The organism is Plantactinospora sp. WMMB334, assembly GCF_049179095.1.
Taxonomy (GTDB): Bacteria; Actinomycetota; Actinomycetes; order Mycobacteriales; family Micromonosporaceae; genus Plantactinospora.
On sequence record NZ_JBMHME010000002.1, the window covers coordinates 2,067,714 to 2,125,384 of the forward strand.

34 protein-coding genes and 1 pseudogene (2 of these 35 cut by a window edge) are annotated in these 57,671 nt (G+C 73.1%); 30 read left to right on the forward strand and 5 right to left on the reverse strand.

Going from position 1 to position 57,671, the window contains the following annotated elements:
• The 21 genes and pseudogenes from ACN27G_RS08870 to ACN27G_RS08970 all read left to right on the forward strand — a co-directional run.
• Positions 1-790, forward strand: partial view of an acyl-CoA dehydrogenase gene (locus ACN27G_RS08870; RefSeq protein WP_421492290.1) — the end only. The gene continues 932 nt to the left of window position 1, outside the view; 790 of the gene's 1,722 nt are visible here — the last part of the coding sequence; its start codon lies beyond the left edge, outside the window; it ends in the stop codon at positions 788-790.
• A gap of 30 nt (positions 791-820) precedes the next feature.
• Positions 821-1,090, forward strand: coding sequence for an acyl carrier protein (locus ACN27G_RS08875; RefSeq protein ID WP_421492291.1), 270 nt, complete (start codon positions 821-823; stop codon positions 1,088-1,090).
• Complete coding sequence (locus ACN27G_RS08880; protein WP_421492292.1) at positions 1,087-2,682, forward strand: condensation domain-containing protein; 1,596 nt, start codon at positions 1,087-1,089, stop codon at positions 2,680-2,682. Before ACN27G_RS08875 ends, ACN27G_RS08880 begins: the two co-directional genes overlap by 4 nt.
• 131 nt (positions 2,683-2,813) lie before the next feature.
• Positions 2,814-3,548, forward strand: coding sequence for an ABC transporter ATP-binding protein (locus tag ACN27G_RS08885; protein ID WP_421492293.1), 735 nt, complete (start codon positions 2,814-2,816; stop codon positions 3,546-3,548).
• Entirely contained in the window at positions 3,542-6,034 is a 2,493-nt protein-coding gene (locus ACN27G_RS08890; protein ID WP_421492294.1) for an FtsX-like permease family protein, read from the forward strand. Before ACN27G_RS08885 ends, ACN27G_RS08890 begins: the two co-directional genes overlap by 7 nt.
• A 140-nt stretch (positions 6,035-6,174) precedes the next feature.
• Entirely contained in the window at positions 6,175-6,765 is a 591-nt protein-coding gene (locus tag ACN27G_RS08895; RefSeq protein ID WP_421492295.1) for an RNA polymerase sigma factor, read from the forward strand.
• 32 nt (positions 6,766-6,797) lie between these two features.
• A complete protein-coding gene (locus tag ACN27G_RS08900; RefSeq protein WP_421492296.1) occupies positions 6,798-8,135 on the forward strand; it encodes a CU044_5270 family protein in 1,338 nt (445 codons plus the stop codon).
• Entirely contained in the window at positions 8,129-8,824 is a 696-nt protein-coding gene (locus ACN27G_RS08905; protein WP_421492297.1) for a hypothetical protein, read from the forward strand. Before ACN27G_RS08900 ends, ACN27G_RS08905 begins: the two co-directional genes overlap by 7 nt.
• Before the next feature lie 281 nt (positions 8,825-9,105).
• Complete coding sequence (gene sbnA, locus ACN27G_RS08910; RefSeq protein ID WP_421497280.1) at positions 9,106-10,089, forward strand: 2,3-diaminopropionate biosynthesis protein SbnA; 984 nt, start codon at positions 9,106-9,108, stop codon at positions 10,087-10,089.
• Positions 10,089-11,114, forward strand: a complete 1,026-nt coding sequence (gene sbnB, locus ACN27G_RS08915) for a 2,3-diaminopropionate biosynthesis protein SbnB (protein ID WP_421492298.1) — start codon at positions 10,089-10,091, stop codon at positions 11,112-11,114. The genes sbnA and sbnB overlap by 1 nt, the downstream gene beginning before the upstream one ends.
• A gap of 21 nt (positions 11,115-11,135) precedes the next feature.
• A complete protein-coding gene (locus ACN27G_RS08920) occupies positions 11,136-11,351 on the forward strand; it encodes an MbtH family protein (RefSeq protein ID WP_421492299.1) in 216 nt (71 codons plus the stop codon).
• Between the two features lie 36 nt (positions 11,352-11,387).
• Positions 11,388-16,592 (forward strand): amino acid adenylation domain-containing protein, encoded by a 5,205-nt coding sequence (locus ACN27G_RS08925; protein ID WP_421492300.1) that lies wholly within the window; start codon positions 11,388-11,390, stop codon positions 16,590-16,592.
• Positions 16,589-27,631: an amino acid adenylation domain-containing protein gene (locus tag ACN27G_RS08930; protein WP_421492301.1), complete on the forward strand. Its 11,043-nt coding sequence runs from the start codon at positions 16,589-16,591 to the stop codon at positions 27,629-27,631. Before ACN27G_RS08925 ends, ACN27G_RS08930 begins: the two co-directional genes overlap by 4 nt.
• Positions 27,631-30,360 (forward strand): annotated as a pseudogene (locus tag ACN27G_RS08935) (non-ribosomal peptide synthetase); the annotation flags it as partial. The gene ACN27G_RS08930 and the pseudogene ACN27G_RS08935, both read left to right, overlap by 1 nt.
• Positions 30,361-30,558: 198 nt before the next feature.
• Positions 30,559-31,509 carry an ornithine carbamoyltransferase gene (locus ACN27G_RS08940; protein WP_421497281.1) on the forward strand — a complete coding sequence of 317 codons (951 nt, stop codon included), beginning with the start codon at positions 30,559-30,561 and terminating at the stop codon, positions 31,507-31,509.
• Positions 31,506-32,915: an MFS transporter gene (locus ACN27G_RS08945; protein WP_421492302.1), complete on the forward strand. Its 1,410-nt coding sequence runs from the start codon at positions 31,506-31,508 to the stop codon at positions 32,913-32,915. Before ACN27G_RS08940 ends, ACN27G_RS08945 begins: the two co-directional genes overlap by 4 nt.
• 110 nt (positions 32,916-33,025) lie before the next feature.
• Positions 33,026-33,967 (forward strand): TauD/TfdA family dioxygenase, encoded by a 942-nt coding sequence (locus ACN27G_RS08950; protein ID WP_421492303.1) that lies wholly within the window; start codon positions 33,026-33,028, stop codon positions 33,965-33,967.
• Between the two features lie 22 nt (positions 33,968-33,989).
• Entirely contained in the window at positions 33,990-34,958 is a 969-nt protein-coding gene (locus ACN27G_RS08955) for a TauD/TfdA family dioxygenase (RefSeq protein WP_421492304.1), read from the forward strand.
• Between the two features lie 330 nt (positions 34,959-35,288).
• Positions 35,289-37,304, forward strand: coding sequence for a fatty acyl-AMP ligase (locus ACN27G_RS08960; RefSeq protein WP_421492305.1), 2,016 nt, complete (start codon positions 35,289-35,291; stop codon positions 37,302-37,304).
• Complete coding sequence (locus tag ACN27G_RS08965) at positions 37,304-39,181, forward strand: BTAD domain-containing putative transcriptional regulator (RefSeq protein WP_421492306.1); 1,878 nt, start codon at positions 37,304-37,306, stop codon at positions 39,179-39,181. The genes ACN27G_RS08960 and ACN27G_RS08965 overlap by 1 nt, the downstream gene beginning before the upstream one ends.
• 49 nt (positions 39,182-39,230) lie before the next feature.
• Positions 39,231-39,986 carry a thioesterase II family protein gene (locus ACN27G_RS08970; RefSeq protein WP_421492307.1) on the forward strand — a complete coding sequence of 252 codons (756 nt, stop codon included), beginning with the start codon at positions 39,231-39,233 and terminating at the stop codon, positions 39,984-39,986.
• A 3-nt stretch (positions 39,987-39,989) separates the two neighbouring features.
• Here the strand turns inward: ACN27G_RS08970 and ACN27G_RS08975 are convergent, their stop codons facing one another.
• Entirely contained in the window at positions 39,990-40,316 is a 327-nt protein-coding gene (locus ACN27G_RS08975; protein ID WP_421492308.1) for a hypothetical protein, read from the reverse strand.
• Between the two features lie 197 nt (positions 40,317-40,513).
• On the opposite strand from ACN27G_RS08975, the gene ACN27G_RS08980 reads away from it, so the two are divergent.
• Positions 40,514-41,530, forward strand: coding sequence for an NAD(P)/FAD-dependent oxidoreductase (locus ACN27G_RS08980; RefSeq protein ID WP_421492309.1), 1,017 nt, complete (start codon positions 40,514-40,516; stop codon positions 41,528-41,530).
• Here the strand turns inward: ACN27G_RS08980 and ACN27G_RS08985 are convergent.
• The 3 genes from ACN27G_RS08985 to ACN27G_RS08995 form a co-directional block, all read right to left on the reverse strand.
• Positions 41,527-43,596 carry a putative bifunctional diguanylate cyclase/phosphodiesterase gene (locus tag ACN27G_RS08985; RefSeq protein WP_421492310.1) on the reverse strand — a complete coding sequence of 690 codons (2,070 nt, stop codon included), beginning with the start codon at positions 43,594-43,596 and terminating at the stop codon, positions 41,527-41,529. The genes ACN27G_RS08980 and ACN27G_RS08985 overlap by 4 nt on opposite strands.
• Positions 43,597-43,767: 171 nt before the next feature.
• The gene (locus ACN27G_RS08990; RefSeq protein ID WP_421492311.1) at positions 43,768-44,052 is read right to left on the reverse strand and encodes a hypothetical protein; all 285 of its coding nucleotides are present in this window, start codon (positions 44,050-44,052) and stop codon (positions 43,768-43,770) included.
• Between the two features lie 189 nt (positions 44,053-44,241).
• Positions 44,242-44,673 carry a hypothetical protein gene (locus tag ACN27G_RS08995; protein WP_421492312.1) on the reverse strand — a complete coding sequence of 144 codons (432 nt, stop codon included), beginning with the start codon at positions 44,671-44,673 and terminating at the stop codon, positions 44,242-44,244.
• A gap of 598 nt (positions 44,674-45,271) precedes the next feature.
• Here ACN27G_RS08995 and ACN27G_RS09000 point away from each other — a divergent pair.
• The 5 genes from ACN27G_RS09000 (at position 45,272) to ACN27G_RS09020 (ending at position 50,852) form a co-directional block, all read left to right on the forward strand.
• Positions 45,272-46,552 carry an ABC transporter substrate-binding protein gene (locus ACN27G_RS09000; RefSeq protein ID WP_421492313.1) on the forward strand — a complete coding sequence of 427 codons (1,281 nt, stop codon included), beginning with the start codon at positions 45,272-45,274 and terminating at the stop codon, positions 46,550-46,552.
• Positions 46,549-47,541, forward strand: coding sequence for a carbohydrate ABC transporter permease (locus tag ACN27G_RS09005; RefSeq protein WP_421492314.1), 993 nt, complete (start codon positions 46,549-46,551; stop codon positions 47,539-47,541). The genes ACN27G_RS09000 and ACN27G_RS09005 overlap by 4 nt, the downstream gene beginning before the upstream one ends.
• 169 nt (positions 47,542-47,710) lie before the next feature.
• Positions 47,711-48,550 carry a carbohydrate ABC transporter permease gene (locus ACN27G_RS09010; protein ID WP_421492315.1) on the forward strand — a complete coding sequence of 280 codons (840 nt, stop codon included), beginning with the start codon at positions 47,711-47,713 and terminating at the stop codon, positions 48,548-48,550.
• A 7-nt stretch (positions 48,551-48,557) separates the two neighbouring features.
• A complete protein-coding gene (locus ACN27G_RS09015; RefSeq protein ID WP_421492316.1) occupies positions 48,558-49,766 on the forward strand; it encodes an ABC transporter ATP-binding protein in 1,209 nt (402 codons plus the stop codon).
• A 222-nt stretch (positions 49,767-49,988) separates the two neighbouring features.
• Positions 49,989-50,852: a DMT family transporter gene (locus ACN27G_RS09020; RefSeq protein ID WP_421492317.1), complete on the forward strand. Its 864-nt coding sequence runs from the start codon at positions 49,989-49,991 to the stop codon at positions 50,850-50,852.
• Positions 50,853-50,942: 90 nt separating this feature from the next.
• Here ACN27G_RS09020 and ACN27G_RS09025 read toward each other — a convergent pair whose 3' ends face one another.
• Positions 50,943-53,003: an anthranilate synthase family protein gene (locus tag ACN27G_RS09025; RefSeq protein ID WP_421492318.1), complete on the reverse strand. Its 2,061-nt coding sequence runs from the start codon at positions 53,001-53,003 to the stop codon at positions 50,943-50,945.
• A gap of 313 nt (positions 53,004-53,316) precedes the next feature.
• Between ACN27G_RS09025 and ACN27G_RS09030 the strand changes: the two genes are divergently transcribed.
• From ACN27G_RS09030 to ACN27G_RS09040, 3 genes are all read left to right on the forward strand, one after another.
• Positions 53,317-54,729: an FGGY family carbohydrate kinase gene (locus ACN27G_RS09030; protein ID WP_421492319.1), complete on the forward strand. Its 1,413-nt coding sequence runs from the start codon at positions 53,317-53,319 to the stop codon at positions 54,727-54,729.
• A 216-nt stretch (positions 54,730-54,945) separates the two neighbouring features.
• Complete coding sequence (locus ACN27G_RS09035) at positions 54,946-57,405, forward strand: nitrate- and nitrite sensing domain-containing protein (RefSeq protein WP_421492320.1); 2,460 nt, start codon at positions 54,946-54,948, stop codon at positions 57,403-57,405.
• Positions 57,402-57,671, forward strand: the 5' portion of a protein-coding gene (locus ACN27G_RS09040; protein ID WP_421492321.1) for a roadblock/LC7 domain-containing protein. Its footprint extends 153 nt past the window's final position; 270 of the gene's 423 nt are visible here — the first part of the coding sequence; it begins with the start codon at positions 57,402-57,404; its stop codon lies beyond the right edge, outside the window. The genes ACN27G_RS09035 and ACN27G_RS09040 overlap by 4 nt, the downstream gene beginning before the upstream one ends.

Sequence of the window (57,671 nt, forward strand, 5' to 3'; positions counted from 1 at the left end):
CCTGGCCACCGTCGCCGCCCGGGCCCTGCACGTGCTCCCCGACCAGACCAGTGTGTACAGCGCTGCGGCCAAATACCTGGTGCCGAAGCTGTTGCAGGAGGCGGCGCACCGGCTGGCGGTCGTCCTCGGTGCCCGTTCCTATCTGCGGGACGGGCCGTACGGGATCTTCCAGAAGAACCTTCGCGACCTGCTCGCCGCGACGCTCACCCACGCCAGCGCGGCGGTCTGCCAGGCGACGATCATCCCGCAGCTGCCCCGGCTGGCCCGGCAGGGCTGGCGCTGCTCACCCCCCGCTCCACCGGCGCTCTTCCGGCTCTCCGACCCACTGCCGCCGCTGGACTTCGGCGGCCTCGGGCTCTCCGCCCGGGGCGTGGACAACCTCGCCGGCACGCTGCGGGAGTACGGCACCCGGCCGGGGGCCGACCCGGCGGTCGCCGGGCTCTGCGGGCTGCTCGCCGCGGAGCTGGGCCGGCTCGCCGAGGTCTGCGCCGACCTGCCGCCCCGGGACCGCACGGTGGTCGCCGGCCGACGCAGCTTCGACCTGACCGACCGGTACGCGACCGTGCTGGCCGCCGCCGCCTGCCTCGGGGTGTGGCACCACCACCGGGACGACCCGTTCCTGGGGGACGCCCGGTGGCTCCTCGCCGCGCTCGCCCGGCTGGCCGGGCGGCTGGGGCTGCACCCGGGTACGGCACCGGACGGGGCGCGCGACCACCTCTTCACCGAGCTGCTGACCCGGCACGAGCAGCGCCGGAGCTTCGATCTCGTCGACCGGCGTCTCGCCGGCTGACGACACCGTCCGTCCTTGAAGGAGTGCACCATGTCCGGGATCATCCACGACACCTCCGTCGACGCGATCCGCAGCTGGCTGGGCGGCCGGATCGCCTTCTACCTGCAGCGGCCCGCCGAGGAGATCGACCACGACGCGCCGCTTGTCGAGATCGGCCTCGACTCCGTGTACGCGATGACCCTGAGCGGGGACGTGGAGGAGCGCTTCGACATCGAGGTGGAGCCGACGATGGCCTGGGACCACCCGACCGTCAACGCCCTCGCCGGCTACCTGCACGGCGTGCTGGGATCCCGGGGATGACCGGCCGGACCGCCGCTACCCCGGTGGAGTCGCCGTCCCCGCCGGGAGAGCCGCTGTCGGCGGGGAAGCCGCTGTCGGCGGGGGAGCCGCTGTCGGTAGGAGAGCCGCTGTCGGTGGGGCAGCAGGCGCTCTGGTTCCTCTACCGGCTCGCGCCGGAGAGCCCGGCGTACAACATCACCCTCGCGGTCCGGGTCCGGGGCGGGCTGGACGACGCGGCGCTCGGCCGGGCCGTCGCCGCGCTGGTGGCCCGACATCCGGTGCTGGCCGCCGCCTTCGCCGAGGTCGACGGGGTACCCCGGCAGTTCCTCCCGACGCCTGCTCCGCAGCCCGCTGCGGGCGCGAGCCGGGCGGGCGCCGGGCCCGACCCGGCGGACGGTTCCGGGGCGCCGGACGGCACGGGTCCGGGAGGCGTGCCGTGGCTGGAGATCCGGGACGTGCCGGAGTGCACCGACGAGGGGCTGCTCGGGCTGGCCCGGGCGGTCGGCGCGGTGCCGTTCCGGCTCGGCGCCGGGGACGTCTTCCGGGTGGTGCTGCTCCGCCGTGCCGCCGACGACGCCGCCCTGGTGCTGGTCACCCACCACATCGTCAGCGACGCCACCTCGCAGTGGCTGCTCCTGCGCGACCTGCTGGCCGGATACCGGGGGATCGCGGCCGGCGGCCCGCCGGACTGGGCGCCGCTGACCGCGAGCTACTGCGACCACGTCGAGGCGGAACGGGCACTGCTCGACTCGCCCCGGCGGGAGCGGCTGGAACGGTACTGGCGGGACCGCTGCACCGGGGTGCCGGCCGGGGTGATCCCCGTCGACCGCCCCCGACCGGAGCGGCAGACCTTCGCCGGGGCAACCCACGAGCTGCGGCTCTCCGCCGAGCTGGCCGCCCGGGTACGGTCGGCGGCCACGGCGGCCCGGGTCACCCCGTTCGCGTTCCTGCTCGGGGTCTTCCAGGCCACGCTCTACCGGTACGGCGGCCAGGACGACTTCGCGCTCGGCTGCCCGGTGGCGACCCGGCACGGCCGAGGACTGCGGGACGTGGTCGGCTACCTGGTCAACACGCTGGTGCTGCGCTCGTCGTTCGCGCCCGGCGCCTCCTTCGCCGACGCGGTCGCGGCGGCGCACCGCGAGCTCCTCGCCGGACTCGCCCACGTCGGCTACCCGTTCCCCCTGCTGGACCGGATGCTCGGCGCGGGCCGGGGTGCCAGCCGGGCGCCGCTGTTCCGGATCGCCTTCACGATGGTGGCGGCGGACCGGTTCGACCCGCCGTTGCCGCTGGTGCCGGAGGGCGCCGTCGTCGGCCCGGAGATCCCGTACGCCGGGCTGCGGCTGGCGGTGTTCGACGTGCCGCAGCTGGAGGGGCAGTTCGACCTCAACGTGGAGCTGCGCCAGGCCGGCGGTTCACTCACCGGTGCCTTCCGGTACAACACGGATCTGTTCGATGCCGCGACCATGGAACGGCTCACCGGGCACTACTGCCGGCTGCTGGAGGCGGCCACCGCCGACCCGACGCGCCGGATCGACCGGGTCTCCCTCGTCGACAGCGCCCAACTCGAACAGTTGCTCGCGTTGGGCACCGGTGGAGTCCGCCCGGGACAGTGAACCCAGGTCACCACGGCTCGGTGGCGCCGCCGGACGGCCCGAAACCCGGGACAGCTCAGGGTCGCCGCTCCGGGGGTTCTCAGGGTGGTTTCTTCTGTGTCGATCTGACGATCAGTGATTGGATGCTCGCTATGGAGCAGGCTGTGCGACTGGAGTCGCTGAGTAAGACCTATGGTTCGGGCCAGAACGCGGTCACCGCGCTGAGAGACGTGTCGCTCAGCCTCGCGGCCGGCAGCTTCACCGCGATCATGGGACCCTCCGGCTCCGGCAAGTCGACCCTGTTGCAGTGCGCGGCGGGCCTGGACCGGCCGACCGGTGGCCGGGTCGTGATCGCCGGCACCGACCTGACCGGACTCAGCGAGACGGCCCTGACCCTGCTCCGGCGAGACAAGATCGGCTTCGTCTTCCAGGCCTTCAACCTGCTGCCGTCGCTGACCGCCGAGCAGAACGTGGCGCTGCCGCTGCGGCTGGCCGGCCGCCGGCCGGACCGGTCGGAGGTGGCGGCCGTGCTCGCCGAGGTCGGGCTCGGCAACCGGGGTCGGCACCGGCCGGCCGAGCTCTCCGGCGGCCAGCAGCAGCGGGTCGCGATCGCCCGCGCCCTGGTGACCAGGCCGGCGGTGCTCTTCGCCGACGAGCCGACCGGCGCGCTGGACACCAGCACCAGCCGGGAGGTGCTGGCGCTGCTCCGCGGCCTGGTCGACCGGCACCAGCAGACCATCGTGATGGTGACCCACGATCCGGTGACCGCCGCCATGGCGGACCGGGTGGTCTTCCTCGCCGACGGAGTCCTCGCCGGCGAGCTGGTCAACCCGACGGCGGAGACGATCGCCGCCCGGATGACCCGGATGGAGGTCGGCGCGTGCTGAGCATCGCCTGGCAGACCCTGCGGGTCCGCTGGGCCGCCTTCGTCGGCACCTTCGTCGCGCTGACCCTCGGCGCCGGCATGATCGCCGCGATGGGGCTGGAGATCGGCGCCACCCTCGGGCTCCCCGAGCGGGCACCGCAGCGGTTCGCCGCCGCCCCGGTGGTGGTCGCCGCGCTCGACCCGGAGTGGGACCCGGCCCGGCACGACCCGGGCAGCCGTTCGCTGATCCAGGCCCGGGGCATCTCCGAGGCGCTGGCCGCCGAGGTCGGCGCGCTGGGCCGCACCGTACCGGTCCGCTCCTTCTACGCGCAGCTCGACGGCGGCCCCGACGACCAGGTCGGGCACGGCTGGTCGAGCGCGGAGTTCGCCCCGTACGCGCTCGCCGCCGGCCGGGCGCCGCAGGCCGACACCGAGGTGGTGGTGCCGGACGGCGCCGCCGTACCGGGCGACCGGGTCACCGTCTTCACCGCCGGCGGGCCGCGCGACTACACCGTCGCCGGGGTCACCGCGCCGGTCGACTTCGAGTCCGCCGTCTTCTTCACCGAGGCCGAGTCGGCCCGGCTCTCCCCCCGGGTCGAGGCGCTGGTCAGTTACGGCGCGCCGGAGGCGGTCCGGCGGGCCGTCGGCGGCGACGCCGAGGTGCTCACCGGCGACCGGCGCGGCGTGCTGGACCCGAGCTACAACGCCGACCGGGAGGCGATCGACAACACCCAGACGCTGCTGCCGATCACCGCCGTGGTCGCCGGCTTCGTCTCGATCTTCCTGGTCGCCTCGACCTTCGCCTTCGCGGTCGCCCAGCGGCGGCGGGAGATCGCCCTGCTCCGCACCGTCGGCGCCACGCCCCGGCAGGTACGCCGGATGGTGCTCGCCGAGGCGGCGGTGGTCGGGCTCGCCTCCGCCGTCGCCGGCTGCGCCCTCGGGCTGGCCACCGCGCCGCTGCTGGCGAGCTGGATGGTGGACCTGGGACTGGCGCCGCCGTGGTTCACCGTCGAGGTCTCGACCGGGCCGGCCGTCTGGGTGCCGCTGCTGATCGCCTTCGTCACCGGCCTCGGCGTGGCGCTGGCCGGGGTCTGGGCGGCGTCCCGCCGGGCCGGCGACGTCCGCCCGATCGAGGCGCTGCGGGACGCGGCCGTCGACTCCCGCACCATGACCTCCGGCCGGTGGCTCTACGGCCTGCTGGCGCTCGCCTTCGGCCTGGTCACCATCGGCTGGGTGGCGGTGGTGAACCCGGGCATGGTGATGGTGCCGACCCGCTACATCGGGGTGCTGATGTTCCCGATCCTCGCCTTCGCGCTGCTCGCCCCGGTGGTGGTCAAGCCGATCGCCCGGCTGATCACCTGGCCGCTCGGCCGGCTCGGCGGGGCCGCCGGGATGCTGGTCCGGGAGAGTGCGCTGACCGCGGTGCGGCGTACCGCGGCCACCGCCGCGCCGGTGCTGCTGACCGTCGGGCTCTCCATCTCGCTGCTCGGCGCCGCCGCCACCATCGACCGGGCCAAGGACAGCGGCCGGCGCAACCAGGTGGTCGCCGACTTCGTCGTCACCCCGGACGGCACGCCCGGGGTCAACGAGGCGGTCACCGAACGGCTCCGGGCGATCCCCGGCGTCGACGTGGTCGCCGCACTGCCCACCACGGTCTACGCCCGGGACGACGACCGGCTCGCCGACTACGAAGCGCTCGCCGTCGACCCGGCCGCGCTGGCCAGCACCCTCACCCTGCCGGTCGACGAGGGCGATCCGGCCGAGCTGCGCGACGACACCATCGTCGTCAACGACGACTGGGGCGTCGGGGTCGGCGAGACAGTCGAGGTGCACATGGCCGACGGCGGCATCGTGCCGCTGCGGGTCGTGGCGGTGCTCGACACCACCTCGGGCAGCAACGACGTCGCCTACCTCAGCACCAGGTACGCCGGCACCGCCCGGTACGCCTTCACCGGCCTGGCCCGCCGGGTCTACGTCTCGGTCCGCGACGGCACCGACCCGGCGAGCGTCCGGACGGCGCTGGACGGCGCCACCGCCGGACTGGGGGCCCGGGCGGTCTCGGCGGAGAACTGGCTCGGCGAGGAGAGCAGCGAGAACAGCCAGGCGAGCACCCTGGGCATGCTGCTGGTGCTCGGCATCGCGATCGTCTTCTGCTTCATCGCCATCGTCAACACGCTGGTGATGTCGACCTCGGACCGACTCCGCGACCTGGCGATCCTGCGGCTGGCCGGGGCCACCCCGCCACAGGTGCTGCGGATCTTCGCCGCCGAGTCGCTGCTGGTGGCCGGCGTCGGCATCCTGCTCGCGGTCGGGGCGTCGGCGGTGAACCTGGCCGGGTTGCGGCTCGCCCTCGGGCAGCTCGTCGGGGCGACCCCGGTCAGCGTGCCGTGGGGGACCGTCGCGGTGATCGCGCTGATCAGTGCCGGGCTGGCCGTACTCGGTGCGGTGCTGCCGGTCCGGCTCGCCTTCCGGTCCCGCGCGGTCGAGCTGGCCGGCGTACGCGAGTAGCCGGCAACAGCGCCCCGCACCGGCTCCGCTCCGGTGCCACCACCCGTCGCCGCCGCGCTCGACCGGCTCGACCCCGTGAAGATCCACTCAGGCATCGGTCAACCAGCCTTGAAGGCAGTTGACCGATGAAAGGGAACCGGGTGGGTCTGAAACCGGTATTTGACACGGGCAGCGCGGCAGTCGACGGAGACTCCGACGCGGTGCTGCGGTCGCGGAGCGATCCGGAGTGCTTCGCGGCCATCTTCGATCGGTACTTCACCGCACTGCACAACTACGCGGCACGTCGCCTCGGCCGGGCCGGCGCCGACGACGTCGCGGCCGAGGCGTTCCTCGTCGCGTTCCGGCAGCGCGCCTCGTTCGATCCACGGCGCGGCTCGGTGCGCTCCTGGCTGTACGGCATCGCCACCAACCTGATCCGCGAGCATTGCCGTGACGAGGAGCGGCGCTACCGCGCCCACTCGCGGGCGGCGGCCGAGCCGAACTCCGTGGAGGACACCGACCGGGTCGACGCCCGGATCGCGGCGTCCAGCGCGCGGGACCGCCTCGTCGCCGCGCTCGCCGGGCTGTCGCCCGAGGACCGTGACACGTTGCTGCTGGTCGTTTGGGCTGGGCTGTCACACCAGGAAACCTCCGGGGCGCTCGGTGTCCCCGTCGGGACGGTCGGCTCCCGGCTGCACCGGGTCCGCCGGCAGTTGCGCGCCGCGCTCGACGATGCCGACCCCATTGCCTGAACATCCCGAATCCAGGAAGGTCACGATACCCAGTGGACGAGTTCGACATGCTGTCCGGCGCGCGGCAGGTGGATCCGCCGTCGCCGGAGACGACCGCGGCCGCGCGTGGTGCGCTGCTGCGGCTGATCCGGGAGGAGTCGGCGGCACCGGCGGCCACGGCGGCGCCGGACGCACGACACGAGACGGCGCGGCCCGCGCGGGCACGGCGCGGAAGTCGACCGCCCGTCGCCGCGGGGTCGAGGTGGCGACGCCGCCCGCGCGCCCGGGTCATGGTGCCGGCCGTGGCCGGCGCACTGGCGCTGGCCGTGGTGCTCGTCGTGTCGTCGCAGGAATTCGGCCCGCCCGCCACGTCCGGTGGCGGACAGGCCACGAGCACGGAACCCGGCTCGCCCGGCAGCCCCGGCAGCCCTGGCATCCCCGGCGCAGGGCAGGCCGCAGGCTCGGCACGCCGCCTGCTGCTGGCCGCCGCCGAGAAGACGCTCGCCGAGCCGGCGTCCGGCGAGGGCACCTACTGGATGTCCACAGTCGAGCAGGGCACGCTGCTGCACGTGGGGCGGCCCGGCGACGAGTACGCCATCATGGGCCGCCGGATCGAGACCACCTGGCATTCCCTCACCCCCGCGACCAGCACCACCTTCACCACCAGGTGGGCCGGTGCCGCTCCCGCCTCGGATGCCGACCGGGCCGCCTGGCGGCGAGCCGGCTCACCGACGAGGTGGCCCATCGACGCCCCACCGAACTGCCCGCCGGACCCGTCGAAGCGGTACACCGCCGAGGCGGCCAGCACCGGGGAGACGACGCGCGCCGATCCCGGCGAGGCCAGGTTCGTGGTCGCCGGTGAATATCTCACCCCGGCCCAGATCCGGGCGCTGCCGTCCGAGCCGGGCGAGCTGAAGGCGTGGCTGACCGACACGATCGTGCGGCAGAACCTGCCGCACGGCACCGACGTCGAAACCGGTGAGTCGATCTTCGACTCGGTCGTGAACCTGCTGTTCGGCGCCCCGATCACGCCGGCGGTCCGCGCCGGTGCGTATCGGGTGCTCGCGGACCTGGCCGGGGTACGCACGCTGGGCGCGGTGACCGACGCGCGCGGGCGGGCGGGCGTCGCGGTGACCGTCGAACGCAACGACACCCCCGAGGAACAGGCGGCGAACTCCGGCGGCCCGACACAGGTCAGCATCGTCTTCGATCCGCAGCAGGGCCGGACGCTGGCACTGGAGACGCGGGTGCTGCACCCGGCCGACTACCTCGCGTGGGTTCCGGCCGGCGCGTTGTTCGACTACCGGTTGCTGGTCGAGTCCGACTGGGTCGACGAGGCGCCCGAGGGCGGCCGGTCGGTGTCCGGAGCGGAGATGACGCCGGTATGCTGATCATCCGACGAATCCGGCGGGCACTCCTGCTCCCGGTCGTCCTTGCCGTCGTCGCCGCGACCGGATCCGCCGCGACCGGAGCGCCGCCGGTCCCGACCGGCCCCACCGGCAGCGAATCCGCTGCCGACCACGCCGACCTGCGCTGGATCACCCTGGTGACCGGTGACCGCGTACTCGTCGAAACGACGGGCACCGGCACACGGGTCCGCACCGTGACGCCGGGGCCGGGCCGGCGCGACATGTCCTTCGTCCGGCAGACGCGCGGTGACACGTTCGTCATCCCGGCGGACGCCGCGGCGCTGGTGGCCGGCGGCCGGGTCGACCGCCGCGCCGTCGAACTGCGCAAGGCCGACGCGTCGGCCTTCGGGGAAACCCTGAAGGCCAGGCTCATGGGCAGCGCCCTGCCGCGCGACGGGGCTCCCGCAGGCCGCCGGACCACCGTTCCCGTCACGGTCGGACGGCAGGCCGGTGCGACCTACGGCCGGCTCACCACGCTGGACGTGGCGGTGTCGCTCGACGACGGCGCGACCTGGCAACCGGCCGCCGTGACCGGTGGCGGCCCGCACCGCGATGTCACCGTCGACCACCCGATCGGCGCCGGGTTCGTCCCACTGCGGGCGACGGCCGAGGACGACGAGGGCAACGCGGTGACCGAGACCATCATCCGCGCCTACGGCCTTCGGGGATAGCGCGGCCGGCCCGTGGCGGCTTCGGCCGCCACAGGCCGGAGCTCCGGGTCCCGCCATCGCACGTCGAGGAACGGGCAGGTGGCGGGACCCGGTGTGTTTTCGAAGATAGTTTCGATATGGGGCCGGTATAGCCGCGGGTCGCAGGATGGCGGGGAGCCGAGAAGTAGCGCGGCGCCAACCGGAGAACGGCACTCGTCGGTGGACGTCTTCCGGGAACGTAACTGACCCGCGAAGGGAAAGCCGTGCCAACGAACCAAGGTTCAACGCATGCGCTGAAGGGCATACTGGCGGCCGTCGGGAACACGCCCCTGGTGGAACTCGAACGTCTGGTACCCGACTCTCGGATTCGGGTGTTCGCGAAGCTGGAGCGGTTCAATCCCGGCGGCAGCGTCAAGGATCGGACCGCGCTGAGCATGCTGCTGGCGAAGATCAGCAGCGGTGAACTCCAGCCGGGCCGGTCGGTGGTGGTCGAGTCGAGTTCGGGAAACCTGGCGGTCGGGCTGGCACAGATCTGCCGCTATTTCGGACTCCGGTTCGTCTGTGTGGTGGACGCCAAGACGACCGAACAGAATCTCGCGATCCTGCGGGCGTACCACGCGTCGGTCGAGGTGGTGAGCCGACCCGATCCGGAGAGCGGCGAATACCTGCCGGTGCGGGTACGCCGGGTCCGCGAGCTGGTCTCGAACATCCCGCACGCCTTCTGGCCCAACCAGTACGCGAACCCGCTCAACCCGGTCGCGCACCGGCAGACCATGGGCGAGATCGTCGAAGCCCTCGACGGCGGCGTCGACTACCTGTTCTGCGCGGTCAGTTCCTGCGGGACCCTGCGCGGCTGTGCCGACTACATCCGGCAGCACGGACTGCGCACCAAGATCGTCGCGGTCGACGCGGTCGGCAGCATGATCTTCGAGGGGCAGCGGCCGAGCGAGCGGCTGCTGCCCGGACACGGCGCCTCGCTGCGGCCGGGACTCTTCGACCCGGACGCCGCCGACGAGGTCGTCCACGTGACCGATCTGGAGTGTGTCGCCGCCTGCCGGCGGCTCACCGCCCGGGAGGCGATCCTGGCCGGCGGCTCCTCCGGGGCCACCGTCGCGGCCCTGGAACGGCGTGCCCCGAGCATCCCGGAGAACGCCACCTGCGTGCTCATCTTCCCTGACGGTGGTGACCGCTACCTCGACACGATCTATTCCGACGACTGGGTGCGGAGCCGGTTCGGCGAGGTGTCGCACCTCTGGAAGGAAGCCACCGGTGGTGATGAGGGCTGATGCTGATCCTCGGACATGACGACGTGCGGCAGATCCTGGCCGGGCGAGAACTCGCGCTTGTCGACCTGGTCGGCGAGGCGTACCGGCTGCACGACGAGGGCGCCACGTCGGTGCCGCACTCGACGTTCCTCCGCTTTCCCGAGCAGCCCCGCAACCGGATCATCGGGCTGCCCGCGTACGTCGGCGGCAAGGCGCCGACGGCCGGGATGAAGTGGATCGCCTCCTGGCCCGGGAACGTCGCCGCCGGGCTGGCGCGGGCCAGCGCCGCGATCGTGATCAACGATCTCGACACCGGGCGACCGTCCGCGCTGCTCGAAGGCTCGCTGATCTCGGCCGCGCGGACCGCCGCCAGCGCCGCGCTCGCCGCCCGGCTGCTGGTCCGGGAGCCCGGCCCGAGCGGTGCGACGCTGATCGGCTGCGGGCCGATCAACCTGGAGGTGCTCCGCTTCCTGGTCGCCGCGCTGCCGACGCTGACCGAGGTGACCCTCTTCGACACCGACTGCGCGCGGGCGGCGTCGTTCGCCCGGCGCTGCGCCGACCTGGCCCCCGGGATGCACGTGACACTGGCCGCCGACGCCGGTCGGGCCCTCGCCGCACACGACCTGGTCTCGATCGCCACCACGGCGGCCGAGCCGCACCTCGACCTCGGTCCGGGGCGTCCCGGCACGGTACTGCACGTCTCGCTCCGCGACCTCTTCCCGGCAACCATTCTGGCCAGCCAGAACGTGGTGGACGACGCCGACCACGTGTGCCGGGAGCGGACCTCGCTGCACCTGGCCGAGGAGCAGGTGGGACACCGCGACTTCATCGACGCGCCGATCGGCCGGATCCTGCGCGGCACCGGCGGTTTCCGCCGCGATCCCGACCGGACGGTGGTCTTCTCGCCATTCGGCCTCGGCGTCCTGGACATCGCCCTCGCGGAGTTCGTCCGCTCCGCCGCCGTCGAGCGGGGCCTCGGCATCCGCGTCGACGACTTCCTGCCCGGCCCGGCCGGCGAGCCGGACTCGACACAACCCAAGCCGTAACCGACCACAGAGGAGTTTCCGATGGCTGACGAGCAGAGCGACGACCGGGTCTACCGGGTGGTCCGCAACGACGAGGAGCAGTACTCCATCTGGCCTGCCGACCGGGACCTGCCGGCGGGCTGGCACGCCGAGGGGACCGAGGGCCCCCGTGCCGACTGCCTCGCCCGGATCGGCGAGGTCTGGACCGACATGCGCCCGCTGAGCCTGCGCCAGCGGATGGCGGCGGCGCAGAGCTGACCGCCCCGGCCGCCGCAACGAGGTGAGGAGCACCCGATGAACCCCGATCGACGCCGGACCGACGGCGACTCCGGCGGGCCGGTGATCGCCGGGTCCGCCACCATCCTGCCGGCGCTGGTCGCCCGCCAGGTGGCGGCCACGCCCGACGCGGTCGCCGTGCGCGCCGGTGACGTCGAGGTCACCTACGCCGAGCTGGACCGCCGGAGCGACCGGCTGGCCCGCCGGTTGCGCGGCCTCGGTGTCGGACCGGACGCGCTGGTCGGCGTCTGCCTGCCCCGCGAGGTCGACCTGGTCGTCGCGCTGCTCGGCGTCTGGAAGACGGGTGCCGGCTACGTGCCGCTGAGCCCGGACCACCCGAGGGAGTGGGTGCACTGGGTGCTGGCGGACACCGGCGCCACGGTGGTGCTCACCGGATCGGCCCCGGTCGACCTCGCCGGCACCGGCGCCCGGGCGCTCCGCCTCGACGACCCCGTGGCCGAACCCGCCGGGGAGGCGTGGGCGGGACCGGCCGGGGAAGCGTCGGCGGGACCGGCCGGGGAAGCGCTGACGGGACCGGCCGGGCACGCGCTCGCCGAGGTGGCGGACGAGACGCCGCAGAACCCGGCGACCGGGGAGCACCTCGCCTACGCGATCTACACCTCCGGCTCCACCGGGCGGCCCAAGGGCGTGATGATCAGCCACGCGGCGATCGCCAACCGGGTCGACTGGGCCGTCCGGCAGCACGGCCTCGGCCCCGACGACCGGATCCTGCAGAAGACCGCGCTCACCTTCGACGCCGCCTGCTGGGAGTTCTTCGCCCCGCTGGTCAGCGGCGGCACCGTGGTGCTCGCCCCGGTCGGCGCCGAGCACGACCCGGCGGCGCTGGTCCGGGCGATCCAGCGGCACGGCGTCACCGTCCTCCAGGGCGTGCCGTCGGTGCTCCGGCTGGTCGCCGACGATCCGGGCTGGCGGGACTGCACCTCGCTGCGGCTGCTCTTCTCGGCCGGCGAACCCCTGCACGCCGAGCTCTGCCGGCGGCTCACCGACGGGCTCAAGGTCAGTCTCTGGAACACGTACGGGCCGACCGAGTGCGCCATCGACGTGACCGCACACCCGTACGACCCGGCGCTGCCGACCGGCCCGGTGCCGATCGGCCGCCCCCTGGCCAACCTGCGGGTGCTGGTGCTCGACCCGAACGGTGACCCGGTGCCGGTCGGCGTCGCCGGAGAACTGCACGCCGGCGGGGTCGGGGTGGCCCGGGGCTACCTCGGCCGGCCGGACCTGACCGCCGAGAAGTTCGTCCCGGACCCGTACGGGCCGCCGGGGTCCCGGCTCTACCGCACCGGTGACCTGGTCCGGTGGCGCGCCGACGCGACCCTGGAATACATCGGGCGCCTCGACCACCAGGTCAAGGTGAACGGGGTCCGGATCGAGCCGGGCGAGGTGGAGTCGGCACTCGTCGCCCACCCGGAGGTCAGCGCCGCCGTGGTGCTGGCCGTGCAGACGGCCGAGGGCGGCAAGCGGCTCGTCGGGTACGTCACCGGCGAGCACGTGCCGGCCGCCGACCGGCTGCGTACCTTCCTCCGCGAGCGGCTGCCCGACCCGATGATCCCGGCCGCCTTCGTGGCGCTGCCGGCGTTCCCGCTGAACAGCAGCGGCAAGGTGGACCGGGCCGCGCTGCCGGTCCCGGAGGTCGGTGCCGAGGACGGCCGCCCGCCCTACGTGGCGCCGCGCACCGCCGCCGAACGGCTGGTCGCCCGTGCCTGGGCGGAGCTGCTCCAGGTGGAGCGGGTCGGCGCGCACGACGACTTCTTCTCGCTCGGCGGCTCGTCGCTGCTGCTCACCCGGCTCGCCAACCAGCTGCGGGCGGCCTCCGGCAGCAAGGTCGCGCTGCGCGGCCTCTTCTCGGCACCCACCGTGGCGGAGCAGGCGAAGCTGATCGCCGTCCCCGCCGACGACGGCCCGCCGCTGCTGCCGGTGCCCCGGAGCGGGCCGCTGCCGCTCTCGTTCGGGCAGCGCCGGCTCTGGTTCCTGGACCGGCTCGAACCGGGCAACACCGAGTGGGTCGCCCCGCTCTTCCTCCGGCTCGGCCCGGAGATCTCCCCGGCGACGGTCCGGCGGGCGCTCGACGCGCTCGCCGAGCGGCACGAGATCCTCCGCACCCGCTACGTGGAGTCCGACGGCGAGCCCCGCCAGCTGGTCGACCCGGCGGCGCCGGTCGAGCTGCCGGTGGTCCAGGCCGGCCCCGCCGACCTGGAGACGGTCTTCCGGACCGAATTCGAGCGCGGCTTCGACCTCGCCGCCGGGCCGGTCTGGCGGGCGCTGCTGGTCCGGCTGCCGGGCACGGCGGCACCCACCCCGCCGACCTCGGTGCGGGTCCCGGCCACCGCCGGCCGCGCCCCGGCGGGCGAGTCGGTGCTGCTGCTCACTCTGCACCACATCGCCTGCGACGGCTGGTCGTCGGTGGTGCTGGAGCGGGAGCTCCGGGAACTCTGCGCGGCGCTGGCCGCCGGGCGGGCCGCGGAGCTGCCGGCACAGCCGGTGCAGTACCCGGACTTCGCGAGCTGGCAGCGGGGCTGGCTGACCGGGGAGGTGCTGGCGGCCGAGCTGGCGTACTGGCGGAAGGCCCTCGACGGGCTCGGGCCGCTGGACCTGCCGACCGACCGGCCCCGACCGGCCCGCCGCGACCCCCGGGGCGCGCTGGCGCCGTTCACCATCCCGACCGGGCTGGCCACCGCCATCCGCGACCTGGGCCGCCGGTACGGCGCCTCGCCGTACATGACGGTGCTGACCGCGTTCAGCACGCTGCTCGCCCGGTACGCCGGGCAGTGGGACGTCGCCGTCGGCACCCCGGTCGCCGGCCGCAACCGCCCCGAGCTGGAGAACATGGTCGGGTTCTTCCTCAACTCGCTGGTGCTGCGGCCGAACCTCACCCCCGGGATGCGGTTCGGCGAGGCGCTGGAGGCGACCCGGGAGGTCTGCCGGGGCGCGTTCGCGCACCAGACGCTCCCGTTCGAGCAACTCGTCGACGACCTCCAGCCGGACCGGGACATGTCCCGGACCCCGCTCTTCCAGGTGGCGTTCGACCTGCACGACGAGGGGCTGACCGGCGGTGCCGTCCAGGCGGACGACCTGGCCGCCTTCACCGGGGCGTGGCAGATCGCCAAGACCGACCTGACGCTCTTCGTCCGGGTCCAGGCCGACGGCACCATGCTCGGCGCCCTGGAGTACGCGACCTCGCTCTTCGACCGCTCCACCGTGGACCGGATCGGCGGGCACCTGGTCCGGCTGCTGACGGCGGTCACCTCCGACCCGGAGCTGCGGCTCGGCGCGGTGGACTTCCTCGACCCGGTCGACGAGCTGGTCGGCACCGGCCGGACCGACCCGTTCCGGACCGGCACCCCGGAGCGCTGCCTGCACCAGGTCTTCGAGGAGCGGGTGCTGCTCGCCCCGGAGGCGGTGGCGGTGACCTTCGAGGGCGTGTCGTTGACGTACGCGGAGGTGAACGTCCGGGCGAACCGGCTGGCGCACCGGCTGCGCGGCGCCGGGGTCGGGGCCGGCTCGCTGGTCGGGGTCTGCCTGGAGCGGGGGCTCGACCTGGTGCCGGCGCTGCTCGGCGTCCTGAAGTCGGGGGCCGCCTACCTGCCGCTGGACCCGGCGCAGCCGGTGGACCGGCTGCGGTTCATGGTCGCCGACGCGGGCGCCCCGGTGCTGCTGACCCGGTCGTCGCTGCTCGACACCGTCGCCGGGTTCTTCGACGGCGCGGTGATCGACCTGGCCGGGGAGGACCTGTCGGGGCTGCCGGCGGAGAACCCGGCGCCGGTCACCGGCCCGGACGACCTGATCTACGTGATCTACACGTCGGGGTCGACGGGGCGGCCCAAGGGGGTCTGCCTGACCCACGCCAACGTGCTGCGGCTCTTCACCACCACCCACCCCCGGTTCGGCTTCACCGCCGACGACGTCTGGACCCTCTTCCACTCGTACGCCTTCGACTTCTCGGCCTGGGAGTTCTGGGGTGCGCTGGTCTACGGCGGTCGGCTGGTGGTGGTGCCGCGTGAGGTGACCCGGCTGCCGGACGAGTTCCTGGAGCTGCTGGTCCGGGAGCGGGTGACGGTGCTCAACCAGACCCCGTCGGCGTTCCGGGCTCTGGTCGGCTTCGCCCGCGACGGCGACCCCCGGCTGGCCGACCTCCGGCTGCGGGCGGTGGTCTTCGCCGGGGAGAAGCTGGAGATGGCCGAGCTGGCACCCTGGACCGACCGGTTCGGCCTGGAGCACCCCGCCCTGGTGAACATGTACGGCATCACCGAGACCACGGTGCACTCGACCTATCACCAGGTACGCCCGGCCGACCTCACCGACCCCGGCAACCCGATCGGCTACCCGCTCAGCGACTCCCGGATCTACCTGCTGGACGGCTACGGCAACCTGGTCCCGGTCGGGGTGCCCGGGGAGATCCACGTCGGCGGGCCGTCGGTGGCCCGGGGCTACCTCAACCGGCCGGAGCTGACCGCGCAGCGCTTCCTGCCGGACCCGTACGCGACCGAGCCGGGTGCCCGGATGTACCGCAGCGGTGACCTGGCCCGGCGCCGCCCCGACGGCGGGCTGGACTTCCTCGGCCGGATCGACGACCAGGTGCAGATCCGCGGCTTCCGGGTCGAGCTGGGCGAGATCGGAACGGTCCTCGCCACCCACCCCGAGGTCCGGGACGCGGTGGTGCTGACCGACGAGCCCGACCCGGGCCGGCTGCGGATCGTCGCCTACTACGTGCCGGAGGCCGGCACGGCACCGACCGTCGCCGCCCTGGTCGGGCACTGCGGCACCCGGCTGCCGGACTACATGGTGCCGGGCGCCTTCGTGCCGCTGGAGCGGATCCCGCTGACCACCAACGGCAAGCTGGACCGGCGCGCGCTGCCCGCACCGGCCCGCACGGTGGTCGAGGCGGATGCGCCGGACCACGTCGCGCCGCGCGGCGCGGTCGAGGAGCGGATCGCCGAGATCTGGGCCGAGATCCTCGACGTCGAGGCCGGCGCGCACACGAACTTCTTCACCGTCGGCGGTCACTCGATCCTCGCGGTCCGGCTCGCCTCCCGGCTCCAGGAGGAGTTCGAGATCGACCTTCCGGTCCGGACCGTCTTCGAGCGGCCCACGATCGCGCGGATCGCCGAGGCGGTCGAGGAGCGGATCCGCGCCGAGATCGACGAGCTTTCCGATTCCGACCTGCTGGCCGGCCTGGCGTTGCTGAAGGAGCAAAAGGGATGAGCACGGGCGAGGGCACGATCGAGCGCGGTGCCGGGGCGGTCCGGGAGGAGCTGCTGCGGGCCCGCCTCGCCGGGCGGCTGCGCGGCGGCCGCCGCGCGGCGCTGGCCCCGGTGGACCGGAGCGGCCCGCTGCCGCTCTCCTTCGGACAGCAGCAGATGTGGTTCCTGAGCCGGCTGGACCCGGGAAGCTGGGAATACCTGGTGCCGCTGGCGCTGCGGCTGCGCGGCGCGCTGGACGCCGCCGCGCTGGGCCGGGCGCTGACCGACCTGGTCGGCCGGCACGAGATCCTGCGGACCCGGTACGCGCTGGTCGCGGGCGAGCCGACCCAGGTGATCGACCCGGCCGGGCCGGTCGAGCTGGCGGTCTCGGACCTGACCGACCTGCCGGCGGCGGAGCGGGAGAGCCGGGGCTTCGCGCTGGCCGGGCAGGAGCCGGCGACCCCGTTCGACCTGGCCACCCAGTGGCCGGTCCGGGCCCGGCTGGTGCGGCTGGCCGACGACGACCACCTGCTGGTGGTGGTCTTCCACCACATCGCCTGCGACGCCTGGTCGGTCGGGATCTTCGCCGAGGAACTCAGCGAGCTGTACGCGGCCGCGCTCGCCGGCCGCCCCGACACCCTCGCCCCACTGCCGGTGCAGTACGCCGACTACGCCGCCTGGGAGCGGAACCGCTCCGAGACGGAACACCGGCGGCACCTGGACTACTGGCGCGGCCAGCTCGCCGGGGTGCCGCCACTGGACCTGCCGGCCGACCGCCCCCGCCCGGCCACCCGGGACTGGTCCGGTGCCGTGGCCGAGCTGGAGCTGCCGGCCGGGCTCGGCGGGCAGCTCCGCGACCTGGCCCGCCGGCACGACGCGACGCTGTTCATGGTGCTGCTCACCGGCTACCAGGCGCTGCTGTCCCGCTACACCGGCGGCACCGACATCCCGGTCGGCACGGTGGTCTCCGGCCGCAACCGGCCCGAGCTGTCCCGGCTGATCGGCTACGGCATCAACAGCCTGGTGATGCGGGCCCGGTGGGATGCCGACGTCACCTTCGGCGAGCTGCTGGCCGCCAACCGGGAGACGGTGCTGGCCGCCTTCGACCACCAGGAGGTGCCGTTCGGCCAGCTCGTCGACGAGCTCCAGCCGGAGCGGGACATGTCCCGGACGCCGCTGTTCCAGGTCGCCTTCACGATGCACGAGGCGGGCGCCGGGGCGTACGCGATGCCGGGGCTGGACGTCTCGGCGCTGGACGCGCTCTCCCAGGTCTCCCGCTTCGACCTGACCCTCCAGGTGGCGGAGGCGGCCGACGGCGGGCTGCGCGCCTCGATCGAGTACGCGACCGCGCTCTTCGACGCCGCCACCGTGCGGCGGCTGGGCCGGCACCTGGTCCGGCTGCTCCAGGCCGTCGCCGCCGACCCGGGGCGGACGCTCTCCGCGGTCGAGCTGCTCGACGACGCGGAGCGGGCCGAGGCGACCGGGGTAGCCGACCCGTTCCGGATCGACGCCGTGCCGCCGACCCGGACCGTGCACCGGGCCTTCGAGGAGCGGGTGGCCGCCGCGCCGTACGCGACTGCGGTGACCTTCGAGGGCGTGTCGTTGACGTACGCGGAGGTGAACGTCCGGGCGAACCGGCTCGCGCACCGGCTGCGGAGCCTCGGCGCCGGTCCCGAGTCCCTGGTCGGGGTCTGCCTGGAGCGGGGCCTCGACCTGGTGCCGACCCTGCTCGGGGTGCTGAAGTCGGGGGCCGCGTACCTGCCGCTGGACCCGGCGCAGCCGGTCGACCGGTTGGGCTTCATGGTCGCCGACGCGGGCACCTCGGTGGTGGTGACCCAGTCGTCGCTGGCCGGCACCGTCGCCGGGTTCCACGGCGGCGCCGTGCTCGACCTCGACGGGGAGGACCTGTCGGGGGAGCCGGCGGAGAACCCGACGCCGGTCACCGGCCCGGAGAACCTGATCTACGTGATCTACACGTCGGGGTCGACGGGGCGGCCCAAGGGGGTCTGCCTGACCCACGCCAACGTGCTGCGGCTGCTGACCGTCGGCGACACCCACTACCGGTTCTCCGCCGACGACGTCTGGCCGCTCTTCCACTCGTACGCCTTCGACGTCTCCGTCTGGGAACTCTGGGGTGCGCTGCTGCACGGTGGCCGGCTGGTGGTGGTGCCGCGTGAGGTGACCCGGCTGCCGGACGAGTTCCTGGAGCTGCTGGTCCGGGAGCGGGTGACGGTGCTCAACCAGACCCCGTCGGCGTTCCGGGCTCTGGTCGGCTTCGCCCGCGACGGCGACCCCCGGCTGGCCGACCTCCGGCTGCGGGCGGTGGTCTTCGCCGGGGAGAAGCTGGAGATGGCCGAGCTGGCACCCTGGACCGACCGGTTCGGCCTGGACCGCCCCGCCCTGCTCAACATGTACGGCATCACCGAGACCACGGTGCACTCCAGCTACCACCAGGTCCGCCCGGCGGACATCGCCGACCCCGGCAACCCGGTCGGCTACCCCCTGGGTGACCTGCGGATCTACCTCCTCGACCGGTACGGCAACCTGGTGCCGGTCGGCGTGCCGGGGGAGATCCACGTCGGTGGGCCGGGCGTGGCCCGGGGCTACCTGCACCGGCCGGAGCTGACCGCGCAGCGGTTCGTGCCGGACCCCTTCGCGACCGAGCCGGGTGCGCGGATGTACCGCAGCGGTGACCTGGCCCGGCGCCGCCCCGACGGCGGGCTGGACTTCCTCGGCCGGATCGACGACCAGGTGCAGATCCGCGGCTACCGGGTCGAGCTGGGCGAGATCGAGACCGTCCTCGCCGGGCACCCGGCCGTCCGGGACGCGGTGGTGGTGGTCCGGGAGGACGTGCCCGGCGACAGGCGGCTCGCCGGCTACCTGGTGGCCGACGGCGAGCTGCCGACCCCGGCCGAGCTGCGCGAGTTCCTCGCCCGCAGCCTGCCGGAATACATGGTGCCGGCCGCGTTCGTGCCGCTGGAGAAGATCCCGCTGACCGCCAACGGCAAGCTGGACCGCCGTGCGCTGCCGGCGCCGGACCGCGCCGACCTGCACGGCGGGCACGCCTACGTGGCGCCGCGTACCCCGGTGGAGGAGCGGGTCGCCGCCGTCTGGCGGGAGGTGCTCGGGGTGGAACGGGTCGGGGTGACCGACAGCTTCTTCGACCTCGGCGGGCACTCGATCCGGGCGGTCGCGCTGGTCGGGGAGCTGCGCGCGATCGGCCTGGACGTCTCCGTCCGGGACGTCTTCGCACACCGCACCGTCGCCGAGCTCTGCGGCGCGCTGGACGGCCGATCCGCGCCCGCCGAGCCGGAGCGCCCGGTCGCGCCCTTCGCGCTGATCTCCGCCGAGGACCGGGCCAGAATGCCGGCCGGGGCGGTCGACGCGTACCCGCTATCCCGGGTGCAGGCCGGCATGGTCGTGGAGATGCTCTCCGACGGCGAGCTGCACGCGTACCACAACGTGACGTCGTTCCGGATCCGTGACGAGCGGCCGTTCGCGCTGGCGGCGCTCCGCGAGGCGGCCCGGATCGTGGTGGCCCGGCACGAGGTGCTGCGGACCGGGATCGACCTGACCACGTACTCGGTGCCGATGCAGCTCGTCCACCCGACCGCCGAGATGCCGGTGGGGGAGCGGGACCTGCGGCACCTGGACGCCGCCGAGCTGGACCGGTCGCTGCGGGAGTTCACCGCCGTCGAGCGGGCCGACGTCTTCGACCTGGCCGAGCCCTCCCTGATGCGGCTGCACGCGCACGTCTGCGACGACAAGACCTGGTGGCTCTCGGTCACCGAGTGCCACGCGATCATCGAGGGCTGGAGCCACCACTCGCTGCTGATGGAGCTGCTGGAGCTCTACCGGGAGATCCGCGACGGCGGCACCCCGGCCCCGGTCGAGGCGCCCGCGCTGCGGTTCGCCGATTTCATCGGCGCCGAACTGCGTTCGCTCGCCTCGGCGGAGGACCGGGACTACTGGCGGGACATCGTCGGCCGGTACGCCCGGTTCTCCCTCCCCACCGGCTGGGGCGACGAGGAGGCGCCGCGCGAGTCGCTGATGCTCGGGGTGCCCTTCCACGACCTGGAGTCCGACCTGCGCGCGCTGGCCAGCCGGGCGAGGGCGTCGCTGAAGACGGTGCTGCTCGCCGCGCACCTGAAGGTGATGAGCCAGCTCACCGCCGAGGAGTCCTTCCTGACCGGCCTGGTGCTGCACGGCCGGCCGGAGGTGGCCGGCGCCGACCGGATCTACGGGATGTACCTGAACAGCCTCCCCTTCGGCTACGACCGGGGCGCCCGGACCTGGCGGGAGCTGGTGGAGCGGACCTACGCCCGCGAGGTGGAGATCTGGCCGCGCCGCCGGTTCCCGATGCCGGAGATCCAGCGCGAGTTCGGCGACGGCCAGCGGCTGATGGACGTCCGGTTCAGCTACCACGACTTCAACCAGGTCGACCGGGAGCTTGTCGACTACATGGCCAGCATCGACGACAGCCCGACCGAGTTCCCGCTCGCCGTGGCGGTCCGGCTCGGCTACGTCACCATGGCGGTCAACCCCCGGGTGCTGAGCCGGGCCAACGGCGACCGGATCGGTGCGATGTACCGGGCCGTGCTCGAGGCGATGGCCGCCGACCCGGACGGCGACGCCCGGGGCACCTTCCTCGCCGACGAGGAGCGGCAGCGGCTGGTGGTCGAGTGGAACAGCACCACCGCCGAGCCGGCCGGGCCGGGCGTGCCGGAGCGGTTCGCCGCACGGGCGGCGGCGACCCCGGACGCGGTTGCGCTGGAGTGTGCCGGGCAGCGGCTCAGCTACGCGGAGCTGGACGAGCGGGCGAACCGGCTGGCCCGGCACCTGCGCGCCTGCGGGGTGGTGCCGGAGTCGGTGGTCGGGGTGCTGCTGGACCGGGGCCCGGAGCTGGTGGTGGCGATGCTGGCGGTCTGGAAGGCCGGTGGCGGGTACGTGCCGCTCGACCCGGCACACCCGGCCGGGCGGATCGCCGAGATGCTCGCCGACGCCGGTGCCCGGGTGGTGGTGACCGGCTCCGGCTACGCCGACCGGTTCCCCGACGTCCCGGTGCGGGTCCTGGTCGACCGGGACGCGGCCGCCATCGCGGACCAGCCCGGGACGCCGCTCGCGGTTCCGGCCGATCCCGATCGTCTCGCGTACGTGATTTTCACGTCGGGGTCGACGGGTCGGCCGAAGGGTGTGGCGGTGTCGCATCGTGGGTTGGTCAACCATGTGTCGTGGGCGGCGCGGGAGTTGGCTGGTCGGGGTTCTGGTGGGTCGGCGTTGTTCTCGTCGGTGGCGTTCGATCTGGTGGTGCCGAACGTGTGGGCGCCGTTGGTGACCGGTCAGCGGGTGTGGATGTTGCCGTCCGACGTGGACATGGCGGACCTCGGCCGCGAGCTGCTGGCCGCCGGCCCGTTCAGCTTCCTGAAGCTGACCCCCGGGCACCTGGAGGTGCTCGCACACCAACTCGCCCCGGGCCAGGCCGCCGGGCTCGCCGCGATCACGGTGGTGGCCGGTGAGGCGTTCACCCGGCACACCCTGGAGCGCTGGCGGGAGTGCGCCCCCGATGCGGTGCTGGTCAACGAGTACGGCCCGACGGAGGCGTCGGTCGGCACCTGCATCTTCCCGGTCATCGGCACGGTTGGCGCGGAGGTGGTGCCGATCGGGCGGCCGTTGCCGGGGATGGCGATGTATGTGCTGGATGGGGATCTGTCGCCGGTGCCGGTGGGTGTGTTGGGTGAGTTGTTCGTCGGTGGTGTGGGGGTGGCGCGGGGTTATGTGAACCGTCCGGAGTTGACGGCGGAGCGGTTCGTCCCGGATCCGTTCGGTCCGGCCGGTGGGAGGTTGTACCGGACGGGTGATCTGGTGCGGGTGCTGTCGACCGGTGATGTGGAGTTTGTGGGTCGGGTGGACGACCAGGTGAAGGTGCACGGGTATCGGATCGAGTTGGGTGAGGTCCGGTCGGTGCTGCTGGAGCATGAGTCGCTGCGTGATGCGGTGGTGGTCGCGGTGGGTTCTGGGTCGGATCGGCGGCTGGTGGCGTACTGCGTGCCGCGCTCCGGGGAGCTGTCGGCCGGTGTGTTGGTCGAGCACTGTGCTCTCCGGTTGCCGGAGTACATGGTGCCGGCGGTGTTCGTGTCGTTGGATGCGGTGCCGTTGAACGCGAACGGGAAGGTGGATCGTCGGGCGTTGCCGGATCCGGATAGTGCGGTGGTGGCTGCGGGTCCGGTGTTCGTGGGTCCGCGTTCCGGGGTGGAGGAGCGGATCGCGGCGGTGTGGCGGGAGGTGCTCGGGGTCGAGCGGGTCGGGGTGACGGAGAGTTTCTTCGATCTGGGTGGGCATTCGATCCGGGCGGTGGCGTTGGTGGGGAGGTTGCGGGCGGCGGGGTTCGAGGTGGCGGTGCGGGATGTGTTCCAGTACCGCACCATCGCCGAACTCGCCGAGAAGCTCGCCGACCCGGCGCCCGATTCGACGGTCGTGGCTACCACCGTCGACGGGCCGGCCGTGGCTCCGTTCGCGTTGGTCTCTGCCGAGGACCGGGCGGCGCTGCCGGCCGGGGTGGTCGACGCGTACCCGCTGTCGCAGGTGCAGCTCGGCATGGTCGTGGAGATGCTGGCCGACAGCGATCTGCACGCGTACCACAACGTCACCTCGTTCCGGCTCCGCACCGAACAGTCGTTCGGGCTCGACGCGCTGCGTGAGGCGGCCCGGATCGTGGTGCGGCGGCACGAGCTGCTCCGCACCTCGTTCGACCTGACCACCTACTCGGTGCCGATGCAGCTCGTACACGACACCGCCGAGATCCCGATCGTCGTGCGTGACGTCCGGCAGCTCGACGCCGAGCGGCGGCAGCAGACGATCCGGGACTTCACGGCGGCGGAACGGGCCCAGCTCTTCGACCTCGGGGTCGCGCCGCTGCTGCGGTTCGCCGTGCACGAGGAGAGCGACGAGGCGTGGTGGATGTCGGTCACCGTCTCGCACCCGATCACCGAGGGGTGGAGCCACCGGGCGATGCTGACCGAGCTGCTGGAGCTCTACCAGCAACTCCGGGCCGGCGGCACTCCCGCGCCGGCGACCGGTCCCGCTGTCCGGTACGCGGACTTCATCGCCGCCGAACTCGACTCGCTGGAGTCGACCGGGGACCGCGACTACTGGCGGGGAATCGTCGACGGGTACGCCCGGCTGTCGCTGCCGACCGGCTGGGGCGGCGATCCGGCGACGCCCCGGGAGGCGTACTCGGTCACCGTGCCGGTGCGCGACCTGGAGCCGCAGCTGCGGGCGCTGGCGACCGCGACGCGTACCTCCGTCAAGGCCGTGCTGCACGCGGCGCACCTGAAGGTGATGAGCCAGCTCACCGACGAGCCGGCCTTCTTCACCGGACTCGTCTGCAGCGCCCGCCCCGAGGTCGACGGTGCCGACCGGGTCTACGGGATGTACCTCAACACCCTGCCCTTCGCCCACCGGCGGGGGGCGGCGACCTGGGGCGAGCTGGTCCGGCAGGTCTTCGACCGGGAGGTCGAGCTCTGGCCGCACCGCCGCTATCCGATGCCGGCGATCCAGCGCGAGCTGGCCGACGGGCAGCGCCTGCTCGACGTGCGGTTCAGCTTCCAGGACTTCGACGCGGTCGACACCGAACTGGTCGACGTGGACTCCGGGCTCGGCGAGGGAGCCACCGAGTTCGGCCTGGCCGTCGCCGCGATGACCGGCAGCCTGGTGCTGACCGCCGACACGCACATGCTGAGCCGGCCGGACGCGGCCCGGCTGGCCGCGATGTACCGGGCCGTGCTGGCCGCGATGGCGACCGGCGGTGTCGACGGCGACGCCCGGGAGAACCACCTGCCGGCGGAGGAGCGGCAGCGGCTGCTCGACGAGTACGCCGTCAACCGCACGGCGGCGCCGACGCGTACCGTGCCGGAGCTGGTCGCCGAGGCCGCCGCCGCGCATCCGCACCGGACCGCGCTCGTCCTCGGCGAGCTGGAACTCGACTACGCGGAGCTGGACGAGCGGGCGAACCGGCTGGCCCGGCACCTGCGTGCCCGGGGCGTGCTGCCGGAGTCGGTGGTCGGGGTGCTGCTGGACCGGGGTCCGGAGCTGGTGGTGACGATGCTGGCGGTCTGGAGGGCCGGTGGCGCCTACGTGCCGCTCGACCCGTCCTTCCCGGCCGACCGGGTGAACACGATGCTCGCCGACGCCGGTGCCCGGGTGGTGGTCACCCGGTCCCGGCACGCGGACCGGTTCGACCCGGCGCTGGACTGCGTCCTCGTCGACACCGAGCGCCTGGAGATCGGAAACCGTCCGGCCTCCCCGATCGCCGAACCGGCCGACCTCGACCGTCTGGCGTACGTGATTTTCACGTCGGGGTCGACGGGTCGGCCGAAGGGTGTGGCGGTGTCGCATCGTGGGTTGGTCAACCATGTGTCGTGGGCGGCGCGGGAGTTGGCTGGTCGGGGTTCTGGTGGGTCGGCGTTGTTCTCGTCGGTGGCGTTCGATCTGGTGGTGCCGAACGTGTGGGCGCCGTTGGTGACGGGTCAGCGGGTGTGGTTGGCAGGTCCGGAGCTGGACATGGCGGATCTGGGTCGGGAGTTGGTGGCGGCGGGTCCGTTCAGTTTCCTGAAGCTGACCCCCGGCCACCTGGAGATCATCGGCCAGCAGGCCGAGCCTGCCCGACTCGCCGCGCTGGCCGGGATCGTCGTGGTGGCCGGTGAGGCCCTGCCCGGCCCGGTCGCCGAGCACTGGCGCGGCATCCTCGGCGACGGCCGGCTGGTGAACGAGTACGGCCCGACGGAGGCGTCGGTCGGCACCTGCATCTTCCCGGTCATCGGCACGGTTGGCGCGGAGGTGGTGCCGATCGGGCGGCCGTTGCCGGGGATGGCGATGTATGTGCTGGATGGGGATCTGTCGCCGGTGCCGGTGGGTGTGTTGGGTGAGTTGTTCGTCGGTGGTGTGGGGGTGGCGCGGGGTTATGTGAACCGTCCGGAGTTGACGGCGGAGCGGTTCGTCCCGGATCCGTTCGGTCCGGCCGGTGGGAGGTTGTACCGGACGGGTGATCTGGTGCGGGTGCTGTCGACCGGTGATGTGGAGTTTGTGGGTCGGGTGGACGACCAGGTGAAGGTGCACGGGTATCGGATCGAGTTGGGTGAGGTCCGGTCGGTGCTGCTGGAGCATGAGTCGCTGCGTGATGCGGTGGTGGTCGCGGTGGGTTCTGGGTCGGATCGGCGGCTGGTGGCGTACTGCGTGCCGCGCTCCGGGGAGCTGTCGGCCGGTGTGTTGGTCGAGCACTGTGCTCTCCGGTTGCCGGAGTACATGGTGCCGGCGGTGTTCGTGTCGTTGGATGCGGTGCCGTTGAACGCGAACGGGAAGGTGGATCGTCGGGCGTTGCCGGATCCGGATAGTGCGGTGGTGGCTGCGGGTCCGGTGTTCGTGGGTCCGCGTTCCGGGGTGGAGGAGCGGATCGCGGCGGTGTGGCGGGAGGTGCTCGGGGTCGAGCGGGTCGGGGTGACGGAGAGTTTCTTCGATCTGGGTGGGCATTCGATCCGGGCGGTGGCGTTGGTGGGGAGGTTGCGGGCGGCGGGGTTCGAGGTGGCGGTGCGGGATGTGTTCCAGTACCGCACCATCGCCGAACTCGCCGAGGCGATCTCCGGCCAGTCCGCCGCCGCACCGTCGGCCGAAGCTGGTCCGGTGTCGCCGTTCGCGTTGGTCTCTGCCGAGGACCGGGCGGCGCTGCCGGCCGGGGTGGTCGACGCGTACCCGCTGTCGCAGGTGCAGCTCGGCATGGTCGTGGAGATGCTCGGCGGGGTGGGTGGCAACCGCTACCACAACACGAGCTTCCACCGGATCCGTGACGAGCGGCCCTTCCAGCCGGCGGCGCTGCGCGAGGCGGCCCGGATCGTGGTGCGGCGACACGAGCTGCTCCGCACCTCGTTCGACCTGACCACCTACTCGGTGCCGATGCAGCTCGTACACGACACCGCCGAGATGCCGGTCCAGGTCCGCGACGTACGGCACCTGGACGATCCGGCAAAGGAGGAGGCGCTGCACGAGCTGGTCGCCCGGGAACGGGCCGAGCTCTTCGACCTGGAGAGCCCGCCGCTGCTCCGGATGGCGGGATTCGTGGAGAGCGACGACGCCTGGCGGCTCGGCTTCACCCAGTGCCACGCCATCACCGAGGGCTGGAGCCAGCAGTCGCTGCTGATGGAGGTACTGGACCTCTACCGGCAGCTCGCCGCCGGGACCACGCCGGAGCCGGCCGCCACCCCCGAGGTCCGGTACGCGGACTTCATCGCCGCCGAACTCGACTCGCTCGGCTCGGCCGTCGACCGCGACTACTGGCACGGGATCGTCACCGGGCACGCCCGGTTCGCCCTGCCCGCCGGTTGGGGTGGTGCCGCCGACGAGACGGGCAGTTTCCGGATCCCGGTGCCCTTCCCGGAGCTGGAGCCGCGGCTGCGGGCGCTGGCGACCGCGACGCGTACGTCGCTGAAGGCGGTGCTGCACGCGGCGCACCTGAAGGTGATGAGCCAGCTCACCGACGAGCCGGCCTTCTTCACCGGACTCGTCTGCAGCGCCCGCCCCGAGGTCGACGGCGCCGACCGGGTCTACGGGATGTACCTCAACACCCTCCCGTTCGCGCACGACCGCTCGGCCGCCACCTGGGGTGACCTGGTCCGGCAGGTCTTCGACCGGGAGGTCGAACTCTGGCCGCACCGCCGCTATCCGATGCCGGCGATCCAGCGCCAGGTCGGCGGTGGGCAACTGGTCGAGGTGATGTTCAGCTACCAGGACTTCCACCAGGTCGACACGGGGCGCGTCGACGTGCGGGCCGGGGTCGGCGACGCCGCCAACGAGTTCGCGCTCGCCGTCTCGACCGGTCCCGGCCACCTGATGTTGCGGGTCCGCCGCTCCGCGCTGACGGCGGAGAACGCCGAGCGGGTCGTGGCGATGTACCGGGCGGTGCTGGAGTCGATGGCCGCGGGCGCCGACGGCGACGCGCGGGCGACGTACATGCCGGCGGCGGAGCGGGAGACCGTGCTGACCGACTGGAACGACACGGCCGTGGAGTGGTGATGAGCAGCAGTCGATCGGTGCACCACGTCGTCGAGGCGCAGGCCGCCACCACCCCGAGTGCGGTGGCGGTGGTCCAGGGCGGCGAACGGATCCGCTACGCCGAACTGGACGCCCTGGCCAACCGGTACGCCCAGCAGCTGCGGGCGGTCGGGATCGGACCGGAGTCGGTGGTCGGGGTGCTGCTGCCCCGGGAACCGTCGCTGCTGGCCTGGCTGCTGGCGGTCTGGAAGGCCGGCGCCGGCTACGTGCCGCTGGACCCGGACCTGCCGGCCGACCGGCTGGGCTACATGCTCGACACCGCCGGAGCCGAGCTGGTGGTGAGCACCTCCGCGCTGGCCGACCGGCTGGACGGGGCCTTCACCGGCCGGTACGTCCTCGCCGACCGGGACGAGGCCGAGATCGAGTCCCGGCCGGCGGAGCCGGTGCCCCGCCGCGACGACCAGCACCAGTTGGCCTACATCATCTTCACCTCCGGCTCGACGGGGCGGCCGAAGGGCGTGCAGGTCTCTCATCGGGCGCTGCTGAACCTGCTCTTCTCGATGCGGCGGCTGCTGGACGCCGGCACCGACGACGTCTGGCTCGCCGCCACCTCGCTCTCCTTCGACATCTCCGGGCTGGAGCTGTATCTGCCGCTGGTCACCGGCGGCCGGCTGGTGCTGGCCGACGACGACGAGGTGGGGGACAGCCCGGAGCTGCTCGGACTCCTCGACCGCCATCCGGTGACGCACGTCCAGGCCACACCGTCGGGCTGGAAGCTGCTGCTGGACGCGGGCTTCGCGGACCGGCCGGTGGTCGCGCTCGTCGGTGGTGAGGCGTTGCCGCCGGCCCTCGCCGGCGACCTGCGCGGCAGGGTGAAGCGGCTGGTGAACGTCTACGGCCCGACCGAGACCGCGATCTGGTCGACCAGCTGGGACGTGCCCGGCGACGTCGACGTGGTGCCGATCGGCCGGCCGATCGCCAACACCCGGACCTACGTGCTGGACCGCGACCTCCAGCCGGTCGCGGTCGGCGTCGTCGGCGAGCTCCACATCGCCGGTGACGGCGTCGCCCGGGGGTACGTCAACCGCCCCGAACTGACCGCCGAGAAGTTCCTGCCGGAGCCGTTCGGCCGGGCCGTCGGGGCCAGGATGTACCGCACCGGTGACCTGGCCCGCTATCTGCCGGACGGCAACCTGGAGTTCCTGGGTCGGGCGGACCACCAGGTGAAGATCCGGGGGCACCGGATCGAGCTGCCGGAGATCGAGGAGCGGCTGCTCGCCCATCCGGACGTCCGCAACGGTGTGGTGGTGGCCCGGGAGGACGCGGGTGGCGAGAAGTGGCTCGCCGGCTATGTCGTACCGATGGACGGCCGGCCGGTCGACCCGGCCGAGCTGCGCGACTTCCTGGCCGCCGCGCTCCCCGGCTACATGGTGCCGGCCGCCTTCGTCACCCTGGACGCCCTGCCGCTGAACCCGGCCGGCAAGGTGGACCGGCGCGCGCTGCCGGCGCCGGAGCGGACCGCCTTCGGCGGCGAGCGCGAGTTCGTGCCACCACGCAACGGGACCGAGCGGCGGATCGCCGAGGTCTGCGCGGACGTGCTCGGCCTGGACCGGGTGGGCGCGGACGACAGCTTCTTAGACCTCGGCGCCGACTCGATGCGGATCGTGCAACTGGTCACCGCCGCCCGCAGGGCGGGCCTGCCGGTGTCGCTGCGCATGCTCTACCAGCACGGCACCGTCGCCGCACTGGCGGCCGCGCTCGGCGACCCGGCCCCGGCGAGCACCCTCGTCGAGCCGGCTCCCGCGCCCGCCGGGCCGTCGCCGCTGCCGACCATGGCGGAACACCACGTGCCCGGTGCGAGCGTCGCGCTGGTCCGGGCCGGCCAGGTCGTCGGGGTACGCGGCTACGGCGTACTCGCCGCCGGCGGATCCGAGCCGGTCACCCCGGAGACCCCGTTCCAGGTCGCGTCGATAAGCAAGCACGTGACCGCCCTCGCGGTGCTCCGGCTGGTCCGGGAGGGGCGGCTGGAGCTGGATGCCGACGTGAACCGCTACCTGACCGCCTGGCGGGTGCCGGCCGGACCCGGCCCGGTCACCGTACGGCAGCTGCTGGCCAACCTCTCCGGCCTCTCCACCAGCCCCAACACCGGGTACGCGCCGGACGAGCCGGCGCCGTCCCTGCTCGACGTGCTGCACGGCCGCCCGCCCGCGACCTCCGACCCGATCCGGCCCGAGCTGGCACCGGGGGAGTCGTTCCGGAAGACGAACAGCCACTACGCGGTCCTCCAGCAGGTGCTTGTCGACCTGACCGGGGAGTCCTTCCCGGAGCTGATGCGGCGGCTCGTCTTCGCGCCGCTGGGCATGACCGGCAGCAGCTTCGATCCGGCCTTCCCGGCCGACCCCGCCCGCCGGGTGGCGCTCGGCCACGACGAGCACGGGGTACCCGTACCCGGTGGGTGGCGCCACCGACCGGCGCTGGCGGCCGGCGGTCTCTGGTCGACCGCCGCGGACCTGGCCCGGGTGCTTGTGGAGATCCACCGGGCGCACCGGGGCGACGGGACGCTGCTCACCCCCGACCTCGCCGCCGAGCTGGTCGCGGTCGCGCATCCGGGCAGCTTCTACGGCCTCGGCACGGTCGTCGACGACACCGCTCCCGACCTGGAGTTCGGCCATCCGGGTGAGACGGTCGGCTACCGGGCGATGACCCTGGGCCGGATCGGGTCCGGGGACGGGTTCGTGGTGTTGACCAATGCGGAGTCCGGCAAGGCGGTGCAGTCGTTCGTCGCCACCGAGCTGGCCGGCTGGGCCGAACGAGCCGAGCAGGCGGGGCAGACCGGGCAGATCGAGCGGGCAGGGCGGGGCGAACCGGACGGCGGTGCTGCCGGGTTCGCCGCCGACTGGCTCCGGCACGCGCCGCCGGTCCCGGGTGCGGCGACACGGGAGGCGCGGATGGTCAGGCATCTGATCTCGATCGACGACCTGACGGACGAGGACCTGCACGCCATCGTCGCCCGGGGGGTCCGGTTCCGGTCCGGAGCGGCGCGCCGGGAACGGCCGCTCGACGGCGACGTGGTCGGGGTCTACTTCCGGAAGACCTCGACCCGCACCCGAACCGCCTTCTCCAGCGGGGCACTGCGGCTCGGCGCGCAGATCGTCTCGTACGGGCCGGACGACCTCCAGCTGAACACCGGCGAGACGCACGCGGACACCGGCCGGGTGATGTCCCGGATGCTCGACGTGCTGGTGGCCCGGACCGCGGGCGACCCGGCCGAGCTGCGGCAGCTTGCCGCCCAGGACCGGATGTCGGTGGTCAACGCGATGAGCGCCGACGAGCATCCGACCCAGGCGCTGACCGACCTGACCACGCTGCTCGACCATTTCGGCCGGATCGACGGGCTCCGCGTGCTCTACGTCGGCGAGGGCAACAACACCGCCGCCGCGCTCGCCCTGGCGCTCACCCGCTATCCCGGCACCCACCTCGAGCTGCGTACGCCGCCCGGCTACGGGCTGACCGGGGAGATCTCGGCGACCGCCGTGGCGCGGGCGGCCCGGGGCACGGCGACGATCCGCGAGCGGCACGACATGGCCGGGCTGCCCGGTGGCTTCGACGTCATCTACACCACCCGGTGGCAGACCACCGGCACCAGCAAGCCCGATCCGGACTGGCGGGAGATCTTCGCCCCGTTCCAGGTCGGGGTCGGGCTCTGGGACGGCAGCCCGGACGCGGTCTTCCTGCACGACCTGCCGGCACACCGGGGCGAGGAGGTCACCGCCGAGGTGCTGGACGGCCCGGCGAGCATCGCCTTCGCGCAGGCGGAGAACAAGCTGCACAGCGCGATGGCGGTGCTGGAGTGGTGCCGCCGTGGCCCGGTCGGCGGGCCGCCGGGAACCGGCTCGTGAGCCTCGTCGAGGAGCCCGCCCCGCCCACCGGAGGCGCGGCGCCGGCCGCCGCGGGTTCGTCCGCTGCGGTGCAGCCCGCCGGGCCGGCGGCCGGTCGGACGGCGCCGGGGCCGCCGCCGCTGCGCCGCAACCGGGACTTCCTGCTGCTCTGGGCGGGGGCCGCCGGCACCCTGGTCGGTGCGCGGATCACCTCGATCGCGTACCCGCTGCTGGTGCTCTGGTACACCGGGTCGGCGGGGCAGGCCGGCCTGGTCGGCGCCGCCGCGCTCCTGCCACACCTGCTCGTCCAGCTGCCGGCGGGCGCGTTCGTCGACCGCTGGGACCGGCGCCGGTTGATGATCTTCTGCGATCTCGGCTGCCTCCTCGCCACCGGCAGTGTGGCACTGGCGGTGCTGCTCGACCGGATCTGGCTGCCCCAGCTCATGGTGGTGGCGTTCGTCCAGACCAGCCTGAGCGTCTTCTACCAGCTCGCCGAGCGGGCCGCCGTCCGGCATCTCGTGCCGGGCGAGCAGTTGCCGGCCGCGCTGACCCAGAACGAGACCCGGGGCCGGGCCGCGGTGCTGATCGGCCAGCCCGTCGGCGGCCTGCTCTTCACCGTCGCCCGCTGGGCGCCGTTCCTCTTCACCACCGTCGCGCACCTCGGCTCCCTGGTCGCGTTGCTGCTGATCCGCCGCCCCTTCCAGCACTCCCGGCCGGCCGCGCCGACGACGCTGCGCGCCGACATCGCCGAGGGCGTGGCGTGGCTGTGGCGGCAGCGGTTCCTCCGTACGGTGCTGGGCTTCGTCGCGGTCAGCAACGCCGTCTTCCAGGCGCTGACCCTGGCGCTGATGCTCACCGTCCGCAACGGCGGCGGTTCGGGTGCGGTGGTCGGCGCCGTGATCGGGGTCAGCGGGGTGGGCGGGATGCTGGGCGCGCTGAGCGGCATGTGGTGGCTGCGCCGGGCCACCCTGCGGGCGCTGGTGGTGGGCGGGCTGGCCGCCTGGGCGGTGACGGTGCCGGCGATGGCCTTCACCACCGACCCGGTCGCGCTGGCGGCGATCTTCGCCGCCAACAGCTACGTCGGCGGGTTGTTCAACGTGGTCGGCGGGGTCTACCTGGTCAGGATCACCCCCGACCCGTTGATGGGTCGGGTCGGCGCGGTCGCCACGCTGCTCGCCTCCGGGGCCAACTTCGTCGGTGCGCTCGGCGGCGGGCTGCTGCTGGCCGGTGCCGGACTCCGGGTGACGGTGCTCGGGCTCGGCGCGGTGATGGTGTCGCTGGTCGTGCTCGCCGTGCTCAGCCCGGCGGTGCGGGGGATCGCGGCGACCGAGGAGAACGCCCGGCTGGTCCGCCGCCGCACCGGCCGACGGAGCCGTGGCGCCGGGCAGGGCAGCCGCGGTGCCAGCCGGAGTATCGGAAAAGTATAGATCTTGCCGCCATCCTTGGACTGGATGACGGCTGTGTCACCAACGCATTACCTTCTGATTCCCGCCACCGGTCTCCAGCCTCGCGGGAGTCCTCTCGAAGGGAGAGCCCGATGGAAGGTCACCAGACCTGGAGACCGATGGAGATCGACCCGGCGGCCCCCGGGGTCGAGGCGAGCCCGCAGGGGCTGGTCGACCACCTCGCGAGCATGCCGGACCTGGCGAAGCTGCTGACCGCCGAGAAGGCGCTGGTCTTCCGCGGCTTCCAGGTGACCGAGGAGACCCTCGACCCGGTGATGGACCGGCTGCTGCCGAACCGGCTGGCGTACGTGCACGGCAACTCGCCGCGTACCAAGGTGGGGAAGAACGTCTACACCTCGACCGAGTACCCGCCCGAGTTCACCATCTCGATGCACAACGAGCTGTCGTACGCGCACCAGTGGCCGACCCGGCTGATGTTCTTCTGCCACACGGCGGCGGAGACCGGCGGCGCCACCCCGGTGGTGGACGGCGTCCGGTGGCTGGAGTCCCTGGACCCGGAGGTCCGGGCCGCCTACGCCGACGGGGTCCGCTACACCCAGAACCTGCACGACGGCTTCGGCCTCGGCAAGAGCTGGCAGGACACCTTCGAGACCGCCGACCGCGACGAGGTCGAGGCGTTCCTGAGCAGCACCGAGGCGAGCTGGGAGTGGAAGCCGGACGGCGGGCTGCGGGTCACCCAGGACCGCCCCTCCACCACCCGGCATCCCGTCACCGGGGTCGAGGTGTGGTTCAACCAGTCCGACCAGTGGCACCCGGCCGCACTCGGTGACGAGACCGCGAAGTCGCTGGCCGAGGTGCTGCCGCCGGACGAGCTGCCGCAGTCGGTCACCTTCGCCGACGGCAGCCCGATCCCGGACGACTATGTCATCCAGGTGCGCGACCGTGGGCTCGAGAGCGCCGTCGACGTGGACTGGCGGCAGGGCGACGTGCTGCTGATCGACAACGTACTGGTCGGGCACGGCCGGCGCCCGTTCACCGGGCGGCGCCGGGTCCTGGTCGCGATGTCCGACTGAACCTCCCTCGAAGGGCCGGACCATGACTCTCTCCACTACCGACACCGCCGCGACCACCGAGCTTCCGACGATGCCGTTCGTGCGCACCCGCGAATCGGCCGGGGTCGAGATCGGGGAGCTGATCGCGGCCGAGCGGGCCGACCTGCGGCGGATCCTGCACGAGCGGGGGGCGCTGCTGCTGCGCGGCTTCTCCGTCGGCGGCGTCGACGGATTCGACGCGGTGGTACGCGCGCTCTCCGGCCCGCCGCTGACCTACTCCGAGCGCTCCTCGCCGCGCAGCACCATCAAGGGCCAGGTCTACACCTCGACCGACTACCCGCCGAACGAGGAGATCTTCCTGCACAACGAGAACTCCTACCAGGCGGTCTGGCCGCTGACCCTGTACTTCTACTGCCGGCAGGCGCCGACGACCCGGGGTGCGACGCCGCTGGCGGACATCCGGAAGGTCTACCGGGCGATCGATCCGACGGTCCGGGAGGAGTTCGCCCGGCGGGGCTGGATGGTGGTGCGCAACTTCCACGCCTCGTTCGGGACCGCGTGGCAGCAGGTCTTCAACACCGACGACCGGGAGGCGGTCACCGCGTACTGCGCGGCGAACGGGATCGAGACCGAGTGGCGCGACGGCGGCGGGCTGCGTACCCGGGCGGTCCGCAGGGCGGTGCACACCCATCCGGTCAGCGGCGAGACGGTGTGGTTCAACCACGCGACCTTCTTCCACGTCACCACGCTGCCGGCCGACGTCCGGGAGGGTGTGCTGGAGATCTTCGACGAGGAGGACCTGCCGACCAACACCTACTACGGCGACGGTGCCCGGATCCCGGACGACGTCATCGGCCACCTGCGGGACTGCTACCGTGCCGCGACCGTCCGGTTCGACTGGCAGTACGACGACGTCCTGGTGGTCGACAACATGCTCGCGGCGCACGGCCGTGAGCCCTTCACCGGCCCCCGGCAGATCGCGGTGGCGATGGCGGAGCCGTCGAACGCCTGATCCCGACGCGAGCGAGCGCCCGCCCCGGGCGGCCTGACGGCCGCCCGGGGCGGGCTTTCGTATCCCATCAACTATTTCCGGCTTGTTTAGGGCTGTTCCGGCCGCGATTGTCTGGGTTACGCGCCAGTACGTGAAAGTTGCTTGTCTTTTGATCGGAACCCGGTATCCCGGCGACCTGCGATTATGGGGCTCCGGGTCGGCAAAGAAGCGGTAAGTTTCCCGGCTGTCCGGGTCAATTGTCCTGGTGACAGGGACATCGCGGCAACGCGATCGGACCGCCCTTACCTCGGAGAAGACTCTCCGTCAGGATTGGCGAGTGACGTTTTCCTGATGTTTCGCTCGAAGTTCTTGTCGGTGTCTCCAACCCGACTTGATTGCATATGCGGGCGCCGATATTGTAGGCGGAACCGTCCGTGCGCGTTTGGGAGAGCTGGCGTCCGCGGTCGTGGTTGCCGAGAGGGTGTCGCTCATTCGGTGGCCCGGCGTGGCCGGTCTACGCTTCCCGCAGCCAACATTTGGGGGGAAATGCGGGTGGGAATCGTGGGTGTCGTGGAGCAGGTCGCCCGGCTCGCCGGCCGGGATCCGGACCGGGAGGCGGTCGTCTGCCTGCGCTGGAGTGAATGTGAAGAGCATTCGGAATCCTTGCGCTACGGCGAACTGGACCGTGCGGCCCGGGTGCTGGCCGGTCGGCTGCGGGACCGTTGTCGTCCCGGTGACCGGGCACTGCTCCTCTATCCGACCGGCCTCGAGTTCGTCAAAAGCATCCTGGGGTGCATGTATGCCGGAATTGTGCCGGTGCCGGCGCCGTTGCCGGACGGGGACAAGCACCACCTCATGCGGGCGACCGGGATTGCCCTGGACTCGGATCCGCGCATCGTGCTGACCGACAGCGCGAGCCTGGTGACGGTCTCCGACTGGATGAGCCAGGACGGGTTGGACCGGTTGCTCTGCACGGCCACCGACCTCGCCGTCGCGGACAGCTCGGGCACCTGGGACGGTTCGCCGCGAATCGGCACCGAGGCGCTCGCGCTGCTGAGCTACACCACCGGATCCACCAGCGATCCGAAAGGTGTGATGGTCAGCCACGAAAATCTGGCGCACAACTTCGGCATATTCCGGGAGGCACTTTCCCTGACGCCGGAGGACCGCTGCCTCAGTTGGCTTCCGTTGCACGACAGCGCCGGTCTGATCGAAATGCTGCTCGAGCCGCTCTATCGCGGCGCCACCACCGTTCTGATGTCACCTGACGATTTCTTCGCAGATCCGTCCCGCTGGTTGAAAGCCATCGACAAATACGATGTCCGGGTCAGTTCGGCCCCGGGCTTCGCATACCGCCTCTGCGCACGGGAGTTGACCGACGAGCAGGTCAACGGCGTCGACCTGGGTCGTTGGGAGCATGCCTGGGTCGGTGGCGCGGATCCGATCGAGCCGGAGCCGTTGATCGAATTCACCGACCGGTTCGCCGCGGCCGGCTTCCGTCGCGAGGCGGTGCGGGTCGGTTACCGCATCACCGAATCCACGCTCTTCGTCTCCGGTACCCGACCCGGTCGTCCGCCCGCCGTGGAACGCTTCGATCCGAGCCGCTTGGAACAGAACGTCCTGCTGCCGGCCGCGGTCGATACGCCCAGCGCGCGATCACTTGTCAGCAGTGGTGTGGTGCACGGTCTCGACGTCAGGATCGTCGACCCGGAAACGGCCGCGATCCTGCCCGACGGCCGGCTCGGCGAGATCTGGATCCGGGGCCGGAGCGTGGCCCGTGGCTACTGGCGGCGGGAGCCCGAGACCGATCGGGTGTTCGGCGCGACCACGGCCGCCGGCGAGAGCGGCTACCTGCGTACCGGTGACGTCGGTGTCTGGGCCGGTGCCGAGCTCTACGTGCTGGGCCGGATGCGGGAGATGCTCGTGATCGGCGGGCGCAGCCTCTACCCGTACGACATGGAGAAGGCGGTACGCACCTCCCACATCCGCTTCGCCGACCTCACCGGCACGGTCTTCGCGGTGCCGTCACCCCGGCAGGAGATCGTGGTACTGCACGAGGTGCGGGGCGAGCCGGCGGATCCGGCCGCGCTCTCCTGCCTGGCCCGCAGCGTCAAGGACTGGCTCAGCCGCTGCTTCGGGGTGCGGGTCGCCAACGTCGCTTTCCTGCGCCCCGGCAAGGTGCGCAAGTCGCCGGGGGGCAAGGTGCAGCGGGCGCTGATGCGGGAGCTGTTCATGGCCGACGCCCTGGACCCGGTCTACGAGGATCTGGACATCGAGACGCAGCGCCGCTACCGCACCGTCGGTCGCCCCCTCGCGGTGCCGGCGAGACAGGGTCTTTCGGTGACGACGGGCGGCGGGAGGTTCTGATGGACTTCCGGATCCTCGGTTCGGTCGAGGTGGTCGACCCGACCGGCGTGGTCGAACTCAGCGCCGCCAAGGTACGCACGGTGCTCGCCGCGCTGCTGCTCGCCCGGGGCCGGGTGGTCTCCGACTCGCGACTCGCCGTCCTGCTCTGGGGAGACGACCCGCCGGTCACCGCGGCCGCACAGATCCAGACCTACGTCTCCCGGCTGCGCGCCAAGCTCGCCCCCGATGCCGAGATAGTCCGGCAGCGCCCCGGATACGTGCTGCGGATCGCGCCCGACCGGTTCGACCTGGTGCGCTTCGAGCGGCTCGCGGCGTACGGCCGGGACGCCCTCGCCGACGGCCGGCCGGCCGAGGCCGCGCAGGCGCTGTGCGACGCGCTCGCGCTCTGGCGCGGCCCCGCGCTCGCCGGGGTGACCGAGTTCCTCGGCGACGCGGAGCGGCCCCGGCTGGAGGAGGCCCGGCTCGCCGCGCTGGGCGACCGGATCGACGCCGAGCTGGCGCTGGGCCAGCACGCCCGGCTGGTCGTCGAGCTGACCGGGCTGGTCGCCGCGGACCCGCTGCGCGAGCAGTTCCGGGGTCAGCTCATGCTGACCCTCTACCGCTGCGGGCGGCAGGCGGACGCGCTCGCCAGCTACCAGGACTACCGGCACCTGCTCGCGGAGGAACTCGGCATCGACCCGGGGCGCGAGCTACAGGACCTGCACAAGTCCGTGCTGGCCGCCGAGGAGTCGCTCACCCTGCCGGCGGCGGAGCAGCGGGTCGTGGCCGGAGGCGCCCCGGTCGGATCGCCGCCGTCCCAGCTACCACCGGACGTGGCGGACTTCACCGGCCGGGACCGGGAGGCCGCCCAGGTGGCCGCGCTGCTGCGCAGCAGCACGGAGGGCGGCGGCCGGCGGCTGGCCTGCGTGATCGGCGGAATGGCCGGGCTGGGCAAGACGGCGTTGGCGATCCACGTCGGCCACCTGCTGCGTCCCTCCTACCCGGACGGGCAGATCTACCTGGACCTGCGCGGCGCCGGGCCACAGCCGGCGGACTCCGCCGACCTGCTGGGCACCCTCCTGCAGGCGCTGGGCCTGCCGGCGTCGGCCGTGCCGCCGTCCATGGCCGAGCGGGTCCAGCTCTACCAGAGCAGGCTGGCCGGGCGGCGGGTGCTGGTGCTGCTCGACAACGCCGCCAGCGAGCAGCAGGTGCGCCCGCTGCTGCCGGAGAGTCCCACCTGCGCGGCGATGGTGACCAGCCGGGCCCGGCTCGCCGCGCTGGAGGGCGTGCCCCTGATCGACCTGGACGTCCTCGAACACGTGCAGGCGCTGGAGCTGCTCTCCAAGATCGTCGGTGCCGCCCGGGTGGCCGCCGAACCGGAGGCGGCGGTCCGGATCGTCCGGCTCTGCGGTCACCTGCCGCTCGGCGTACGCATCGCGGGCGCCCGGCTCACCGCCAAGCCACACTGGCGACTGGCCCGGCTCGCCGACCGGCTCTCCAGCCAGCGCCGCCGGCTCGACGAACTCCGGATCGGTGATCTCGAAGTCCGGGCCAGCGTGGCACTGAGCCTCCAGGGCCTGGAGGAGCCGGCCCGCCGGGCGTTCCGGCTGCTGGCCCTGCTGGACGTGCCCCGGTTCGCCATCTGGACCGCCGCGGTGCTGCTCGACGTCACGCTCGGCACCGCCCGGGAACTGCTGGAGCAACTGGTCGACGCCCGGCTGCTGGACGTCGTCCAGGTTGACGGGGCGAGCCAGGTCCGGTACCTCTTCCACGACCTGGTCCGAGCGCTCGCCCTGGAGCAGGCCGCCGGGGAGGAGACGGCCGACGAGCGGTACGCGGCCCTGGACCGCGTCTTCGGCGGCCGGTGGCCCGGCCCCGGCAGCCAGGAGAACCGATGAACGCCGGGATCCGTCCCGGCGTACCCGCCCGAGACAAGGGAGCCGAACGGTGAGCACGTACAGCGGCGTGGCGAACGCCTGGTTTCTCCGCTTCGGCGCGGCCAGGCGGGCCACGCTCCGGTTGGTCTGCTTTCCGCACGCCGGTGGCGGCGCGAGCGTCTTCCGGCAGTGGGCGGATCTGGTGCCGGAGTCGATCGAGGTTGTCGGGGTGCAGTACCCCGGCCGGCAGAACCGCTACGGCGAGCCGGTCATCGACGACATGACCGTGCTGGTCGACGAGGTCGTCGCGGCGGTCAACCGTGAGCTTGCCGGCCCGGTGGCGCTCTTCGGGCACAGCATGGGCGCGGTGGTCGCGTTCGAGGTGGCCCGGCGGCTGCGGAGCGGTGCTCCGGTCACGGTGCGTCGGCTCTTCGCGTCGGCCGGTCCGGCGCCGTCGGCCCGGCGCTCGCTCGGGGTGCACCTGCGGGACGACGACGGCGTGGTCGCGTACCTCCGGGAACTCGGCGGCGGCGGTGTGGAGCTGCTGGAGATCCCCGACATCCGGGAGTTGACGCTGCCCATGGTCCGGGGCGACCTGCGGCTGATCGAGACCTACCGGTACGCCCCCGGCGAGCCCCTGACCTGCCCGGTCACCGCGATCGTCGGGGATCGGGACCACACCTTCACCACCGCCGACGCGCGGCACTGGGTGGTGCACACCAGCGCCGGACTCGACGTGCACTCGCTGCCCGGCGGCCACTTCTATCTCGACGACCAGGCGGAGCGGCTGGTGCCGCTGCTGGTCGAGCGGATCCTTTCCCGATAGGGCTCAGCTCTCGCCGTCGCCGTCGCCGTCGTCCGCCGGGAGGTAACGGCGGACCCGGATGCCGTGGCCGCGCGCGCGGATGCCGTCCGCCTCGGCGATGGCGGCGACCGGATCGGTGAGGAAGTCGAGCGCCACCGCGGTGTCGCCCTCGATCCGGGCGCGCATCCGCTCCAGCCCTTCCGGGGTGCTGGCCGCGATCGCGTCCAGCTTGCCCAGTGCCGCCGCCCTGAGCCGGTAGTCGTTCTCCACCTCGACGACGACCTCGGAGACCACCACGTAGCGCTGGATCCGGGTGGAGGGACTGAGCCCTCGGTCCATCTCTTCCTGCACGGTTCCGAGAATAGTCGTACCTTTCATGCGCAGAAACCCTTATTGGTCCCCGGTCAGGGGTCTTTATTTACTTACGGGGTTCCGGCGCGGTTTGGGGGACTTCCTGTATGGACCTCGGGTGAGAATGCCGCTACCCTGCGGGATGGTGTACGCCCCGATGCGCCGAGGATCCCCCCGACCGCAGGGTTGACGACACGTTGAGACGACGGGCTGGCCGGATGCGCGACGTGGTGGTGCTGGGCGCCGGAGTCGTCGGGCTGACCACGGCGGTCCGGCTGGCCGAGGCGGGCGCCCGGGTGACGGTGCTTACCGCGCACGATCCGGCCGACACCGTTTCCCGGGTCGCCGCCGCGGTGTGGTATCCGACCCGGACCAGCGCCGATCCCCGGGTGCTGGGCTGGGCGCGGCGCACCTTCGAGACCTTCGCCGGGCAGGCCGGGCAGGGCGTGCCCGGCGTGGTGATGCGGCCGACCCGGATGCTGCTGCGCGCACCGGTGACTGCCGGCGATCCCTGGTGGGCCCCGGCGGTCACGGACTTCCGCACCGTCCCGCCCCCCGACGGGTACGCCGGGCAGTGGCGGTTCACCGTGCCGGCGGTCGAGATGGGACCGTACCTGGACTGGCTGCTCCACCGGCTCGGCGAGCTCGGCGTGCCGGTGCGCCGGCACCGGGTGGACCGGCTGGTCGACGCCGCCAGCGGGGCGGCCGGGGCGGTGCCGCCGGCCGGCCGGCCGACGCTGGTGGTCAACGCGACCGGGCTGGCCGCCGGAGACCTCGCCGACGACCCGGCCGTGCACCCGATCCGGGGGCGGATCGTCCTGGTCGCCAACCCCGGCATCACCACCTCGGTGCGGGACGAGGCGAACCCGGCCGGGGTCACGTACGTGCACCCGCGCCGCCGGGACGTGGTGCTGGGCGGCACCTACGAGCCGTACCGGACGGAGACCGGGCCCGACGAGGCGGCCGGTGAGGCGATCCTGGCCCGCTGCGTCGCGTTGGTCCCCGAGCTGGCCGGCGCGCCGGTGCTCGGACAGCTCGCCGGGCTGCGGCCCGGTCGGCACGGCGGTGCCCGGGTCGCCGAGGAGGCGGCGGGGCTGCCCGGCCCGGTCCGGCTGATCCACAACTACGGGCACGGCGGTGCCGGGGTGACCCTGGCCTGGGGCTGCGCCGACGAGGTCGTGGCGCTCGCCGGCACGGGACCCGGCGGGGCCTAGCCCGGTGGGGCCAGTTCGGCGGGGCCGGTGCTCGGCGCGGGGCTGACGGCGGCCTGTCGAGGCGCCGGGGCGGTGGTCCGGGCCATCAGCACGTGCAGCGGCTCGGGCCGGCCCAGGTGGTAGCCCTGCCCCCGGTCGACGCCGAGCCTGCGCAGCACCGGGACCAGTTCCGGCCGGTCGATGTGCTCGGCGACGGTCCGCATCCCGAGCCCGTGCGCGGCCCGCACCACCGCGTCGATCAGGATCGGGTCGGAACCGCCGTGGTCGGCCTGGCGGACGAACTCACCCGCGATCTTGACCGCGCTGAACGGCAGGTGCTTCAGATAGACGAAGGAGCCGTACCCGGCGCCGAAGTCGTCGAGGCTGAACCGGCAGCCGGCCGAGGTGAGCGTGGAGGCGAGCCGCCGCGCGGCGGCCAGGTTCGCGATGGCGGTGGTCTCGGTGATCTCCAGACCGAGCTGGGTGGCGGGTACGCCCGCGGCGGCCAGCGTGCCGACCACCCAGTCGCCGAAGCTCGGATCCTCCAGGGAGCGGCTGGAGATGTTGACATCCAGCCGCAGCTCCACCCCGACCGCCCAGGCGGAGGCGAGTGCCGAGGTGGCGGTCTCCACCACCCAGCGGTCCAGTTCGTAGATCATGTCGCCGCGTTCGAGTGCCGGCAGGAAGTCGCCGGGACCGATCTGGCGGTGCTGGTTGTCGCGTACCCGCATCAGCAGCTCGTAGCTGCGTACCCGGGCGTCCGCGAGGTCGATGATCGGCTGCGCGTCGAGCTGCAACTGGCCGGTGTCGAGTGCCCGGCGGACCCGGGAGAGCAGGTCGACCCGGCGGGCCGCCACGCGCTGCTGCTCCGGGGCGAAGAGCCGGGCCCGGTTGCGGCCCTCTCCCTTGGCCTGGTAGAGCGCGAGGTCGGCGTGGGCGAGCAGCAGGGTGTCGTCCTCGGCGGTGTCGAGCGGGGCGGCTCCGATGCTCAGCGTCACCCGCAGCGGCTCACCCCGGACCGCGAGCGGGGTACGGGCGACCAGGTCGCAGAGGCCGGCCCCGATCGCGAGCGCCCGGTCGGCGTCGCAGCGGGGGAGCAGCACGGCGAACTCGTCCCCGCCGAGCCGGCCGAGCACCGCCTCGGTCGGCAGGTGACGGGTCAGCAGGCGGGCCAGCAGCCGGAGCACCTCGTCGCCGACCGTGTGGCCGCGCAGGTCGTTGATGTCCTTGAAGTTGTCGATGTCGATCAGGAGCAGTGCCGCGGTCGCCGGTGCGCCGGCGGCGATCAGCTCGCTCATCCGGGCGGTCAGGGCCCGTCGGTTCGGCAGGCCGGTCAGCGGGTCGTGTTCGGCCAGGTAGGCGAGCTCGTCCTGGACCTTTCGGATCTCGGTGATGTCGTGCGCCGTGCCGAGCATCCGCAGCGGGCGGCCGGACTCGTCGGTGAAGACCTCGCCGTAGCACTCCAGGATCCGCATCTGCCGGCTGTTCGCCTGGTACATCCGGTGGGTGTAGGTGAAGGGGGCGGCCTCCCGGATCGCCCGGTCCAGGGTCGCCTCGATCATCCCGAGGTCGTCGGGATGGATCATCGTCCGGTAGGTCGGGTAGTCCAGCGCCGTCTCCGGGGCCAGCCCGATCATCGCCTTGAGGGTCGGTGACCAGACCACCTGGTCGGTGGGGAGGTGCCACTCCCAGGTGCCGACCCGGGCCAGTTGCTCGATCCGGGAGAGCCGCCAGGCGTAGTCGTCGGCGCGGCGCCGGTCGGCGCGCTGCTCGGTGACGTCCGCCAGTTCGAACACCAGCCGGGCGTCCGGCTCCGGAGCGCTGCGGGGCAGCGGCGGCAGCCTCCGGCACGTCACCCGCAGGTGCCGGATCTGGCCGTCCGGCGTCGGACAGCGCAGCTCGACCGGCGGGCCGTCCGGGGTGGCGGTGGCGAAGGGCAGCGAGCCGATGTCCGCGCCGACCAGCTGGCCGAGCCGCTGCGCCGCGCGGTTGTACCAGGTCACCTCGCCCTGCTCGGAGGTGGTCAGCAGGGCGGTGGAGGTGGTGTCGAGCACCGCGGTGGGCACGCTGGACGGCAGTGCGGACACGTGGCCTCCCGTAGTGATCGGCCGGATCCGGTGCACGGAACGCGGGACGCGCACGGCCGGCCGTAACGGCGCACCGAGTGTACGGAGGTCAGACGCCGACGGCCAGCGTCGATCGCCGGACGGGACATCGCCGGCCCGAGCGTCGCCGGCCAGGGCCATCGCGGGACGGTGTCAGGAGAGCCCGGGCGCGTCCTGCCGGACGATCGCCACCGCCACCCGGCAGAACTCGTCCATGTCCGGGGTGAAGCCCTCGGCGATGTCGGGGTGCAGCCCGGCCCTGGTCTCGTCGAGCAGCCGGCGGCAGACCTCGTCCACGGGTTCGCCGGTGTAGTCGGCGCGGACCCGGTCGGTCGCCGCGCGCAGCGCGGAGGTGAGCTGCTCCTCCAGCGGATCCCGCAGATGCTGCCGCGTCGCCTCCAGCCCGGTGCCGTCGAGTGTGACGTGTGGCTCCGACATGGCCCGCTCCCTCCGTCGCCGGTATCGTCACCGCCGGATCCCCGTCAGCCGCCGGTGGCCGTCCGCGTACCCAGCGGAAGCCGCCGGTAAAACCGGTCACGTCGGCGGAGCCCCGCGCAGCCGCCCGTGCGAGAGCGCGCGCCCGTGCCCGTGCCGGGGTGCGGCGGGCGGCCGGCCGGGGCTCACGGCTCACACCGCCGACGGCAGCGTGCTCACCCGGACCAGGTACGACATCTCCTCGGCCGGTTCCTCCCGGTACGAAATCTGCTGGATCTGCCGGTCGTCGACGTAGAGCGCGACGTCGGCGAGCACCCCGAGGTGCGCGAGACCGATGTCGGCGGCGCGCTTCTTGTCCTGCAGCACGGCGCCGATCCCGCCGAGCAGGGTTGCCGCGTCGGAGGTCCGGCCACCCGGTGGGCGGCGCAGCACGACCTCCAGGGCGACCGGCTCGGTCAGCGCCGTCCAGCCGCTGCGCTGCGCCGCCGCGCAGGCGGCCTGGAGCAGCGTACGGACCCGGGCGGCCTGCCGGTGACCGGCGGCGAAGATCGACAGCGCCTCGGTCCTGACCGGTGGCGGCCCGCTGACCTCGAAGGACAGGGTGAGCGTCCGGGTGTTCTGCACGGCGGCACCTCCTCTTGCGGACGATCCTGCCCAAGGATCGCGGGGACGGGGCGCGTTTCGCCTATCGGAACCCGCCGCTCGGAACGGACCGGACCGCCGCGACCACGGCCGGGCGGCGGGGGCCGGTCCGGGCGGCAGGTGAGAGGCCGGTCCGGGAGCGTGTCGGCGTCGACGGCGACCTGCTGGCGCCGGAGGCAGCACCCACGGTAGCCGAGGCGGCGGCCCTCCGGAATACCACAGTGGATTCCCACCCGGTCGCCGGTCGCGGGGGCGGGCTGTCCGGCTGGGTCGTGCCGATCATGTTTCTGGCGATGGTCGTCGATGTTTCGTTCGCCGGGCGGCGGGGCAGTGGGGACGTTCGACACCCTTGCCGGGTCCGGCGGCCACGGGTCCGCCCCCGTGGCGACCCGCATCGGCCGGCGGCCTGAGGCGGGGTGCTTTCGCCGTGTGCCGGGACGGGTACGCCCCGGCCGTCGTGGAGAGAGAGGCGGCGTGATGAGCGATCACCGGATGCGCGACGTGAGACGTCATCGGCGGTCACGATGGGCGGACGCCGACGTCGGCAGATCGGCCGGGGCCGGCTCGGCGGGGTGCGGCCATGGCTGAGCCCGACCGGGAAGGCCGGGGCCGCCGGATCCGGCTCGGGGCGGCGGCGGTCGCGGTGACGCTGCTGGCGCCACTCGCCGCCTGCGGCTCCGGCGACGACGGCGGTATCCCCACGATCAACCTCTACTACACCACCGAGCAGAACATCCAGAAGGTGGTGGACGACTGCAACGCCGAGGCGGGCGGACGGTACCGGATCGTCTACCGCGTCCTGCCCCGGGCCGCGGACGACCAGCGCGTCCAGCTGGTCCGCCGGCTGGCGGCCGAGGACACCGGGATGGACATCCTCGGGCTGGACGTGACCTGGACCCAGGAGTTCGCCAGCGCGGGCTGGCTGCTGGAGTGGACCGGCGAGCGCCGGGCCGAGGCCGAGCGGGGCACCCTGACCGGGCCCCTGGAGACGGCCCGGTACGAGGGCCGGCTCTACGCCGCACCGAAGAACACCAACGTGCAGCTGCTCTGGTACCGCTCCGACCTGGTGCAGCAGCCGCCCCGGACCTGGGACGAGATGATCCGGATGGCCCAGGAACTGCGGGGGCAGGGCCACCCGTACCGGGTGGTCACCATGGGTGCCCAGTACGAGGGGCTGGTCGTCCTCTACAACACCCTGGTGGCCAGCGCCGGAGGCCAGATCATCGACGAGGACGGCACCAGGGCGGTCTTCGACGACGGCGCCGTCCGGGCCCTGGAGGTGCTGCACCGGTTCGCCACCGCCGGGATCACCACCTCCTCCTTCTCGAACACCATCGAGGACCAGGCCCGGCTCGACTTCCAGTCCGGGCAGGGCGCGTTCCAGCTGAACTGGCCCTTCGTCTATCCGGCGATGCAGGAGGCCGCTCCGGAACTCGCGGAGAAGGTGCGGTGGGCCCGCTATCCCGGGATCGACCCCGGCACACCGAGCAGGGTGACCATCGGCGGGTTCAACCTCGGGGTGAGCCGTTACACCCGGCATCCGGACGAGTCCTTCGACGCCGCCGCCTGCATCCGCAACGCCGAGCACCAGAAGTTCTCGGCGATCAACGACGGGGTGCCGCCGACCATCGAGAGCGTCTACGCCGAGCCGGAGATGGCCGAGGCGTACCCGATGCGGGACACCATCCTGGAGGAGCTGAAGGACGCGGCGACCAGGCCGCGCAGCCCGGCGTACCAGAACATCTCGACCGTGCTGTCGGCGATGCTCTCGCCGCCGTCGGCGATCGACCCGCAGGAGACCGCGGAGCGGATGCGGGAGGCGACGCAGGACGCGCTCGATTCGAAGGGGGTGCTGCCGTGAGCACCGAGACCGGGACCACGACCGCCGTCGACCCCGACGGCGCGACCGGCGCGGTGCCGGCGCCCCGGCGGGGCCGGCCCGGCCGCGCCGGGCGGCCGGCGCTGAGCGAGGGGAAGCGGGCCGAGCGCCGGTTGGCCTGGGTGCTCTGCGCGCCGGCCGCGCTGGTGATGCTGGCCGTCACCGCCTATCCGATCCTCTACTCCGTCTGGCTGTCGATGCAGCGTTTCGACCTCAAGTTTCCGGAGGAGCGGGAGTTCATCGGGCTCTCCAACTACGTCACGGTGCTGACCAACGACTACTGGTGGACCGCGTTCGGGGTGACCATGCTGATCACCGTCGTGACGGTCGCCGTCGAACTGGTGCTCGGGATGGGGCTGGCCATCGTGATGCACCGGACCATCGTCGGGCGCGGGCTGGTCCGGACCTCGGCGCTGATCCCGTACGGCATCGTCACCGTCGTGGCGGCCTTCTCCTGGCGGTACGCCTGGACTCCCGGCACCGGATACCTGGCCACGCTCTTCAGCGACGGGGCACCGCTGACCGAGCGGGCCAGCGCGCTGGCGATCATCATGCTGGCGGAGATCTGGAAGACGACCCCGTTCATGGCGCTGCTGCTGATGGCCGGCCTGGCCCTGGTGCCGGAGGACCTGCTCAAGGCGGCCTCGATGGACGGCGCCACCGCCTGGCAGCGGTTCGTCAAGGTCATGCTGCCGGTGATGAAGCCGGCGATCCTGGTGGCGCTCCTCTTCCGCACCCTGGACGCGTTCCGGGTCTTCGACAACATCTACGTGCTGACCGGCGGGTCGAACGAGACGTCGTCGGTGTCGATGCTCGCCTACAACAACCTGATGCGCGGGCTGAACCTGGGGATCGGCTCCACCATGTCGGTGCTGATCTTCCTCACCGTGGCGATCCTCGCGTTCGTCTTCGTGAAGCTCTTCGGCACGGCCGCGCCAGGTAGCGGCACAGACGAGGGAGGCCGCCGGTGAGTGCGAGGAGCGTAGCGCAGCGGAGCACCGCAGTCGCGAACGAGGGTGGTGCGGTGAGTGCGAGGAGCGTAGCGCAGCGGAGCACCGCAGTCGCGAACGAGGGTGGTGCGGTGAGTGCGAGGAGCGTAGCGAAGCGGAGCACCGCAGTCGCGAACGAAAGGAGAGTCTGATGGCCGCCGCCGACACCACCGCCACGGCGAAGTGGCGGTGGGGACTGCTGGACGTCGTCGTGGTGGTCTTCGCGCTGATCCCGGTGCTCTGGATCGCCTCGCTGTCGTTCAAGACCACTGCCACGCTCACCGACGGGAATTTCATCCCCCGGGAGTGGACCCTGGACAACTACCGGACGATCTTCTCCACCGACATGTTCGTCCGGGCCCTGGGCAACTCGATCGGGATCGCCCTGATCGCCACCTTCATCGCGGTGGTGCTCGGCACCATGGCCGCGTACGCGGTGGCCCGGCTGGACTTTCCCGGTAAGCGGGCGCTGGTCGGGGTCTCGCTGTTGATCGCGATGTTCCCGCAGGTCTCCCTGGTCTCGCCGCTGTTCGAGATCGAGCGGTCGCTCGGGCTCTTCGACACCTGGCCGGGGCTGATCCTGCCGTACATCACCTTCTCGCTGCCGCTGGCCATCTACACGCTCTCGGCCTTCTTCCGGCAGATCCCGTGGGACCTGGAGAAGGCCGCCAAGATGGACGGCGCCACCTCGGCGCAGGCGTTCCGCCGGGTGATCGCCCCGCTGGCCGCGCCCGGGGTCGTCACCACCGCGATCCTGGTCTTCATCTTCTGCTGGAACGACTTCCTCTTCGCGATCTCGCTGACCTCCACCGAGCGGTCCCGCACGGTGCCGGTGGCGCTGTCGTTCTTCACCGGGGAGTCGCAGTTCGAGGATCCGACCGGCGCGATCTGCGCCGCCGCCGTGGTGATCACGATTCCGATCATTCTGTTCGTGCTGTTCTTCCAGCGTCGCATCGTGTCGGGCCTGACGTCCGGCGCCGTCAAGGGGTGAGATCGCAGTGGCTGACATCGTGCTGGACAAGGTGAGCAAGAGCTTCCCGGACGGGACCGTCGCGGTCCGGGACGTCGACCTGGAGATCGCCGACGGCGAGTTCGTCATCCTGGTCGGCCCGTCGGGCTGCGGGAAGTCGACCACCCTCAACATGATCGCCGGGCTGGAGGACATCAGCTCCGGCGAGCTGAGGATCGGTGGCCAGCGGGTCAACGACAGGGCGCCCCGGGACCGGGACATCGCGATGGTGTTCCAGTCGTACGCCCTCTATCCGAACATGACCGTCCGGGAGAACATGGCGTTCCCGCTCCGGCTGGCCAAGCTGGACAGGGCGACGATCGAGCAGAAGGTGAACGAGGCGGCCAAGGTGCTGGAGCTGACCGCCCTGCTCGACCGCAGGCCGGCGAACCTCTCCGGCGGGCAGCGGCAGCGGGTGGCGATGGGTCGGGCGATCGTCCGCAGCCCGAAGGCGTTCCTGATGGACGAGCCGCTGTCGAATCTCGACGCCAAGCTGCGGGTGCAGATGCGTACGGTGGTCTCCCGGCTGCAGAAGCAGCTCGGCACCACCACGGTGTACGTGACGCACGACCAGACCGAGGCGATGACCCTCGGCGACCGGGTGGTGATCATGCGGGGTGGCGCGGTGCAGCAGGTCGGCCCGCCCCAGGAGCTCTACGACCGGCCGGCCAACCTCTTCGTCGCCGGGTTCATCGGCTCGCCGTCGATGAACTTCCTGCACGCGGCGGTCGAGGAGGGCACGCTGCGCACGGCAGTCGGCGACCTGCCCCTCGGTGACCGGATCCGGCGCGAGCTGGCGGCCGAGGACGCTCCCCGGGAGCTGATCCTCGGCATCCGTCCGGAGCACTTCGAGGATGCCGTGCTGGTCGACGGGCAGACCCGGGGGCGGGGGGCGGAGTTCGAGGCGCCGGTCGACATCGTCGAGTCGATGGGTTCCGACAAGTACGTCTATCTGACCGTCGAGGGAGAGCGGGCCAGCGCGGCGGAGCTGGAGGAACTCGCCGCCGACTCCGGCGCCGACGACTTCGGCGGCAACGGGACCAACCTGGTGACCCGGCTCTCGGCCGAGTCGACGGTGACCGAGGGGGAGAACCGCCGGATCTGGTTCAACCTGGACAAGATCCACCTGTTCGACCCGGCGAACGGCCGCAACCTGACCCTGCACGACGGTGGGGACACCGAACCGCTCGCGTCCTGACGTGCGGCGGGCACCGGTCCGGCCCGGTGCCCGCCGGCAGCACCGGGCCGGCCGGGGCTCCTCTCGGCCGGTCCGGGCTGGTCCGGGGTCCGCCGCGTCCGCCGCGTCCGGAAGCGCGCCCCGGCAGCATTTGACCACGTAGCGTGGTTACGTGGGTGCGAAGCGTGGCCGTTCGGCTCGGCGGTGGCCTATCGGACCGCCCGTCGCCGCCGGGACCGCCGGGTGACCGCCGCGGCGGTCGCGCTGGCGCTCGGCGCCGCCGTCTGTTTCGCCCTCGGGGCCGCCCTGCAACAGCGGGCCGCGCGGCAGGAGCCACCGCACGGCACGGCCGACCCACGGCTGGTCATCCGGTTGTTGCGCCGTAGGAGCTGGCTGCTCGGCAAGATCCCGGACCTGACCGGCACCCTCCTGCAGGCGTTCGCGCTGCGCTTCGGGCCGCTGACCCTCGTCCAGCCCCTCCTGGTCAGCGGGATGTTCCTGGCGATACCGCTGGAGGCGGCCCTGGACCACCGGCGTCCGCATCCCCGGGACCTCACCGCGGTGGCCGCCTGCGTCCTCGGGCTGGGTGTCTTCCTCGCCGCCGCCAGGCCCCGGGCAGGGGTGGCCCAGCCGTCCCTGATGGGCTGGATGGGGCTCGCGCTGGTCGGTGGCGCGCTGGTCGGGATCTGCCTGCTCCTCGCCCACCGGGCGGACGGCGCCGCCCGCGGGACCCTGCTGGGGATCGCCAGCGGACTGCTCTACGCCGGCACCGCCGCGCTGCTGAAGACCGTCGCCGAGCGGGTCACCGACGACCCGCTCTCGACCCTGACCGACTGGCACCTGTACGCGCTGGTGGTGGTCGGGTTCGCCTCGGTGGCGCTGAACCAGAACGCCTTCCAGAACGGTCCGTTGGCCGCACCGCTCACCTCGATCACCCTGGTCGACCCGATCGCCAGCGTCGTGATCGGAGTGACCGCCTTCCACGAGACGCTGTCGTTCGGCGGGCTCCGGCTCCTGGTCGAGGTACCCGCCATCCTGGCCATGGCCTTCGGGATCTGGCTGGCCGGCACCCGGCCCGGCGGCCGGGAGGGCTTCGAGGGCGGCTGAGCGAGGCCACAACCGGGCCCGCGTCCCGCGGACGGACCGGTGGCCCGGACGAGGGCTCTCAACCCGCCCGGACCACCGGCATGCCAAGGGCTACCCGGGATGCCGGGAAGTATGCGTCCCGCTGACGTCCGGGTGGCCCGGTCCCGACGGGACCGGGCCACCCGGCAGGAGCCGGCCCAGCAGCTCGGTCAGCACCGCCATGCCGTCCCGGCTCAACACCGACTCGGGATGGAACTGGACCCCGGCGTACGCCGGCCCGCGCAGCGCGTGCACCGCACCGTCGACCGGGTCCCGGGCCAGCCGCACCGGCCCGTACGCCGTCGTCAGCTCGTCGGCGCCGGCCAGTGCGGTGTAACTGGAGTAGAAGCCGACCCGCGCGACGGTGCCGAAGAGCGTGACGTCGCGGCAGAGCCCCTGGTAGGGCGCGGTGCGCCGGTGCAGGGCCAGACCGAGCCGGGCGGCCAGCAGCTGGTGGCCCAGGCAGACGCCGAGGGTCGGTGACCCGGCATCGAGCAGCCGACCGGCGAGACCACGCAGGGCGACCATCTTCGGGTCCGTCGGGTGCGCCGGGTCTCCCGGCCCGGGACCCAGCACGGTGAGTTCGGCGGTGCCGAGGTCGAGCCCGGCCGGATCGGTGAACTCGGTCCAGCGGCGCACCGTCACGCTCAGGCCGAGCGCCCGCAACTGGTGCGCGAGCATCCCGGTGAAGGTGTCCTCGCCGTCGACCACCACCACCCGCCGGCCAGCGAGGTCGGGTCGTACCGTGGCGCCCGGCGTCCGCTGCTCCAGCCAGAACCGGGCCAGTCCGGCGTTGCGGGCGGCGAGCGCCGCCCGTACCGCCGGATCCTCGGCGAGCCGGACCTCCGCCGCCGGGACCGGGCCGACCGGTGCCGGACCGCCGGATCCGCGGCTGCGGAGGATCGGGCCGGCGGGTCCGCCGTTCCGGACGATCGGGCCGCCGTTCCGGGTGGTGGGCGCGGCCGGCCCGGGCCGCAGGCCCAGCGCGGTCAGCACGCCGGCCGCCTTGGCGTGGGTCTCGGCCACCTCACCGGCGGCGGTGGAGTGCCGCACCAGGGTCGCGCCGACCGGCACCCGCAGGGCTCCGGTGGGGGAGATCTCGGCGGTACGGATCAGGATCGGCGCGTCCAGGGTCTGCCGGCCGGCGTCGTCGACACCGAGCAGTGCCAGGACGCCCGCGTAGTAGCCCCGGCCCCGGCGCTCGTGCCGGGCGATCACCCGGCAGGCGTTCTCCATCGGGCTGCCGGTGACGGTGGGCGCGAACATCGTCTCCCGGAGCACCTCCCGCACGTCGAGGGAACCCCGGCCGGCGAGCAGGTACTCGGTGTGGGTGAGGTGCGCCATCTCCTTCAGGTACGGCCCGATCACCTGCCCACCCTGCTCCGCCACGGTCGCCATCATCTTGAGCTCCTCGTCGAGCACCATGTACAGCTCGTCGATCTCCTTCGGGTCGGCGAGGAAGCGCAGCAGCGCGTCCCGCTCGGCCGGCCGGCCCGGATGGCGCAGCGTGCCGCTGATCGGGTTCATCATCACGAGCCCGTCCTCGACGCTGACGTGTCGTTCCGGCGAGGCGCCGACCAGGATCCGGGTGCCGGTGTAGACCAGGAACGTCCAGTAGGCGCCGCGCTCGCCGGTGAGCAGCCGGCGCAGTGCGGCCAGGGCCGCCGGCAGCGGCGGGCCGGCCAGCGTGCCGAGGCGGGCGCGGTGGATCACGAAGTTCGCGCCCTCGCCCCGGCCGATCTCCTCGTGCAGGACGCGTCCGACGATCTCGGCGTACTCGGCGTCGGCGAGGTCGAAGCCGGCGTCGTGGACCACGGGCGGCCCACCGGGCAGGGCCGCCAGCGCCCGGGCCAGCGGCACCCGCTCGACCTCGGTGAGCAGCAGGCACTCCAGCGGGGCGCCGTCGTCGACACAGGCGAAGCCGCGCTCGGCGATCTGCCGGTACGGCACCACGGCCAGCGTGCGCGGACCGGGCGGACCGGCCGGCAGGGGGATGTCGGCGAGCCTCGCGACGCGGCGCGGCAGGCCGGCGCAGACGTCCAGGCCGGCGGCACCGTCCCGGCGCACCAGCGCGAACGGGCCGGGGTCGGCGCCGGTGGTGATGGTGTCGAGCAGGTGGTCCAGCAGGGTCATCGGGATCCGTCCCTCACAGCGTGGGGCCGTCCGGGGTGGTGGCCGTACGGGCTGGAGGAACGCTGGCGGCCGCCGCGTGGGGCGGCCGCGTGGATGAAGAGCTACGCGCGGAGGTCGGCCGCCGGGATGGCGGGCCACCAGGAACTCAGTCGCGCGGGCACGGGACGAGTCTAGGGCAGCGGCGCCGCTGCCGGCACCCCTTCCGGACACTCGCCCACCAACTGGGCGCCCCGGGGCGGGCCGCGGCCCGTCCGGCTGCTCCGCCCGGCACACCGCCCTGCTCGGCGCCGCCGAACGGGTACGGTTTCCGGCGATGAGGATTCTCGCGCTCGACCTGGGTACGTCGTCGGTGCGCGGCCTGGTGCTGGACGAGGCCGCCCGGCCGCTGCCCGATGCGCTGGCCCGGCGGAAGGTGGAGGTCGCGATCGGCGACGACGGCCGGGCCACGCTCGACGGGCCGGGCTACCTCGCCGCGCTCGCGGAGTGCCTCGACGAGCTGGCGGCGCTGGACCTGCTGCGCGACGTCGGGCTGGTGGTCGCCTCCGGGCAGTGGCACTCGGCGGTGCCGCTGGATGCCGCCGGCACCCCGCTCGGCCCGGTGCTGACCTGGTTGGACACCCGCCCCACCGCTCCGGCCGGGGTGACCGGGCCGGCCGACCCGGAGGACTTCCATCGGCGCACCGGCACCTGGTGGCATCGCTTCTACTGGTCGGTACGGCTGCCCTGGCTGCGGGAGCAGCTCGGTGGCGGCAAGATCCACTTCACCGGCCTGGTCGAGTACGTCTTCAACACGCTCCTCGACGAGGCGGTCATGTCCGTCTCCCAGGCGTCCGGCACCGGCCTGCTGGATCTGCGCACCCTGGACTGGGATCCGGAGGCGTGCGAGCTGGCCGGAGTACGCCCGGCCGAGCTGCCGGCGCTGGCGCCGCCCGACTGGTGCGGCCGGCTCCGGGCCGGATACGCCCGTCGGTGGCCGGCGCTGGCGGAGGCCCGGTGGGCGCTGCCCAGCGGCGACGGCGCCGCCTCCAACGTCGGCTCGGGCTGCTACGACAGCAGGCGGGCGGCGGTCACCGTCGGCACCTCGGCGGCGGTCCGGCTGGTCCAGCCCGCCCCGCCCGGCGCCGAGCTGCCGCCACTGCCCGAGGAGCTCTGGCGCTACCGGGTGGACCACCAGCACGTGGTCACCGGTGCCGCCTTCTCCGGCGGCGGCAACCTCTACGCCTGGGCCCGCCGGGAGATGAGGTTGCCCGAGGGGCCGGAACTGGACCGCGCCCTGGCCCGGGTGCCGCCGGGCGGTGGCGTACCGGCCGACCCCCGGCTGGGCGGCGACCGTCCACCCGGGCTCGCCCCGGCCGGCTCCGGCGTACTCTCCGGGCTCGGGCTCAACACCACCGCGGTGGACATCCTGGCCGGCCTGATGGACGCGCTCTGTGCCCAGGTCGCGGAGAACGTCGCGGCGATCGAATCCACCCTGGACCGGTCGGTCGAGGTCGTCCTCGGCGGTGGCGCCGTCGCCGCGTCCCGGTGGTGGCGGCGCGCCTTCGCCGTGGCGCTGGCACCGCGCGAGGTGCACTACGTCCGGAATCCCGAAATCGGTGCGGTCGGCGCCGCCCTGGTGGCGATCGGCCGGCTCGACGGTGCGTCCGGACTCGAACGCATCGGCCGGACGGATGAGGACGAGTCGGCGACAGCGACAAGATCTGATCGCCGGCAGTATCCTTCCTGAGCTGTTCCGCCTGACAGATCATTGACAGCAGGTCAGGGCCTGGACTGAAATAGCTCCGCTCCTTGGCGCGCCCCCGCATCGAGGACGGTAGGAGGCATGGTGGCTACTGCCCCGGACCCGTCGCATGGCGCCGTCTCGCGTCACCGTCGGCGCCGGCTCGACGTCCGGATCGTGCCCCACCGCCGCCGGTCCCCGTTCCGGTTGCGGGACTGGCGGATGCGCACGAAACTGGGCGCCGTCCTCGTGGTGCCCTCCGTCGCCTTCCTGGTCCTCGCGGGGGCGCAGACCGGTGCGCTGGTGAGCCAGGCCGACCTGCTCGGCGTGTTCGCCGACCAGGTGCGGGTGGGGCGGGAGATCGGCGCGCTGGTGCACGAGCTGCAGCGCGAGCGGGACCAGACGGCGGGTGAGCTGGCGGCGCTCGCGAGCGGCGCGTCCCCGCAGGTCGAGCCGGGCCGGCCGCTGCCGGCGCTGGAAAAGGTCTATCCGGTCGCCGACGGCGCCATCGACCGGTTCCGCGCGGCGGCCTCACCGCTGGCCCAGGGCGAGGCCTCCTGGCGGATCTCCTACAACCGGGTCGACGACGCGCTCGAACGGCTGCCGGAGGTCCGGGCCTCCGTCCCGGCGGCCGGGCTGACCCCCGAGCCGGTGCTCGCCGAGTACGACCGGACGATCGAGGTGCTGCTGGTCCTGCTCGCCGAGCCGTCGCCCGGGGTGGACCGCCCCGACCTGACCGACGCGGTGCTGCGTTACGTCGAGTTCGCCAACGTCAAGGAGATCAACTCACGGATCCGGGCGCAGCTCTACGCCGCCGCCCGGGCCGGCCGCTACGACCAGACCGACGTGGTGGAGCTGGCCGACCTGCGGGCGCAGCAGCTCACCCGGCTCGCCAGCTTCCGGGCCTCCGCCACGGACCGGCAGATCGAGCGCTACGACAGGGCCGTGGACGATCCGAACTTCGTGGCCGCGCTCAGGCTGGAGGAGAGCACCTTCGCCGCCGGTGACCGGACCGCCGCCGTGCTCGAACCGGGCCGCTGGTGGACGGTGAGCCAGCAGCGCCAGGACCTGCTCCGGCAGGTCGAGGCGGGTGCGGTCGGTGACGCGGTCGCCCTCGCCGACTCGCGCAGCGCGGAGCAGTTGCGCCAGACGCTGCTCACCGCGGGCGGTGTACTCGCCGTGCTGCTGGCCGCGCTGCTGACCTCCATCGTCATCGGCCGCTCGATCGCCCGGTCGCTGCGGATGCTGCGCGGTCAGGCGTTGCGGGTGGCCCAGGTGGAGCTGCCGGAGACGCTGGAACGGCTGCGTACGGTGGATCCGGTCGCCACCGAGTTCGAGGTGCCGCCGGCGGACGTCCGGTCGATGGACGAGATCGGCGACGTGGCCGAGGCGTTCGTGGCGGTGCACCGCAGCGCGGTGACGGTGGCGCTGGAGCAGGCGGTCATGCGACGCCGGGTCAACGCCATGTTCGTCAACCTCGCCCGGCGCAGCCAGGTGCTTGTCGAGCGGCAGTTGGAGCTGCTGGACGAGCTGGAGCAGGACGAGAGCGACCCGGACCAGTTGGAGAACCTCTTCAAGCTCGACCATCTCGCCGCCCGGATGCGGCGTAACGACGACAGCCTGCTGGTGCTCGCCGGCACCGAAGCCACCCGGCGGTGGAACCGTCCGGTGCAGTTGGCCACGGTGATGCTCGCGGCGGTCGCCGAGATCGAGCAGTACCAGCGGATCCGGCACAGCGTCGCCGGCGAGATCCACGTCGTCGGGCACGCCGTCGCCGACCTGGTGCACCTGCTCGCCGAGCTGCTGGAGAACGCCTCATCGTTCTCCCGGCCGGACACCGTGGTCCGGGTCGACGCCGCCGGGCAGCCGGACGGCAGCGTGCTCGTGGAGATCCTCGACCAGGGTCTGGGCATGAGCCCGACCGCCCTGGACCAGGCGAACGAGATCCTCGCGGTGCCGCCCGCCGCCGATGTCGCCGCCTCGGAGCGGATGGGTCTCTTCGTGGTGAGCCACCTCGCCGCCCGGCAGGGCGTACGGGTGCGGCTGCTTCCCACCGGGCAGGGTGGCCTGGTGGCGGTGGTCCGGCTGCCGGCGAACCTGCTCGCCGCCGCCCCCGCGCCGGATCCGACCGAGGTGCCGGGACGGCGGAGACTGGAGATCGTCGCGGGTGCCGTGGCCGGCCCGAACGGCACGCACCCGGCGGCCGACCCGCAGCCGGCCGCAGGTGCCGGGCCCGCGCGGCGGGCGGGGCGCCGGGAGACGCCGACCCGGGCCGAGGACGTGCTCGGGATGGCCACCGGCGCCGGCTCCGCGCCGGGCAGCACATGGTGGTCCCGGCAGGGGCGGAGCGCGGCTACGGCCCCCGCCCAGGAGCCGGCGCCGCCCGCTCTGGAGAGTGCGCCGTCGTCCCCGCCGGCCTCCGGAAACGCTCCACCGGCGGTGCCGGTGACCGGCGGTGTCAACGACAGCGGACTGCCGATCCGGGTGCCGATGGCCCAGCTGCGGGTGAAGTCCGAGCCGGTCCGCCCCGGGCCGCCGGCACCGCGACCCGAGCCCGATCCGGAGCAGGTGGGCGGCATGCTGTCCCGCTACTACGGTGGGCTACGGCGGGCCGAGGCGGAGGACACGATCGTGATACCGATGGCGCCGGCCGGCGCGCGCACCGAAGAGGAGAAGTATTGAGCACGCTCAGTCAAGAGGCACGGGATCTGAACTGGTTGGTGAGCGGGTTCACCGAGCGGGTGCCGGGGGTGGCGCACGCCATCGTCGTCTCCGCGGACGGCCTGCTGGTCGCGGTCTCGGAGCACCTGCCGCGCGACCACGCCGACAAGCTCGCCGCGGTCACCTCCGGCCTGTCCAGCATCACCACCGGTGCGGCGGAGATGTTCGACGGCGACGTCGTCAAGCAGACGGTGGTCGAGATGGGTCGGGGATATTTCCTGGTGATG

Excerpts from the sequence above, each read along its gene's own strand:
- ACN27G_RS08885 (WP_421492293.1), top strand. The coding sequence starts at position 2,814 with ATGGAGCAGGCTGTGCGACTGGAGTCGCTGAGTAAGACCTATGGTTCG.
- ACN27G_RS09025 (WP_421492318.1), bottom strand. The coding sequence starts at position 53,003 with ATGACCCTGCTGGACCACCTGCTCGACACCATCACCACCGGCGCCGAC.
- ACN27G_RS09010 (WP_421492315.1), top strand. The coding sequence starts at position 47,711 with ATGGCCGCCGCCGACACCACCGCCACGGCGAAGTGGCGGTGGGGACTG.
- ACN27G_RS08960 (WP_421492305.1), top strand. The coding sequence starts at position 35,289 with ATGTTTCGCTCGAAGTTCTTGTCGGTGTCTCCAACCCGACTTGATTGC.
- ACN27G_RS08950 (WP_421492303.1), top strand. The coding sequence starts at position 33,026 with ATGGAAGGTCACCAGACCTGGAGACCGATGGAGATCGACCCGGCGGCC.
- ACN27G_RS08925 (WP_421492300.1), top strand. The coding sequence starts at position 11,388 with ATGAACCCCGATCGACGCCGGACCGACGGCGACTCCGGCGGGCCGGTG.
- ACN27G_RS08990 (WP_421492311.1), bottom strand. The coding sequence starts at position 44,052 with ATGTCGGAGCCACACGTCACACTCGACGGCACCGGGCTGGAGGCGACG.
- ACN27G_RS08875 (WP_421492291.1), top strand. The coding sequence starts at position 821 with ATGTCCGGGATCATCCACGACACCTCCGTCGACGCGATCCGCAGCTGG.
- ACN27G_RS08965 (WP_421492306.1), top strand. The coding sequence starts at position 37,304 with ATGGACTTCCGGATCCTCGGTTCGGTCGAGGTGGTCGACCCGACCGGC.
- ACN27G_RS09000 (WP_421492313.1), top strand. The coding sequence starts at position 45,272 with ATGGCTGAGCCCGACCGGGAAGGCCGGGGCCGCCGGATCCGGCTCGGG.
- ACN27G_RS08880 (WP_421492292.1), top strand. The coding sequence starts at position 1,087 with ATGACCGGCCGGACCGCCGCTACCCCGGTGGAGTCGCCGTCCCCGCCG.
- ACN27G_RS08905 (WP_421492297.1), top strand. The coding sequence starts at position 8,129 with ATGCTGATCATCCGACGAATCCGGCGGGCACTCCTGCTCCCGGTCGTC.
- ACN27G_RS08955 (WP_421492304.1), top strand. The coding sequence starts at position 33,990 with ATGACTCTCTCCACTACCGACACCGCCGCGACCACCGAGCTTCCGACG.
- ACN27G_RS08930 (WP_421492301.1), top strand. The coding sequence starts at position 16,589 with ATGAGCACGGGCGAGGGCACGATCGAGCGCGGTGCCGGGGCGGTCCGG.
- ACN27G_RS09030 (WP_421492319.1), top strand. The coding sequence starts at position 53,317 with ATGAGGATTCTCGCGCTCGACCTGGGTACGTCGTCGGTGCGCGGCCTG.
- ACN27G_RS08920 (WP_421492299.1), top strand. The coding sequence starts at position 11,136 with ATGGCTGACGAGCAGAGCGACGACCGGGTCTACCGGGTGGTCCGCAAC.
- sbnB (WP_421492298.1), top strand. The coding sequence starts at position 10,089 with ATGCTGATCCTCGGACATGACGACGTGCGGCAGATCCTGGCCGGGCGA.
- ACN27G_RS08940 (WP_421497281.1), top strand. The coding sequence starts at position 30,559 with ATGGTCAGGCATCTGATCTCGATCGACGACCTGACGGACGAGGACCTG.
- ACN27G_RS09035 (WP_421492320.1), top strand. The coding sequence starts at position 54,946 with ATGCGCACGAAACTGGGCGCCGTCCTCGTGGTGCCCTCCGTCGCCTTC.